General features: G+C 73.0%; 55 protein-coding genes (2 of these 55 only partly in view). 31 read left to right on the top strand and 24 right to left on the bottom strand.

Features of this window, described 5'->3' with window-relative positions; translation table 11 throughout:
- The 11 genes from GA0074696_RS02100 to GA0074696_RS02050 form a co-directional block, all read left to right on the top strand.
- A protein-coding gene (locus GA0074696_RS02100) for a DUF4178 domain-containing protein (RefSeq protein ID WP_088959520.1) crosses the window boundary here: on the top strand, positions 1–522 show its 3' portion. The gene continues 120 nt to the left of window position 1, outside the view; 522 of the gene's 642 nt are visible here — the last part of the coding sequence; its start codon lies off the left edge, out of view; its stop codon occupies positions 520–522.
- Positions 523–524: 2 nt separating this feature from the next.
- On the top strand, positions 525–1,019 hold the full coding sequence (locus GA0074696_RS02095) for a DUF2617 family protein (protein WP_088959519.1): 495 nt from the start codon (positions 525–527) through the stop codon (positions 1,017–1,019).
- A complete protein-coding gene (locus tag GA0074696_RS02090; protein WP_088959518.1) occupies positions 1,016–1,441 on the top strand; it encodes a DUF4247 domain-containing protein in 426 nt (141 codons plus the stop codon). The genes GA0074696_RS02095 and GA0074696_RS02090 overlap by 4 nt, the downstream gene beginning before the upstream one ends.
- A gap of 31 nt (positions 1,442–1,472) precedes the next feature.
- Positions 1,473–1,895, top strand: a complete 423-nt coding sequence (locus GA0074696_RS02085; RefSeq protein WP_088959517.1) for a DUF350 domain-containing protein — start codon at positions 1,473–1,475, stop codon at positions 1,893–1,895.
- A gap of 101 nt (positions 1,896–1,996) precedes the next feature.
- Positions 1,997–2,728 (top strand): hypothetical protein, encoded by a 732-nt coding sequence (locus GA0074696_RS02080; protein WP_407940588.1) that lies wholly within the window; start codon positions 1,997–1,999, stop codon positions 2,726–2,728.
- The gene (locus tag GA0074696_RS02075) at positions 2,725–4,296 is read left to right on the top strand and encodes a polyamine aminopropyltransferase (RefSeq protein ID WP_088959515.1); all 1,572 of its coding nucleotides are present in this window, start codon (positions 2,725–2,727) and stop codon (positions 4,294–4,296) included. The genes GA0074696_RS02080 and GA0074696_RS02075 overlap by 4 nt, the downstream gene beginning before the upstream one ends.
- 129 nt (positions 4,297–4,425) lie before the next feature.
- Entirely contained in the window at positions 4,426–5,325 is a 900-nt protein-coding gene (locus tag GA0074696_RS02070; protein ID WP_231925229.1) for a hypothetical protein, read from the top strand.
- 73 nt (positions 5,326–5,398) lie between these two features.
- Positions 5,399–6,037 carry a hypothetical protein gene (locus GA0074696_RS02065; protein WP_088959513.1) on the top strand — a complete coding sequence of 213 codons (639 nt, stop codon included), beginning with the start codon at positions 5,399–5,401 and terminating at the stop codon, positions 6,035–6,037.
- 9 nt (positions 6,038–6,046) lie between these two features.
- Entirely contained in the window at positions 6,047–6,859 is an 813-nt protein-coding gene (locus GA0074696_RS02060) for an SDR family NAD(P)-dependent oxidoreductase (protein WP_088959512.1), read from the top strand.
- 165 nt (positions 6,860–7,024) lie between these two features.
- The gene (gene pyrE / locus GA0074696_RS02055; RefSeq protein ID WP_088959511.1) at positions 7,025–7,564 is read left to right on the top strand and encodes an orotate phosphoribosyltransferase; all 540 of its coding nucleotides are present in this window, start codon (positions 7,025–7,027) and stop codon (positions 7,562–7,564) included.
- Positions 7,565–7,621: 57 nt separating this feature from the next.
- On the top strand, positions 7,622–7,999 hold the full coding sequence (locus GA0074696_RS02050; protein ID WP_007454255.1) for an ArsR/SmtB family transcription factor: 378 nt from the start codon (positions 7,622–7,624) through the stop codon (positions 7,997–7,999).
- Positions 8,000–8,174: 175 nt separating this feature from the next.
- Here GA0074696_RS02050 and GA0074696_RS02045 read toward each other — a convergent pair whose 3' ends face one another.
- The 6 genes from GA0074696_RS02045 to GA0074696_RS02020 all read right to left on the bottom strand — a co-directional run bounded on the left by GA0074696_RS02045 (position 8,175) and on the right by GA0074696_RS02020 (position 18,314).
- Complete coding sequence (locus GA0074696_RS02045; protein WP_088959510.1) at positions 8,175–9,044, bottom strand: DedA family protein; 870 nt, start codon at positions 9,042–9,044, stop codon at positions 8,175–8,177.
- Positions 9,045–9,197: 153 nt separating this feature from the next.
- Entirely contained in the window at positions 9,198–11,717 is a 2,520-nt protein-coding gene (locus GA0074696_RS02040; protein WP_088959509.1) for a polynucleotide kinase-phosphatase, read from the bottom strand.
- A complete protein-coding gene (locus tag GA0074696_RS02035; RefSeq protein ID WP_088964308.1) occupies positions 11,714–13,279 on the bottom strand; it encodes a 3' terminal RNA ribose 2'-O-methyltransferase Hen1 in 1,566 nt (521 codons plus the stop codon). Before GA0074696_RS02035 ends, GA0074696_RS02040 begins: the two co-directional genes overlap by 4 nt.
- A gap of 117 nt (positions 13,280–13,396) precedes the next feature.
- Entirely contained in the window at positions 13,397–14,956 is a 1,560-nt protein-coding gene (locus GA0074696_RS02030) for an LPXTG cell wall anchor domain-containing protein (RefSeq protein ID WP_088959508.1), read from the bottom strand.
- Between the two features lie 124 nt (positions 14,957–15,080).
- Complete coding sequence (locus GA0074696_RS02025; RefSeq protein WP_088959507.1) at positions 15,081–16,616, bottom strand: LPXTG cell wall anchor domain-containing protein; 1,536 nt, start codon at positions 16,614–16,616, stop codon at positions 15,081–15,083.
- 189 nt (positions 16,617–16,805) lie between these two features.
- Positions 16,806–18,314, bottom strand: coding sequence for an LPXTG cell wall anchor domain-containing protein (locus GA0074696_RS02020; protein ID WP_088959506.1), 1,509 nt, complete (start codon positions 18,312–18,314; stop codon positions 16,806–16,808).
- Positions 18,315–18,457: 143 nt separating this feature from the next.
- Between GA0074696_RS02020 and GA0074696_RS02015 the strand changes: the two genes are divergently transcribed.
- Positions 18,458–18,943, top strand: coding sequence for a SigE family RNA polymerase sigma factor (locus GA0074696_RS02015; protein ID WP_088959505.1), 486 nt, complete (start codon positions 18,458–18,460; stop codon positions 18,941–18,943).
- On the top strand, positions 18,940–20,031 hold the full coding sequence (locus tag GA0074696_RS02010) for an LCP family protein (protein WP_088959504.1): 1,092 nt from the start codon (positions 18,940–18,942) through the stop codon (positions 20,029–20,031). Before GA0074696_RS02015 ends, GA0074696_RS02010 begins: the two co-directional genes overlap by 4 nt.
- On the opposite strand, the gene GA0074696_RS02005 is transcribed toward GA0074696_RS02010, so the two are convergent.
- Positions 20,022–20,234 (bottom strand): hypothetical protein, encoded by a 213-nt coding sequence (locus GA0074696_RS02005; protein WP_088959503.1) that lies wholly within the window; start codon positions 20,232–20,234, stop codon positions 20,022–20,024. The genes GA0074696_RS02010 and GA0074696_RS02005 overlap by 10 nt on opposite strands.
- Before the next feature lie 132 nt (positions 20,235–20,366).
- On the opposite strand from GA0074696_RS02005, the gene GA0074696_RS02000 reads away from it, so the two are divergent.
- Together GA0074696_RS02000 and fbaA are read left to right on the top strand one after the other, a co-directional pair.
- Positions 20,367–20,750, top strand: coding sequence for a phage holin family protein (locus GA0074696_RS02000; RefSeq protein ID WP_088959502.1), 384 nt, complete (start codon positions 20,367–20,369; stop codon positions 20,748–20,750).
- Between the two features lie 126 nt (positions 20,751–20,876).
- On the top strand, positions 20,877–21,899 hold the full coding sequence (gene fbaA, locus GA0074696_RS01995; protein WP_088959501.1) for a class II fructose-bisphosphate aldolase: 1,023 nt from the start codon (positions 20,877–20,879) through the stop codon (positions 21,897–21,899).
- Positions 21,900–21,951: 52 nt separating this feature from the next.
- Here the strand turns inward: fbaA and GA0074696_RS01990 are convergent, their stop codons facing one another.
- On the bottom strand, positions 21,952–23,163 hold the full coding sequence (locus GA0074696_RS01990) for an LOG family protein (RefSeq protein WP_172894130.1): 1,212 nt from the start codon (positions 23,161–23,163) through the stop codon (positions 21,952–21,954).
- Positions 23,164–23,414: 251 nt separating this feature from the next.
- On the opposite strand from GA0074696_RS01990, the gene GA0074696_RS01985 reads away from it, so the two are divergent.
- Positions 23,415–23,843 (top strand): DUF3151 domain-containing protein, encoded by a 429-nt coding sequence (locus GA0074696_RS01985; RefSeq protein ID WP_088959499.1) that lies wholly within the window; start codon positions 23,415–23,417, stop codon positions 23,841–23,843.
- A 46-nt stretch (positions 23,844–23,889) separates the two neighbouring features.
- Here GA0074696_RS01985 and GA0074696_RS31595 read toward each other — a convergent pair whose 3' ends face one another.
- Positions 23,890–25,446, bottom strand: a complete 1,557-nt coding sequence (locus GA0074696_RS31595) for a MinD/ParA family ATP-binding protein (protein ID WP_231925391.1) — start codon at positions 25,444–25,446, stop codon at positions 23,890–23,892.
- Between the two features lie 1,126 nt (positions 25,447–26,572).
- Positions 26,573–27,583, bottom strand: a complete 1,011-nt coding sequence (locus tag GA0074696_RS01975; protein ID WP_088959498.1) for a diacylglycerol kinase family protein — start codon at positions 27,581–27,583, stop codon at positions 26,573–26,575.
- Positions 27,584–27,705: 122 nt separating this feature from the next.
- On the opposite strand from GA0074696_RS01975, the gene GA0074696_RS01970 reads away from it, so the two are divergent.
- The 5 genes from GA0074696_RS01970 to GA0074696_RS01950 all read left to right on the top strand — a co-directional run bounded on the left by GA0074696_RS01970 (position 27,706) and on the right by GA0074696_RS01950 (position 32,852).
- Positions 27,706–28,995, top strand: a complete 1,290-nt coding sequence (locus tag GA0074696_RS01970; RefSeq protein WP_088959497.1) for an adenylosuccinate synthase — start codon at positions 27,706–27,708, stop codon at positions 28,993–28,995.
- 205 nt (positions 28,996–29,200) lie between these two features.
- A complete protein-coding gene (locus GA0074696_RS01965) occupies positions 29,201–30,097 on the top strand; it encodes an endonuclease domain-containing protein (protein ID WP_231925228.1) in 897 nt (298 codons plus the stop codon).
- Between the two features lie 89 nt (positions 30,098–30,186).
- A complete protein-coding gene (gene purD / locus GA0074696_RS01960; RefSeq protein ID WP_088959496.1) occupies positions 30,187–31,434 on the top strand; it encodes a phosphoribosylamine--glycine ligase in 1,248 nt (415 codons plus the stop codon).
- 49 nt (positions 31,435–31,483) lie between these two features.
- Entirely contained in the window at positions 31,484–32,008 is a 525-nt protein-coding gene (locus GA0074696_RS01955) for a SigE family RNA polymerase sigma factor (RefSeq protein WP_407940531.1), read from the top strand.
- A complete protein-coding gene (locus GA0074696_RS01950; RefSeq protein WP_088959494.1) occupies positions 32,001–32,852 on the top strand; it encodes a hypothetical protein in 852 nt (283 codons plus the stop codon). The genes GA0074696_RS01955 and GA0074696_RS01950 overlap by 8 nt, the downstream gene beginning before the upstream one ends.
- Positions 32,853–32,920: 68 nt before the next feature.
- Here GA0074696_RS01950 and GA0074696_RS01945 read toward each other — a convergent pair whose 3' ends face one another.
- The 3 genes from GA0074696_RS01945 to GA0074696_RS01935 all read right to left on the bottom strand — a co-directional run bounded on the left by GA0074696_RS01945 (position 32,921) and on the right by GA0074696_RS01935 (position 36,318).
- Positions 32,921–34,483: an AMP-binding protein gene (locus GA0074696_RS01945; protein WP_088959493.1), complete on the bottom strand. Its 1,563-nt coding sequence runs from the start codon at positions 34,481–34,483 to the stop codon at positions 32,921–32,923.
- A 166-nt stretch (positions 34,484–34,649) separates the two neighbouring features.
- Entirely contained in the window at positions 34,650–35,864 is a 1,215-nt protein-coding gene (locus GA0074696_RS01940; protein WP_088959492.1) for an acyl-CoA dehydrogenase family protein, read from the bottom strand.
- A 1-nt stretch (position 35,865) separates the two neighbouring features.
- Positions 35,866–36,318 carry an SCP2 sterol-binding domain-containing protein gene (locus GA0074696_RS01935; protein ID WP_088959491.1) on the bottom strand — a complete coding sequence of 151 codons (453 nt, stop codon included), beginning with the start codon at positions 36,316–36,318 and terminating at the stop codon, positions 35,866–35,868.
- Between the two features lie 78 nt (positions 36,319–36,396).
- On the opposite strand from GA0074696_RS01935, the gene GA0074696_RS01930 reads away from it, so the two are divergent.
- On the top strand, positions 36,397–37,035 hold the full coding sequence (locus GA0074696_RS01930) for a TetR/AcrR family transcriptional regulator (protein ID WP_172894128.1): 639 nt from the start codon (positions 36,397–36,399) through the stop codon (positions 37,033–37,035).
- Positions 37,036–37,057: 22 nt separating this feature from the next.
- Here GA0074696_RS01930 and GA0074696_RS01925 read toward each other — a convergent pair whose 3' ends face one another.
- From GA0074696_RS01925 to GA0074696_RS01895, 7 genes are all read right to left on the bottom strand, one after another.
- Positions 37,058–37,675, bottom strand: a complete 618-nt coding sequence (locus GA0074696_RS01925) for a DedA family protein (RefSeq protein WP_088959489.1) — start codon at positions 37,673–37,675, stop codon at positions 37,058–37,060.
- A 48-nt stretch (positions 37,676–37,723) separates the two neighbouring features.
- The gene (locus tag GA0074696_RS01920; RefSeq protein ID WP_088959488.1) at positions 37,724–39,034 is read right to left on the bottom strand and encodes an adenylosuccinate synthetase; all 1,311 of its coding nucleotides are present in this window, start codon (positions 39,032–39,034) and stop codon (positions 37,724–37,726) included.
- Positions 39,031–39,990: a hypothetical protein gene (locus GA0074696_RS01915; protein WP_088959487.1), complete on the bottom strand. Its 960-nt coding sequence runs from the start codon at positions 39,988–39,990 to the stop codon at positions 39,031–39,033. Before GA0074696_RS01915 ends, GA0074696_RS01920 begins: the two co-directional genes overlap by 4 nt.
- 8 nt (positions 39,991–39,998) lie before the next feature.
- Positions 39,999–40,967: a protein kinase family protein gene (locus tag GA0074696_RS01910; protein WP_088959486.1), complete on the bottom strand. Its 969-nt coding sequence runs from the start codon at positions 40,965–40,967 to the stop codon at positions 39,999–40,001.
- Positions 40,964–41,716, bottom strand: a complete 753-nt coding sequence (locus GA0074696_RS01905) for an NUDIX hydrolase (RefSeq protein ID WP_088959485.1) — start codon at positions 41,714–41,716, stop codon at positions 40,964–40,966. The genes GA0074696_RS01910 and GA0074696_RS01905 overlap by 4 nt, the downstream gene beginning before the upstream one ends.
- 80 nt (positions 41,717–41,796) lie before the next feature.
- Complete coding sequence (locus GA0074696_RS01900; RefSeq protein ID WP_157745758.1) at positions 41,797–42,858, bottom strand: MaoC/PaaZ C-terminal domain-containing protein; 1,062 nt, start codon at positions 42,856–42,858, stop codon at positions 41,797–41,799.
- Positions 42,858–44,213: a 3-oxoacyl-ACP reductase gene (locus tag GA0074696_RS01895; protein WP_088959484.1), complete on the bottom strand. Its 1,356-nt coding sequence runs from the start codon at positions 44,211–44,213 to the stop codon at positions 42,858–42,860. Before GA0074696_RS01895 ends, GA0074696_RS01900 begins: the two co-directional genes overlap by 1 nt.
- Before the next feature lie 56 nt (positions 44,214–44,269).
- On the opposite strand from GA0074696_RS01895, the gene GA0074696_RS01890 reads away from it, so the two are divergent.
- The 3 genes from GA0074696_RS01890 (at position 44,270) to GA0074696_RS01880 (ending at position 46,697) form a co-directional block, all read left to right on the top strand.
- Positions 44,270–45,562, top strand: coding sequence for an acetyl-CoA C-acetyltransferase (locus tag GA0074696_RS01890; protein ID WP_088959483.1), 1,293 nt, complete (start codon positions 44,270–44,272; stop codon positions 45,560–45,562).
- A gap of 142 nt (positions 45,563–45,704) precedes the next feature.
- On the top strand, positions 45,705–46,382 hold the full coding sequence (locus GA0074696_RS01885; protein ID WP_157745756.1) for a TNT domain-containing protein: 678 nt from the start codon (positions 45,705–45,707) through the stop codon (positions 46,380–46,382).
- Between the two features lie 63 nt (positions 46,383–46,445).
- The gene (locus GA0074696_RS01880) at positions 46,446–46,697 is read left to right on the top strand and encodes a hypothetical protein (RefSeq protein ID WP_088959481.1); all 252 of its coding nucleotides are present in this window, start codon (positions 46,446–46,448) and stop codon (positions 46,695–46,697) included.
- 98 nt (positions 46,698–46,795) lie between these two features.
- Here GA0074696_RS01880 and GA0074696_RS01875 read toward each other — a convergent pair whose 3' ends face one another.
- Complete coding sequence (locus GA0074696_RS01875; protein WP_231925227.1) at positions 46,796–47,233, bottom strand: hypothetical protein; 438 nt, start codon at positions 47,231–47,233, stop codon at positions 46,796–46,798.
- A 23-nt stretch (positions 47,234–47,256) separates the two neighbouring features.
- Complete coding sequence (locus GA0074696_RS01870; RefSeq protein WP_088959479.1) at positions 47,257–47,607, bottom strand: hypothetical protein; 351 nt, start codon at positions 47,605–47,607, stop codon at positions 47,257–47,259.
- A 392-nt stretch (positions 47,608–47,999) separates the two neighbouring features.
- Between GA0074696_RS01870 and GA0074696_RS01865 the strand changes: the two genes are divergently transcribed.
- The 3 genes from GA0074696_RS01865 to purB all read left to right on the top strand — a co-directional run bounded on the left by GA0074696_RS01865 (position 48,000) and on the right by purB (position 50,935).
- Entirely contained in the window at positions 48,000–48,542 is a 543-nt protein-coding gene (locus GA0074696_RS01865; protein WP_088959478.1) for a GntR family transcriptional regulator, read from the top strand.
- A gap of 19 nt (positions 48,543–48,561) precedes the next feature.
- The gene (locus tag GA0074696_RS01860) at positions 48,562–49,290 is read left to right on the top strand and encodes a GntR family transcriptional regulator (RefSeq protein WP_088959477.1); all 729 of its coding nucleotides are present in this window, start codon (positions 48,562–48,564) and stop codon (positions 49,288–49,290) included.
- 220 nt (positions 49,291–49,510) lie between these two features.
- On the top strand, positions 49,511–50,935 hold the full coding sequence (gene purB, locus GA0074696_RS01855) for an adenylosuccinate lyase (protein WP_088959476.1): 1,425 nt from the start codon (positions 49,511–49,513) through the stop codon (positions 50,933–50,935).
- Positions 50,936–51,081: 146 nt separating this feature from the next.
- Here the strand turns inward: purB and GA0074696_RS01850 are convergent, their stop codons facing one another.
- Both GA0074696_RS01850 and GA0074696_RS01845 read right to left on the bottom strand, forming a co-directional pair.
- Positions 51,082–51,648, bottom strand: a complete 567-nt coding sequence (locus GA0074696_RS01850) for a YbjQ family protein (protein WP_088964305.1) — start codon at positions 51,646–51,648, stop codon at positions 51,082–51,084.
- A gap of 23 nt (positions 51,649–51,671) precedes the next feature.
- Positions 51,672–52,355, bottom strand: coding sequence for a S1 family peptidase (locus tag GA0074696_RS01845; protein WP_088959475.1), 684 nt, complete (start codon positions 52,353–52,355; stop codon positions 51,672–51,674).
- 458 nt (positions 52,356–52,813) lie between these two features.
- On the opposite strand from GA0074696_RS01845, the gene purS reads away from it, so the two are divergent.
- The 3 genes from purS to purL all read left to right on the top strand — a co-directional run.
- Positions 52,814–53,077, top strand: a complete 264-nt coding sequence (purS, locus tag GA0074696_RS01840) for a phosphoribosylformylglycinamidine synthase subunit PurS (RefSeq protein ID WP_088959474.1) — start codon at positions 52,814–52,816, stop codon at positions 53,075–53,077.
- Complete coding sequence (purQ, locus tag GA0074696_RS01835) at positions 53,074–53,757, top strand: phosphoribosylformylglycinamidine synthase subunit PurQ (protein ID WP_088959473.1); 684 nt, start codon at positions 53,074–53,076, stop codon at positions 53,755–53,757. Before purS ends, purQ begins: the two co-directional genes overlap by 4 nt.
- 70 nt (positions 53,758–53,827) lie before the next feature.
- On the top strand, positions 53,828–56,527 hold the 5' portion of the coding sequence (purL, locus tag GA0074696_RS01830; protein WP_088959472.1) for a phosphoribosylformylglycinamidine synthase subunit PurL. It continues 84 nt past the right edge of the window; only the first 2,700 of its 2,784 coding nucleotides appear in the window; its start codon is at positions 53,828–53,830; its stop codon lies off the right edge, out of view.

Here is a 56,527-nt window from a genome sequence, read left to right as displayed (position 1 = left end):
CCGGCGGCACCGGGCGATCCCTTCCGGGACACCGACGCGGACGCGCTCCGGGGTGACCCGCGCAGGCTCAAGCCGGGCGACATCGTCGAGATCCGGCAGGTGCCGTACGCGATCCGTGGCTCGGTGCACCTGGTCGAGGGTGCCTGGAGCTGGGCCGAGCACCTGCTGGACGACGCCGGTGGGGCCAAGCGGTGGCTCTCCGTCGAGGAGGACCCGGACCTGGAGCTGGTGCTCTGGAAGGCCGAACCGGGCGCCACCGTCACCCCGGGCGCGCCCACGCTGGACTTCGCCGGCCGCCGCTACTCCTGGGAGGAGTCGGGGCAGGCCCGCTACTCGGCCACCGGCACCACCGGCCTCGACCCGACGGGCACCGTCCGCTACCACGACTACCGGGCGCAGGGCGGGGCCCGGCTGGCCTTCGAGGCGTACGGGGAGGCCGGCTGGGAGGTGGCCGTCGGTGAGCCGCTGCACCGCTCCGAGGTGATGGTCTACCCGCAGGCCGGCCCGGACAAGGTGGGCTGAGCGTGCTGGTCCGCATCGACACCCCGTACGTCGACACCAGCGCCGCCGACCTCGGCCTGGCCCTCGGCGGCCCCGAGCTGCCGGCCCTGGCCGTCCGCGAGGTCGACCTGCCCGGCGGCGTCCGGCTGCGGCTGCGCCTGCTCGGCGCCTCCCACCAGGTCGTCCTCGGTGGGCTCACCGAGACGGTGGCCTGCCTGCCGGGGCGGCCGCCGCACCTGCCCGGCACGCTGCACGACGATCCCAACGGCTACCGGTTCACCGCCACGGTGCTCCGGCCGCCCGCCGGTGAGCTGCGCGCCCGCGTCGCCGCGCTCCGGGCCGAGCTGGCCGACGACCCGTACGCGCTGGTCGGGGTCTTTCCCGGCGACCCGGACGCGGTCACCGCGCTCGCCGTGCGGCCTGATCCGCCGGACGGGTCGGTCGGCTGGCGCACCTGGCACGCGTATCCCCAGACCAACGAGCTGGTCCTGACCGAGACGGTGGTGGCACTGCGATGACGTACCGGCGCTGGTTCGTGGTGGGGGTGGGGTTCGCCGTCGTCGGCGCCCTGGTCGCCGCCTTCGCGATCTTCTACGGCAACTTCTCGCCGCGCGGCTACGTGCAGGACCACTACCACCGGGCGACCGGCCAGGACATCGGGCGGGACGCGATCGCCTACACCTCCGACAAGGCGCCCAGTCAGGTGGCGAAGGACGTGACCGACGCCTGGCAGCCGGCCGACCAGTACGTCGACGGCAGCGGCGTCTACCTGCGCTACGACGACGACTCGGTGGTCATCCTGCCGGTCGCCACCGGCTCGGTGATCCTCCTCGAACGTCTCGGCACCGCCTACCCCCGCTACCACTCCACGGTGGGCAACCACTGGGGCTGGGGCCGGGGCAGCACCGTGCGCGGCGGCGGCCCCGGCGCCGGCAAGTAGTCCGACCGAACGACACCCCCTGGAGTCCCCTGTGCAGACCCTCGTCACGGACCTGCTGGTCACCCTCGCGTACGGCGTGGTCGGCGTCGTCCTGATGGCCGTCGGCTACGCCCTGGTCGACGTCGCCACCCCCGGCAAGCTCCACGAGCTGATCTGGACCGAGCGCAACCGCAACGCCGCGCTGCTGCTCGCCTCGAACCTCGCCGGCGTGGGCGTCATCGTGGTCGCCGCGATCGCCGCCAGCGCCGACGACTTCGTCCTCGGCCTGGTCGGCGCCGCCGCGTACGGCCTGCTCGGCCTGCTCATCATGGCCGGGGCGTTCCTGCTGCTCGACGCGGCGACCCCGGGCCGGCTCGGCGAGCTGCTGGTCGACCCGGAGCCGCACCCCGCGGTCTGGGTCTCCGCCGTCGTCCACCTCGCCACGGGCGCGATCATCGCCGCCGCGATCAGCTGATGGCCACCGCGAAGCGGCCGGGTGCCGCCGGGCGCTCGGCGACCACCGGCGCGAAGAGCCCGGCGAAGAGCGCGGAGATTCCGGTGTGGAAGCAGGCCCTGATCTGGGTGGGCCTGCTGGGCACTGTCGCCGCCTGCACCGCCGGGGCGATCGTCAACAGCGGCGACGACTCGGACAAGGTCCCGCCGCCGACCGGGCAGGAGCGCGACGACACCGTGGCGGTCCTGGCGCGCTCCTCGGCCGGCCAGGGCGTCTGCTACGGCTGGGAGCTGAAGGACTACTCCGGCTACGGCGACCCGGTCAGCGTCGGCTCCAACCTCGGCGACGGGGTGGCGGTCGAGGACAAAGCGGCCTGCCCGCGCTGGGTGCAGGTGAGCGTCCGAATCTACTACCCGTCGGAGAGCAGCGAGAGCGACGACAACGCCTACGTCGACGTCAACGGATCCAGCGACTTCTCCGCCGCGGAACTGCTGCGTATCGCGAACGGCCTGGGGCGGCTCGGGGTCACCGAGAAGGTCTTCATCGACGATCCGGGCTGGGCCATCACCCGGGCCGCCGTGATGCTGCCGCTGCTCGCCGTCGAGGCGGGGGCGGTCGAGCCGGCCGCCACCCCGGCCCCGGCCGCGACGGAACCGTCGCCGCTGCCCGACCCCGGCAGCGACCTGTGGCGCGACCGCTGGGGATACCTGCTCGCCGCCGCCGGACTGCTGCTGGTCACCGCACTGCTGGTCACCGTCGGGCTGGTGCAGCGCCGCCGGCAGCGCCGGGGAGGCGGGCCCGCCCAGCGCCCCGGGGCGGAACCGGCGGCGACGCGTACCCCGGAGCGGGCGTGACCACCGACGCGCCGGCCGCCCCAGCGCGCTGGCGGGCGGCCCGGGCCGGCGTCCTGCTCGCGGTCTTCGTCTGCGCGGCCTGCGGCCTGGTCTACGAGCTGGCCCTGGTCGCGCTCGGCAGCTACCTGATCGGCGACGCGGTCGGGCAGGCCTCGATCGTGCTCGGCGTGATGGTCTTCGCGATGGGCGTCGGCGCGCTCGCCGCGAAGCCGTTGCAGTCCCGGGCCGCCGCCGCGTTCGCCGTGGTCGAGCTGACCCTGGCGCTGCTCGGCGGGCTCTCCGTGCTCGGCCTCTACGCCGCCTTCGCCTGGCTGGACCTCTACGGCCCGGCGCTGGTCGGCACGGCGTTCGTGCTCGGCCTGCTGATCGGCGCGGAGATCCCGCTGCTGATGGTCATGCTGCAACGCATCCGGGAACAGTCCGCGGGCAGCGCCGTGGCCGACCTGTTCGCCGCCGACTACGTCGGGGCGCTGCTCGGCGGACTGGCCTTCCCGTTCCTGCTGATGCCGGTCTTCGGCCAGCTCAAGGGCGCGCTGGTGGTCGGCGCGGTGAACGCGGTGGCCGGCCTCGCGCTGGTCTGCACGGTGTTCCGGGCGGAGCTGAGCCGCCGGGCGCGGGCCGCGCTCGCCGCCGGCGCCGTCGTGGTCGCCCTCTGCCTCTCGTACGCCTGGATCACCGCCGCCGACTTCGAGCTGACCGCCCGGCAGCAGCTCTACCGGGACCCGGTGGTGCACGCCGAGCGCAGCCGCTACCAGGAGATCGTGCTCACCCGGTCGGTGCGGGAGGTCGGGCACGCCGACACCGACCTGCGCCTCTACCTCAACGGCGATCTCCAGTTCAGCTCGGTCGACGAGTACCGCTACCACGAGGCACTGGTGCATCCCGCCATGCGCGGCCCGCGCGGTGAGGTGCTGGTGCTCGGGGCCGGCGACGGGCTCGCCGTCCGGGAGATCCTGCGCTACCCGGACGTCCGCCGGGTGACCGTGGTGGACCTGGATCCGGCGGTGGTGGCGCTGGCCCGCGCCGAGCCGCAGCTGCGCCGGCTCAACGGGGACGCGTTCGCCGACCCCCGGGTGCGGGTGGTCAACACCGACGCGTTCGGCTGGCTGCGTACCGCCACGGAACGCTTCGACGTGGTGGTGGCCGACCTGCCCGATCCGGACGAGACCGCCACCGCGAAGCTCTACACCGTCGAGTTCTACGCGCTGATCCGGTCGGCGCTCGCCGAGGGCGGCCGGCTGGCGGTGCAGTCCGGGTCGCCGTACTTCGCGCCCCGGTCGTACTGGTCCATCGAGGCGTCGGTACGCGAGGCCGGCTTCGCCACCGTGCCGTACCACGTGGACGTGCCCTCCTTCGGCGACTGGGGTTTCCTGCTGGCCACCGCCGGGCTGACCCCGCCCGCTCTGGAGCTGCCGGCGGACGGGCCGCCGCTGCGGTTCCTCGACCCGTCGGTGCTGCGGGCGGCGGCCGCCTTCCCCGCCGATCGGGCCCGTCTCGACGTTCCCGCGTCCACATTGCTCCAGCCCAGGGTGCTGGAGTACGCCCGCACGGAGTGGCGCGGCTACTGACCCCGTCGCCGGCCGTCGGCTGTTTGGTGCGCGCGCCGCCGGGCCGGAGTGGATACGGTGTGGGCGCGATCTAGGGGAAGGAGAATCGTGGTCGATTCCCAGCACACACCGGCCCGCGTCCGGCCGGCTGTGGTTACGATTTCCAGCTATCTGCTGATTCTGTTCGCGCTCATCCAGGTGATCAACCTGATCATCGCGCTCACCACCATCGGCACCATCCGCAAGGTGATGGACGAGGCATACCGCGGCACCTCCGCCAACGGGGTGCAGGGGGTGGGGGACTTCGCCATCGCGTTCAGCCTGGGCGGCGCCATCGTGGGGCTGCTGCTGGCCATCGTGCTCGCCGTGCTCGGCCTGTTCAACAACCGGGGCGTGAACGGCACCCGGATCACCACCTGGGTGCTCGGCGGCCTGATGTTCTGCTGCTGCGGCCTCGGCACGGCCAGCAACGCCGCCGGGGGTCTCACCGCCGGCAGCGGCGCGCCGACCGACGGTGACGTCCCGAGCGCGGAGGAGGTGCAGCGCCGGCTGCAGGAGGCCCTGCCGTCCTGGTACGCCCCGGTCACCACGCTGCTCGCGGTGATCGCCCTGCTCGCCCTGCTGACCGCGCTGATCCTGCTCGCGCTCCCCAAGGCGAACGAGTTCTTCCGCAAGCCGCAGCAGGTCTGGGAGCCGCCGGTCCCCGGCGCCACCTACCCCGGCCAGCCGAGCTACCCGGCGACCCCCGGCTACCCGGCCACCCCGGGCTACCCCCAGGCGGGCTACCCGCCCGTGCAACCGGGCCAGCCATCGAGCCCCGGCCAGCCCGGTTACCCGCCGGCACCCGGCTACCCGGCCGCGCCGGACCAGCCGCCGGCCGCCTCGCCGTGGCAGCCGCCGTCGGCCCCGTCCTCCGCGCCGCCCTCGGCGCCGTCGTCGGACGCGCCCGCCACGCCGCCGGCCGGCCAGCCGGAGCAGGGTGGACCGGCGCAGGACCGGCCGGGCGGGGATGTCCCGCCGTCCGACCCGACCCGCCCGACCGGCAGCTGACGGGCGAGTACGAGCGACGCCGACGATTCCCTCCGAGTAGGTTGCAAGCCGACGCCTACCGGAGGGAATCGTCGTGTCGTACCCGGATCAGGCCCCGGCGCGTCGGCCCGCCGCCGTCACGCTGGCCGCGGCGGTGCTCGGGCTGATGGCCCTCGCCGCCGGGGCGTACGCCGTCGCGGCGCTGCTCGCCCTCGGCGGCACGGTGGACCGGCTCCGGTCGGCCGCCGCCGGTACGACCGCGGGCCCCGACGACGTCGACGGCGTGGTCACCCTGCTGCGGGTCACCACGATCCTCTCGGCGGTGCTCACCGTCCTGGTCGGCCTGCTCCTGATCGGTCTCGCCGCCGGCCTGCTCGCCGGCCGCCGGGGCGCCCGGGTGGCGACCTGGGTGGTCGCCGGGCTGGGGCTGCTCTGCGGCTGCTGCGGCCTGGCCGCGCTGGTCGGTCAGCGGGCCGGCCCGCTGCGGACCGACGAGCAGAGCACGGTCGAGCTGTTGGGCCTGCTCGGCGACGCCTACCCGTCCTGGTGGCTCCCGCTGAACGGGGCCCTTTCGGTGGGCCAGGTGCTCGGCTACCTTGTGGTGGCCGTGCTGCTGGCGCTGCCCGCCGCGAACGGCTGGTTCGGCCGCGCCCGGCCGACGCCGCCCCCGCCACCGGCGCCGGTTCCGTACGGCCCGTACCCGCCACCGCAGGCTCCGCCGCCGTCCCGCTGAGGAGCGCCCGTGACCTCCGTTCCCCCGGCCACCGAACGACGGGCGCTGGTCACCGGCGCCACCGCCGGCATCGGCGAGGCGTTCGCCCGCCGGCTCGCCGCCGACGGGTGGCAGCTGGTGCTGGTCGCCCGGGACGCCACCCGGCTCGCCGAGGTGGCCGCCGACCTGACCGCCCGGCACGGTCACCGGGTGGAGACGCTGCCCGCCGACCTGTCCACCGACGACGGATGCGCGGCGGTGGAACGGCGGCTGACCGACGCCACCGCCCCCATCGGGCTGCTCGTCAACAACGCCGGGCTCAGCCTCAACCGGCCGTTCCTGCGGTCCACCGTCGCGGACGAGGCGCGGTTGCTGCGGCTCAACGTGCACGCCGTCATGCGGCTTACCCTCGCCGCCCTCCGTCCGATGACGGATCGACGAAACGGGATAGTGATAAATGTCTCTTCCGTCGCCGGTTTCGGTCCGGTGATGCCCGGCTCGACGTACCCGGCCAGCAAGGCGTGGGTGACGAGCTTCAGCGAATCCGTCGACCTGTCGGTGCGCCCGCTCGGCGTACGGGTGATGGCCCTCTGCCCCGGTTACACCGCCACCGGCTACCACGAGCGCAACGGCATCGACATGTCCGGCACGCCCCGCTGGATGTGGCTGCGGGCCGACGACGTGGTCGACGGCGCCCTGCGTGACCTGCGCAAAGGCAAGCAGATCAGCGTCCCGGACTGGAAGTACAAGCTCGCCGTGGCCGGCCTGCGGCACGCGCCGCGCCGGTTGCTGCGGATGGCCTACCGGGACCGCCGGGGGCGGGTCGAGCCGACCGACGGCTGACCCCGCGACCCTCGGCCGGTGCCGTCACGGTGGCGCCGGCAGGGTACGGGATTCCAGCGTGGTCGCACAGCGTAGCCGTCCATCGCCACCCATCGGTCGCCCACGAGGCTGACCCGGGTGGACCCCACATCCGGCGTACAGACTCGCGCAGTACCCTCTATCGCCATGGGGCACCGCGACGACCTGCGTAAATTCATCTCCGATCTGGCTGTGGTCCACGGCCGGGTGGTGCTCTCCTCGGGCCGCGAAGCGGACTGGTACGTCGATCTGCGCCGCGTCACGCTGCATCACCAGGCTGCACCGCTGGTCGGTCGGGTGATGCGCGAGCTGACCGCGGACTGGGACTATGAGGCTGTCGGCGGGCTGACCCTCGGCGCGGATCCGATCGCGATCTCGATGCTGCACGCCGCGGCGGAGACCGATCGACCGTTGGACGCGTTCGTGGTTCGCAAGGCGGGGAAGGCGCACGGTCTGCAACGGCGGATCGAGGGGCCTGAAGTGGCCGGTCGGCGGGTACTTGCGGTGGAGGACACCTCGACGACGGGCGGCAGCGTGTTGACCGCCGTCGAGGCGCTGCGCGAGGCCGGGGCGGAGGTCGTTGGTGTGGCGGTTATTGTTGATCGAGGAGCCGGGGACGCCGTACGGGCCGCCGGACTGCCGTATCGGGCGGCCTATACGTTGGCTGACCTCGGCCTTGTGGCGTAAAAATTTGCCGATTCGGATCTGCTGATATGCAGGCGGATCGATGCTGCTGGTGGAAGGATGGAATACGTGGGAACTGCGTTGGCTGAAATGACCATGCCTCAGATCTCGCCGCTTGCCGGCGAGCCGATCGAACGTGCCGATGCCGAGCGGCTGGCGGGGGTCCTCAAGGCCCTTGCCGACCCCGCCCGGCTCCGGCTGCTCAGCCTGATCCAGTCGGCCCCCGAGGGCGAGGCGTGCGTCTGTGACCTGACGGCGCCGCTCGGCCTCTCGCAGCCGACGGTCAGCCACCACCTGCGTATCCTCACCGAGGCCGGCTTGCTGGAGCGGGAGAAGCGCGGTGTGTGGGCCTACTACCGGTTGGTGCCGTCCGCGATCGCCACGATCGCGGATCTGCTGACCCCGCCGCGCAAGCGGGCCACCAAGAAGGCCCGCTGACCCGGTGTCCGCGCGTCGTCCCCGACCGGGGCGACGTCCGGTGACGTACCAGGGGTGGCGTCATCGGGTGGTGACTCCTGCCTGTCACCAGCCAGCTCGCTGATCCGTCCACCGGCTCCTGACGGTGACACGAACGGCCGGTCCCTTCCGGGGCCGGCCGTTCGTCGTCGAGGGGTCAGCGGCCCTGGCCGTGGTCCTCCGGGTAGCGCCGCTCGCCCTGCGGCGGCTGCTGCCGGTACGGGTGCTGCTGCTGCGGCTGGTCGTGGTGCAGGTGGTGCTCGATGGTGTCGCGGACCGCGTCGACGGCGCCGGCCGCGCTGGCCGCCGCCACCACCGCGACGGCCTCGCCGCGCTTGCGGGCCTTCCGGTCCCGCAGGAACTCGAAGAAGATCGGCAGCACCGAGATCAGGATGATCAGCGCGACCACCGGCAGGATGTACCGGTCGATCTTGTCGCCGATCGCGTCGTAGATCTGCTCGGCGAGCAGGTAGCCGATCAGCAGGATGCCGTCCACCCAGAGGACGGCGCCGACCACGTTCCAGATGAAGAACTGCCGGGCCGGCATGCCGAGCACGCCCGCCACCGGGTTGAGGAACGTCCGCACGATCGGGATGAACCGGGCCAGCACCACGGCCTTCGCCGGGCCGAACTTCTGGAAGTAGTGCTCCGCCTTCTCCACGTACTCCCGCTTGAAGAGGCGGGAGTTGGGCCGGTCGAACATCCGCCGGCCGTACCGGGAGCCGAGCCAGTGCCCGACCTGGGCGCCGATGATCGCGCAGATCGGCCCGCCGATCAGCAGCCCGACCAGGGAGAGCCGGGTGCCGTTGCCGAAGATCGCGTCCGCCACCGGTGACGCCGCGACACCCGCCAGGAACAGCAGCGAGTCGCCCGGGAAGAAGAAGCCGACCAGCAGGCCGGTCTCGGCGAAGAGGATCACCCAGACGCCGATCAGCCCGAAGGTCTGCAACAGCTCCTTGGGGTCGAGCGGATTCAACGCGACCGTCTCAACGACGACCCGGCTCTTCTCACCTGTGTCCACGGCCACACAGGCTACCCGCCCCCCACCCCACCCCGCCCCACCCCTCCCGCCCCCGCCCTTGCCGGCACTTTCACGGAAAGCGTGGCCATGGAGCGCGAAATGGCCACGCTTTCTCCGAAAGTGCGCGGGTCTCGGGGGTGGGGTGGGGTGGGGTGCGGGTCAGAGGCGGGGGTCGACGGGTTCGGATTCGCAGGCGAGGATGGCGAAGACGAGTTCGTGGCGGCGCCAGAGGGGAGCGTTGTCGGCGAACGCGTCGAGGGCGGCGAGGCCGAGGGCGTGCTCGCGCAGGGCCAGGCCCCGCTTGCGGCCCAGCGAACGGCGGCGCAGCGCGGCGAGCTGGTCGGGGGCGGTGTAGCCCGGGCCGTAGATGATCCGCAGGTACTCCCGGCCCCGGCACTTGATCCCCGCCTGGAGCAGCGAGCCGCGCGCCGACCGGGCGGCCAGGCCCGCGTACGGCTTGACCACCATGCCCTCGCCCCCGGCCGACGTCAGCTCCAGCCACCAGTCGGTGGCCGCCGCCACCGCGGCGGCGTCGGCGAGGTCGACCACCTGCCGCCGGGTCGGGGTGAAGAACTCCGGGTCGGCCGCGCAGAGCCGGTCGACCAGGTCGAGGTGCCAGCCGTGGTCCCGGTCGGCGAAGCCCACGCCCGCGCCCGCCAGCACCGCGAACGGCGCCAGGGTCACCCCGCGCAGCCCGTCGGTCGGCGCCACGTACGCCCGGTAGGCCGCCGAATACCCGTCCACCTCGGCGCGGCGGGCCGCCATCCGCTCCCGCAGCCCGTCCACCGGCAGCCCCCGGGTCGCAGCGGCGTCCAGCGTGGCGAGCACCGCCGGCAGCGCCGCCCGGCCGGCCGCGCCGACGCTGGCGTACTGCTCGCGGATCAGCCCGCCCGCCTTCGCCGACCAGGGCAGCAGCTCGCAGTCGAGCAGCAGCGCGTCGGTGCCCAGCGCGGCCCAGAGGCCGGCGGCGGTCACCGCCGCGCGTACCCGGGCCAGCAACTGCTCGTCGAGCGGCGCGCCGAAGAACGGCCGGCCGGTGCGGGTGTGCACCACGCCGCCGGCGAACGGCCCACCGGTGGCCTCCCGCTCCACCAGCACCACCGCCCGCGAGCCCATGTGCTTCTCCTCGCAGACCACCCGGTCCACGCCCGCCGCCCGGTAGTCCTCGAACGCCTGCGCCGGGTGCTCCAGGAAGCCCTCGACGGTGGCGGTCGAGCAGGGCGCCATGGTCGGCGGCAACCAGACCAGCCGGCCCGGGTCGACCGCGAACCGGCTCATCACCTCCAGCGCGGCGGCGGCGTTCTCCGCCGGCACGGTCAGCGTCCCGTACGCGTGCTCGAGGTGCCGGCGGCCGGTGACGTCCGTCAGGTCCAGCACCGTGTCCGGTCGGGCCGGGGCGCTGACCAGCGGGCGGACCGGCGCGTACCACTCCTTGACCGCCGGGACGGCGACCAGTTCCTTCTCCGGGTAGCGCAGGGCGGTGAGCCGGCCGCCGAAGACGCAGCCGGTGTCGATGCAGATGGTGTTGTTCACCCACTCCGGTTCCGGTGTCGGCGTGTGGCCGTACACGACCATGGCCGGGCCCCGGTAGTCGCGCGCCCACGGGTAGCGCACCGGCAGGCCGTACTCGTCGGTTTCCCCGGTGGTCTCCCCGAAGAGCGCGAACGCGCGGACCCGGCCGGACGCGCGGCCCTGGTAGGCCTCCTTCAGGCCGGCGTGCGCGACCACCAGCCGGCCGCCGTCCAGCACGAAGTGGCTGACCAGGCCGTCGACGAAGGCGGAGACCTCCGCGACGAACTCCGCCGGCTCCGACTCCAGCTGGGCCATCGTCTCGGCCAGGCCGTGGGTGAGCCGCACGTCGCGGCCGCGCAGCTTGCGCAGCAGCTTCTGCTCGTGGTTGCCCGGCACGCAGATCGCGTGCCCGGCCGCCACCATCCCCATCACCAGACGGAGCACGCCGGGGGAGTCCGGGCCGCGGTCCACCAGGTCACCCACGAAGACCGCGGTACGACCAGCCGGGTGCACCGCGTCCACCGGGCGGCCCGCGTCGTCGCGCCGCAACGACCAGCCGAGCCGGAGCAGCAGCGCCTCCAGTTCCTCCCGACAGCCGTGCACGTCACCGACGATGTCGAACGGCCCGGTCAGCTCCCGCCGGTCGTTGAAGAGCTTCTCGTACCGGATCTCCGCGGCCGCGATCTCCTCGACCCCGCGCAGCACGTGCACCTTGCGGAAGCCCTCCCGGGCCAGCAGCCCGTACGTCCGCCGCAGGTCACGCTGCATCCGGGTCAGCACCTGCCGGCCGAAGGTCCGGTCGGTCCGCCCCTGGGTCCGCTCCCAGGCCAGCGCCTCCGGCACGTCCAGCACGATGGCCACCGGCAGCACGTCGTGCTCCCTGGCCACCCGGACCAGCGCGGCCCGGGCGTGCGACTGGAGATTGGTCGCGTCGACCACGGTCAACCGGCCCCGACGCAGCCGGGTGGCGGCGATGTGGTGCAGCGCCTCGAACGCATCGGCGGAGGCGGACTGGTCGTTCTCGTCGTCGGCGACCATCGCCCGGAACATGTCCGAGGAGAGCACCTGGCTGGGCAGGAAGTGCCGGCGGGCGAAGGTCGACTTGCCCGATCCGGAGACGCCGACCAGCGCCACCAGGGCCAGCTCGGGGATGTCGAGGGTGGTCATCGGCGCTCCTCCTTCCGGTCGGTCGTGGTGGTTGCCATTTCCGCTGCGGTGAGCACGGCCATCTGGGTCGGGGCACCCACCTCCGGGTCCTCCTCCCCGACGCCGCCGATCGTGGCGGTGTAGCCGTACGTCGCGGCCACCCGCCCGATCCAGGCGGCGAACTCGGCGCGGGTCCACTCGAAGCGGTGGTCGGCGTGCCGGAACCGCCCCGCCGGCAGCCCCTCGTAGCGGACGTTGTACTCGACGTTCGGCGTGGTCACCACCACGGTGCCCGGCCGGGCGTGGCCCAGCACCGCGTCCTCCAGCGCCGGCAGCCGGGGCGGGTCCAGATGCTCGATCACCTCCATCAGCACCGCCGCGTCGTAGCCGCGCAGCCGGTCGTCCCGGTAGGTGAGGGCGGACTGCCAGAGCCGGATCCGGTCGCGCTGCCGCTCCGGCAGCCGGTCCAGGCGCAGCCGGCGGGCGGCCAGCGTCAGCGCGTGGGTGGAGACGTCGGTGCCGACGACCTCCGTGTAGCGCCGGTCGGCGACCAGGGCGGTGAGCAGCGCGCCGCCACCGCAGCCGAGGTCGAGCACCCGGGTCGCGCCGCTGGCCGCCAGGGCGGCGAGCACCGCCTCGCGCCGCCGTACCGCCAGCGACGCCCGCCCCGGTCCGGCCGCGTCCGCCGTCCGGGTCGCCCCGCCTTCGTGTCCCGCTGCGCCAGCCTCGCTCTGCGGGGTGCCGGTGTCGGGTCCGGGCGCGCCCGCCACGGGTCCCGGGTCGGCCGGGGGCTCGTCGATGCTGTCGTCGGGCAGGGGCTCGTCGGCGAGGCGCAGCTCGGTCAGCCGGGCCAGCGCCTTCCCGGCCAGCGCCCGGCGGTGGGCCAGGTAGCGACGGGTGATCAGGGCTCGCTCCGGGTGGTCGGCCAGCCAGCCCGCGCCGGCGCGGAGCAGCTTGTCGATCTCGTCCGGCGCCACCCAGTAGTGCTTCGCGTCGTCCAGCACGGGCAGCAGGACGTACAGGTGGTTGAGGGCGTCGGCGACCTGGAGGGTGCCGGTCAGGACGAGGTCGACGTACCGGCTGTCACCCCAGTCGGGGTGCTGCTCGTCCAGGGGGATCGGGGTGGCGGTGACCGTCCAGCCCAGCGGGGCGAAGAGCCGCCCGGCCACGTCGGCGCCACCACGGCAGCGCAGCACCGGCACCCGTACCTCCAGCGGGATGGCGGTGCCGGCCAGCTCCGGGCGGTCCCGGGACTCGCCGCGCAGCGCCGACCGGAACACCGTGGACAGTGCCGAGGCGAGCAGGCTGGACGCGGCGTACGCCCGGTCGTTGACGTACTGCCCGAGGGTGAAGCTCTCCGGGGTGCTGGCCTGCTTCCGGCCGCCACGCCGCCCCACGCCGAGCCGCTGCGGGTCGATCTCGACCAGCAGGGCGGCGGTGCACCGGTCCTCGTCCGCCTCGGGGTAGAAGACGTGCGCGGTGCCCGCCGGCAGCTCGAACGACTGGACCCGGTCAGGGTGCTTGACCAGCAGGTACCCGAGGTCGGTCGCCGGCCGGTGGGTGGTGGTCAGGGTGAGCAGCACGCCGACCATGGTGTCAGGGGCATCGATCTTGCGTCGTCCCGTTTTCGTCGTCGGCGGAGAGACGGCGGCGCCCCGCCGGCCGGGTGGTCGACGGGGCGCCGGATGGTGCGGGTGGGATCAGGCGACGAAGCGGGTCTTGCGGCGGCGGGCCACCACGTAGCCGCCGACGCCGGCCGCCAGCAGGAGGCCGCCGATGCCGGCGACCAGCGCGGTGGACTCGCCGGTGATCGGCAGCGTGCCGCCATCACCGCCACCGCCGTTGCCGCCGGTCGCGTTCACCAGCAGCTTCGCGGTGTCGTTGGCCTTGTTCAGGTCAGCGTCGAGCCCACCTTCGCACTCGCACTTGGCATTGATGGTGACGGTGCCGGCAGCGTTCGGAACAACCTTGTCGATCCGCAAGCCGAACTCGACGGTCTGCTCCTCGTCGAGGCCGATGAAGACGTCCGGCCAGCAGCGGTACGCCTTCGCTCCCGCCTTGCCGGCGTTCTCCCAGTCCCCCCGCTCGCCATCGAAGGGCACGCAGACCTCGGGCACCTCGACCGCGGTCGTACCGGCGGGAACCGTCACGTCGATCTTCGTTACCGGGCTGCCGCCTCGGCTGAAGTCCAGCGCTGCCGGCCCGTTGTTCTTCACGCCGATCGTGGCGTGCACGAGGTCGCCAGCCTCTCCCTGGACCGAGTCGCCGACCGCGGCGAGATCGGCGCCGTTCTTGCCGGTCACCTTCAGGGCTAGAGAGGACCAGTTGTTCTCCGGGTTTGTGTCGGCCTGGACGCCCCGCAGCGCTCGAGCCGTCTGCAAGGTCAGCACCGGTCCGTCACCGGGCTTGCCCAGTTCGTAGCCGTGGCTGGTCAGGTACGACTTGAAGTCCTCCAGCTCGGCGGTGGTCTGCCAGCTGATCTCGCCGTAGGCGAAACCCGGGGCGAAGGCGTCCTTGCCGATCTGGTAGGACAGCGTCGCCTCGTAGCTGCTGCCCGGTGCCAACTCCTGGTCGAACTGGCAGCTACGCAGCCGGTCCGCGTCGTAGGTGCAGTTGCTGTAGCGGGTGGCTGACCGGATGGCGTGGTCGTTGAAGAAGATCGCCCCAAGGCCCTTGACGCTCGTCTCGCCCGCGTTGCTGACCTGCAGCGGTGCGGTGAAGGAGGCGCCGGGCGCACCAGAGACCTCCACTCCCTCGCTCGCCGCAATGTCGACCCCCTCGCCCACGCGGACCTCTGCCTCCCACTGGACGGCGTCATAGCCGTCGGCGCTGAGGCTGACCTTGACCGCGCCGGTGTCGCCCTCCTTGGCGGTGTCCGTCGCGGCGATGACGACATCCGCGATGCCACCCAGACCCCACTCGTCCTCGACGCCGACCTCGAACGGGTCGGTGCAGACGAGCACACCCTCCTCCGGCGAGGCGCAGTCGGTGGAACTGTCCTTCTCGCCGGTGAAGGTCGCCTTGCCGAGCAGGTCGCGGTAGTCATAGCGGACAGTGAGGTTGTTCAGAATGACTGGCGCCGAGCTGTAGACGATCGCCGCGTTCGTCGTGCCCGGACTGCCGAGAGCGACCGTGGTGTCGCCGAAGTAGACGGAAAGCTTCGGCTTCTCGTCGGCGAAAGCGGGGGTGGCGGAGGCGGCGACGAACGCGCCTGCGACGCCCAACCCGGCGAGCCAGCGCCGGGTCGAGTGCGTGAGCATTGGGGGGTTCCTCCCGTGAGGTGGTGCGGAAGAGTCGGTGGACGCGTCCGGTGTCGCCGCTCGCGTCCGACGGCGACGCCCGCCGACCAGCTGGTCGGCGGGCGTCGCCGGATGGTGCGGTGAATCAGGCGACGAAGCGGGTCCGGCGGCGGCGGGCCACCACGTAGCCGCCGACGCCGGCGACGAGCAGCAGGCCGCCGATGCCGGCGATCAGGCCCGTGTTCTCACCGGTGATCGGCAGGGAGCCACCGCCACCGTTGCCACCGTCGCCCGAGCCCGGGTTTCCGTTGCCCGGCTTGATGACGATGGCTGCCTCGTTGTTGTCCGCCTTCGGGTCGCCGTCCAGGTTGGTGGTCACCTTGCCGGAGGTCGGCCCGGTCAGCTTGTCGATCCGCAGGGTGAACGGGTACGAACCGCCCACGCCCGGCTCCGGGTCCCCGGCGGAGATGCAGCCGTACAGGTCGGCGCCCGGCTCACCCGAGTGATCCCAGGGATACCAGGGCTCCTCGCTGTCCTTGTCGTACGGCGCGCACTCCTCGGAGACCTCGATCGCCTCGGTGCCCTGCGGGATCTCCACGGTCACGATCGGCTCGGTGAGCCGCCAGGCGTCCACCGTGGCCGGACCCAGGTTCGTGAAGCCGGCGGTCACCGTGACCTTGTCGCCGACCTTGCCGGTGGCGGTGCCGCCCACGGCGGCCAGGTCGGCCCAGTTGTCGCCGCCGACCTTGATGTCGACGACCGTGAAGTTGTTCGTCTGGTCCACGTCGGTCTGCGGGACGGCCGCCTGCCGGGCGGCCGGCAGCTCGACCAGGCTGAGCTTGTCGCCGGTGCCCGGGGTGCCCGGCGGCAGCGGGAAGCCGGGGTCGTCGATGATCTTGGCCCAGTCGTCCTTGGTCAACCAGTCGACGTAGTTCTCCAGCTCGCTGCCCGTACGGGCACCCTTGTCCAGCTTGACCGGGAGCTTCTCGGAGAGCCGGTAGCTCTTGCCCGGCTCCAGGTCGGTGTCGAAGGTGCAGATGACGGCCAGGTACTCGATGTCTTCGCAGTTGCTGAAGTTACCGACGTACGAGCTGAGGTAGTCGGCCTGCAGCCGCAACACCGCGCCGTGCGCCGTGTTGTCGCCCGAGTTGCGGACCACGTCGCCGGGCAGCCCCACGGTGGCGCCCGGATCGCCGTCGACCGTGGCCTCCGGCTCGGACTGCAGGTCGACACCCTCGGCGATGGTGACCGTGACGCTCCTGCTGGCCGCCTGGCCGCCGCCGGTCGCCTTGATGCCCAGCTCGGCCTTCTGTCCGGGCTTCGCGTCCGCCTTGGCGGTCAGGTAGTAGTCGAGGCTGGGCACGCCCCACTCGTCGGCCTCCGCCTCGCAGTGCAGGGTGTCGCCGGAGGGGACGCACTCCCAGTCGGAGGTGACCAGCTCGATGGTGGCGACGTCGTTGACCTCGGACAGGTCCAGGTCCAGGGTCGCGCTCTTCAGCTGTTCCTCGCCCGCGATGTACGTGGCGATGAAGTTGTACGTGGTGTGTTCGGGGGCGACCAGGACGTCCCAGGCGGCGATCTCCAGGGGGTCCGCCGCGTGGGCGGGGGTGGCGGAGGCGGCGACGAACGCGCCTGCGACGCCCAACCCGGCGAGCCAGCGCCGGGTGGAGTGCGTGAGCATTGGGGGTTCCTCCCGTGGGGGTGTCCAGGTGGAGCCTGCGGATCTTAAGGACTCCTTAAAACACCGCGTCACCCTGAATGGCGTCCGGAACAGGCAAACGAGCCGAACGGCTGAGCATCTTCGGCGCAACGGACGGGCCCTGGCGACGCCCCGTCGCCGGGGCGGCGACGGGGCGTGACGCGGTGCTGGTCAGGCGACGAAGTCGGTGCGTCGGCGGCGGGCCAGCAGGACCCCGGTCGTACCGGCGGCGAGCAGCAGCCCGCCGACGGCCATCGTCACCGCGGTGGATGCGCCGGTGATGGGCAGCGAGCCGTCGCCACCGCCGTTGCCGCCGGTTCCGGCCGGCGGGACGAGCACGATCTCCGCCCGGTCGTTGGCGGGGTCGGTGTCGGCCTCGACGTCGATGGTGACTCGCCCGGCGGTTGGCCGCGGGAGCCGGTCCACCCGCAGGGTGAAGAAGTACGAGACGGTCTCGCCGACAGCGGCAAGGTCGCCCGGGCCGCTGCACCCGTACTCCCGGGCACCGGGTTGGCCGTACGTGTCGCCCGGTTTCCAGGGGCCGGGGCCGATCGGCGCGCACCCCCAGTGCACCTCGACGGCGGTGGTGCCGTCGGGGATGCGGAACCGCACCAGCGGGTTCTCCCGCCACGTCTCCACCATGGTCGGCCCGAGGTTGCGGAATCCGGGCGTCACCGTCACCCGGTCGCCGAGCTTGGCATTGACCCGCCCCCCGACGGCGGCCGCGTCCGCGGTCCGGTCGCCGGTGACGGTGATGTTCACCGCGGTCCAGCTGTTCCAGGCGGCGGTGTCGGTCTGCCGCGCCGTCGACTGCGCCACCAGGCGCAGCTCGTCGCCGGTGCCGGGGGTGTCCGGTGGGAGCGGCACGTCCGGGTCCCGCTCGACCAGCGCCCAGTCGTCGGGGGTCCACCACCGCAGGCGGTTGGGCAGCACGAGGCCGCTGCGCAGGAGCGTCCGGAGGGTGAGCGGCAGCGGTGCCGACAGCCGGTAGCTGACCCCGGGCGCCAGGTCGGTGTCGAACCGGCAGATGGTGAGCCGGGCCTCCGCACGTCGGCAGTTGCGGAAGTTGTCGGCCGACAGGACGTCCATGTCGGCGTCGAGGGTCAGCACCGCGCCGTGCACCGGCACCGGGCCGGCATTGCGTACGGTGCTGGTCAGGTCGATGGTGCCGCCGGGCCCGGCGCGCAGCGCGGTCTTCGGCTCGGTCACCAGATCGACCCCCTCGACCACGGTGACCGTGATCTTCCGGGTGGCCGTGCCGACGGCCGAGGAACCCTGGACGGTCAGCTCGGCCCGCCCGTCCAGCGGAGCGTCGGCCCGCGCGGCGAGCTGGAAGTAGAGGGTGGGCGTCCGGCTCCACCTGCCGAAAGCGCCCAGGCAGCGCAGGGCGTCGGCGCGGCGGACGCAGTCCCACCCGCCGTCGTCGGTCACCGTGAAGCTGCCCAGCGAGTCCCACTCGGACAGCTCGATGTCGAGGGTCACCGGACGGCCGTCGGGGGAGGGGTAGCCGTCGAAGTCGACCCGTACCGCGCCGGGAGCGGTGTGCCCCGGGGCGACCAGCAGGTCCCGTGCGGCGACCCGGAGTTCGCCGGCCGCGATCGCGGGAGCGGCGGCGGCGGCGACGATCGCGCCCACGACGGCCGCGCCGGCGAGCCAGCGCCGGATGGAGTGCCGGAGCATGGACTGTCCTCCCGTTCGGTGGCGGAGCGTGATCAGCCTCTCACGGATGTCACTCTCCGCCGGCCTGCCGCGCCCGGCGGGCGGGCGGCGCAACGTTTCGGGCGCCCACCTCCGTCATCAGGTTCGGGACACCGGGAGGTGCAGTGACGTACGAGGAGTTCGCCGACTCGCGGCTGACCGCGCTGCTGCGGTACGCGGTCATGCTGACCGGCGATCCGCACCAGGCGCAGGACCTGGTGCAGGACACGATGGTCCGGGTCCAGCTGAACTGGCGGAGGGTGGCCCGGGCGGATTCCCCGGAGCGCTACGTGCGCCGGATGCTGACCAACCAGTACGTCGACTGGCGGCGGGGCTCCTGGATGCGTCGGGTGCTGCTGCGCGGCGAGCCGGAGGAGTCCGCGCCACCGGCCACCGACCACGCGCAGGACGCCGTGGACCGGGACCAGGTCTGGTCCCTGCTGGCCCGGTTGCCCCGCCGACAGCGCGCCAGCCTGGTGCTCCGCTACTACGAGGACCTACCGGACGCGGAGATCGCCGAGATCCTCGGCTGCGCCGTCGGGACCGTCCGCTCGTCCATCTCCCGGGCGCTGGCCACGCTGCGCGCCGAACACCTGGAGGTCTGCTCATGACCGTGGAGGAGGAACTGCGGGCCGCCTTCGCGCGGCACGAGTCGCTCACCCCGCCGGCCGGGCCGCTGCGGGCGGCCGTCGACCGGCTCGTCGTACGCCGTCGTCGCCGGCACCGTCGGCTCCAGGCCGGGGCCGGCGCGCTGGCGGTGCTGGGACTGCTGGGCCTCGCGGTGCCGCGGGTCGTCCCGTCGCTCGGCGGGCACACCGCCACCGCGGAGTTCCTCGCCGACCGGGTCGCGCCCGGCGGCGCGCTGAACGTGCTGCTGGTCGGGGTGGACGGTGCCCCCGATCCGCGGGTCCGCGGCGTCGATTCCGTCCCCCGCGCCGACTCGGTGCTGCTGGTGCACGTTCCGGCGGACCGGAGCCGGCTCTATCTCGTGTCGCTGCCGCGCGACCTGATGGTGGCGATCCCCGGGCACGGCATCGACAAGCTGAACAGCTCCTTCGAGTTCGGCGCCACCGCATCGCGGCCCGACCTGCGCCGGGGCTACGACCTGACCCGGCGGGTGGTCGCCGACACCACCGGCGTACGCATCGACGCCGGCGCGGTGCTGACGTACCCGGTGCTGCGGCGACTCACCGACGGCGTCGGCGGGGTGGAGGTCTGCCTGCCGGAGCAGGTCCGCTCGGTGCACACCCGGCGCGTCTTCCCGGCCGGCTGCCAGCGGCTGGACGGCAGCGGCTCGGTCGACCTGCTCCGGCAGCGCTTCGGGATGACCTGGGGAGGCCAGGACCGGGACCGCAACGCCCAGCGGTACGCGGCGGGGCTGGTGCGGCAGCTCGACAGTGGGGACAGCCTGCACAACCCGGTGGCACTGCAGCGGCTGTTGGTCGCCCTCGGCCCGGACCTGGTCGCCGACACCGGCGACGCCTCGCTGCCGGAGCTTCTCACGCGCACCGCACAGGCGTCCCGGGCTGCCCCGGTCGGGCTCGCCCTGCCGACCGTCGACTCGCCGGAACGGCCGGGCCAGCTGATGCTCGATGAGCGCGTCGCGCCGGCCTTCCTCACCGCGCTACGCCAGGATCGGCTGGCCGAGTGGGCGGCGGCGAACCCCGACCGGGTGACGGCCCTGGGATCTCAGCGGTAGTCGTCCTCGTCGCCGGTGACCACCCGGGCCTGCTCCATCGCGTCCCAGTCGCCGACCTCGAGGCCACGGTGCGGCTCGGTCTCGGCGTCGCCCGGGTCGATCGAGGTGGCCTGCTCGACCGCGTCGGCCGGCTCGGCCTCCAGGTCGCGCTCCTCCGGGCTGAGGTGGTCGCTCGGCGCGAAGTCCTCGTCGGGCTGACCCATCGTCCCTCCCTGCTTCCGGCGGACCGTCCCCCACACCGTACGGGCTGCGCGGCGCGGGTGCCCGGTGAGCGCGGCAAGCGGACTCGGTGGATCGTCCCACCGGGACTGCCCGGCGGTGCCAGGATGGGGAGCGTGGGCTTCCTGATCCGGCTGGCGATCACCGCGGTCGCGCTGTGGGTCACCACGCTGATCGTGCCCGGGGTCGACGTGACTGGCCGCAACGGCGCCGAGACGGCGTTCACCCTGATCGTGGTGGCGCTGATCTTCGGCGTGGTCAACGCCGTGCTCAAGCCGGTCATCAAGGTGGTCGGCTGCGTGTTCTACCTGCTCACCCTCGGTCTGATCGCGTTGGTGGTGAACGCGCTGCTGTTCCTGCTGACGGACTGGATCGCGGGTGCGCTCGACCTGCCGTTCCGGGTGGACGGTTTCTGGGCCGCCTTCTGGGGGGCCATCGTGATGGCGGTGGTGAGCTGGCTGATCAGCGTCGCCGTACCGGACAGACTGGAGGACCGGTGAGGGGAGGCGGTTGTGCCCGCCGCCACCTTCTACGGGATACTGCCGGCGGTGGACAGCGCGGTCCGGCGCACCCGATGGAAGACAGCGGCCAGCTCGGCCGAGAGCGGTAAGTAAGGAGCGTTCGACATGCCCATCGCTTCCCCCGAGACTTACGCGGAGATGCTGGACCGGGCCAAGTCCGGCCGGTTCGCGTACCCGGCGATCAACGTGACTTCGTCGCAGACGCTGAACGCGGCGCTGAAGGGCTTCGCCGACGCGGAGAGCGACGGCATCATCCAGGTCTCCACCGGTGGCGCCGAGTACCTGTCCGGCCCGTCGGTCAAGGACATGGTCACCGGCGCGGTGGCGTTCGCCGCGTACGCCCGCGAGGTGGCCAAGAACTACCCGGTCAACATCGCGCTGCACACCGACCACTGCCCGAAGGACAAGCTGGACAAGTTCGTCCGGCCGCTGATGGGGATCTCCCAGGAGCGGGTGAAGCGCGGCGAGGAGCCGCTGTTCCAGTCGCACATGTGGGACGGCTCGGCCGTGCCGGTGGCGGAGAACATGGAGATCGCCGCGCAGCTCCTCGACGAGGCCGCCAAGGGCAAGATCGTCCTCGAGATCGAGGTCGGCGTGGTCGGTGGCGAGGAGGACGGCGTCGAGAACGCCATCAACGAGAAGCTCTACACCACGGTCGAGGACGGCCTGGCCATGGTGGAGGCGCTCGGCCTCGGCGAGAAGGGCCGCTACATGGCGGCGCTGACCTTCGGCAACGTGCACGGCGTCTACAAGCCGGGCAACGTCAAGCTCCGCCCCGAGGTCCTCGACCACATCCAGATGGCGGTCGGCGCCAAGTACGGCAAGGAGAAGCCGCTCAGCCTGGTCTTCCACGGCGGCTCGGGCTCGCTGCTGTCGGAGATCCGCGAGGCGCTGGACTACGGCGTGGTCAAGATGAACATCGACACCGACACCCAGTACACCTTCACCCGTCCGGTCGCGGACCACATGTTCCGCAACTACGACGGCGTGCTGAAGGTCGACGGCGAGGTCGGCAACAAGAAGATGTACGACCCGCGCGTCTGGGGCAAGGCCGCCGAGGCCGGCATGGCCGCCCGCGTCGTCGAGGGCTGCGAGCACCTGCGCTCGACCGGCACCAAGCTGAAGTAACAGCGGTCAGCACGACGGCCGGCTCCCGGATCGGGAGCCGGCCGTCGGCGTCTCAGCCGGTCGCGGTGAGCACCCGGACGGCCTCCCGGACGTCGTCGGTCAGGTGCACCGTGGTCGACAGGTCACCGAACGGGGACGCCGCGAACAGCGGCCGCAGCAGCGACTCGATCGGCAGCTCCCGGGTCCAGTACGCGCGGTCCAGGAAGATGTACGCCCCGCTCGCCCCGTCGGTGCCGTAGTAGGTCTTCGTCGCCGCCTGGAACACCTCCTGCACGGTGCCCGCCCGGCCGGGCGCGAAGACGATCCCGCCCCGGGCCAGCCGCAGGATCGTGTCCTCCCGGATGGCGTTGGAGAAGTACTTGGCGATCCGCCCGGCGAAGAGGTTCGCCGGTTCGTGCCCGTACAGCCAGGTGGGGATCGCCAGCCCGCCGGAGCGGGCCCAGTCGAGCTCCGGCGCCCGCTGCTGCGGAACGGCCGGCCCGGTCGCGTACCGCTCGCGGACCGCCAGCGCCGCCGCCGTGTAGCGGTCGTGGTCGGTGAAGTCCGGCGCCACGGCGAGCAGGTCGATCGCGGCGGTCAGCTCCTCGGCCGGCCAACCGGCGAGGAACGCGCCGAGGTTGGCCGCCTCCATCACGCCCGGTCCGCCGCCGGTCACCACCAGCCGGTCGGCCCGCGCCAGCTCCCAACCCAGCACCGCCGCCATCCGGTACGGCACGCTGCCGCGCGGCACGGCGTGCCCGCCCATCACCCCCACCACCGACTGCGGCCCGTGCGTGGCGAGCCAGGACCGGGTGGCGTCGACCAGCGCGTTGTCCACGCCGTGGTCGTGCAGCCGCTGGCCGAGCGCCTCCCGGACGTCCGGCAGCGCGCCGCCGTGCTCGCGGAAGTGCGCGTACACCCGGGTGTCGTACATCCCGGCGAAGCCGCCCTCGGCGAACCCGGCGGCCAGCTCCTCGGGGGTGTAGAGGTGCGACGGCTGGGTCGGGTACGGCAGGCCGGAGAAGGGCGGCACCACGTTCGCCCCGCGCCGGACCAGGTCCGCGCCGACGTCTCGGGAGGCGAACCGGCAGCCGACGAAGAGGGTGCCGGCGACCTCGGTGCCGGTCAGGTCGGGAATCGGGTCCAGGTCCAGGCGGAGCCCCTGCACGGTCAGGCCGGCGAGGCTGCCGCTGGCCAGCCGCCGGTCGAACTCGGCGCGGGTCTCGATCTCGTCGTGGTCGGTGTCGTGCGGCGCGATGACGTCCGCGGGAGGTGGGGTCGGCACCAGGCCATCCTGCCCGCGCCGGGCAAGGGCCCAAACCTGCCGGTCCGGGGGCCGGGACGACAGGAGCCCGGCGGTCGAGACCACCGGGCTCCTGCGTAACCGGGTCCTGGGGAGGCTCCGGATTAATAGTTGTAATGAAAAACATCTCGCGGCGGCATGGGCCGCAGGCGTGACGGACACCTCCCCCGTTCAGCCAGCCTGCCGGGCCGATCCTCTCGCGCGCGGTGGGGCGAAGCCGGTTGAATGGGACGATGCAGAACCTGTTGCCTGAGCCACCGGCCACCCTCCTGCCCGCGCACGAAGAGGCCGACGCCACGCTCGCGGCCGCCGCCGAGAAGGGCACCGACGAGGCGTACGCCGAGGTCGCGGCCCGCTTCCCGACCTACAGCGCGGCCTGGGCGGTGCTGGCGACCCGGGCCTTCAACGCCGGCCAGGTCATCCCCGCGTACGCCTACGCCCGCACCGGCTATCACCGGGGCCTGGACCAGCTGCGCCGCAGCGGCTGGAAGGGCCACGGGCCGGTGCCCTGGTCGCACGGCCCCAACCAGGGCTTCCTCCGCTGCCTGTACGTCCTGTCCCGGGCGGCGGGCGAGATCGGCGAGGCGGACGAGGCGGCCCGCTGCGCGCAGTTCCTGCGCGACTGCGACCCGGCGGCCGGGGACGCCCTCGCCAGCGAGTGACCCGTCGTGACGGCCGGCCCGGCGCTGACCGGGCCGGCCGTCGCGGCTACAGCCCCTCGGCCACCGCGGCGGCGATCTTCAGCCAGGCGTCCCGGGTGGCGGCGGAGAGCCCGCCGTACCGGATCGGCTCCCCGGTGTCGATCAGACGCTCGTACGGCGCGAGCAGCACCGCCCGGGTGCGGGCCGCGAAGTGCTCCTGGATCGCCGGCAGGTCGATCTCCTTGCGGGACGGCGGCATCGACACCACCGTCACCGCCTGCCGGACCAGCCGCTGCCGGCCGCTCTGCTCCAGATGGTCGAGCATCCGGGCGGCCGTCTCCGCCGAGTCGTTCCGGGCCGACATGGTGACCACCAACTGGTCGGTGGCGTCCATCGCGGCCTGCCAGTTCTGCGCCCGGACGTTGTTCCCGGTGTCCACGAAGATCAGCTTGTAGAACCGGCTGACCACCTCACGGATCTCCGCGAAGGCCGCCGCGGTGAGCATCTCGCCGCCGGTGGCCGACTCGTCCGAGGCGAGCACGTCGAACATCCCCTCGCCCTGCGAGCGGACGTACTGCGACAGGTCACCGATCCGGCCGTGCGGGCCCTGGAACTGCCCGAGGTCGCGCAGCATGTCCCGGACCGTACGGGAGTGGAAGTCCTGCTGGGCGCGCATGCCCAGGGTGCCCTGGGTCTCGTTGTTGTCCCAGGCCAGCACGTACCCGCCGCGCTTCTGACCGAAGGTCATCGCGAGCAGCAGGATGGCCACCGTCTTGCCGGCGCCGCCCTTCGGGTTCACCACGGTCACCTGGCGCAGCCCGCCGAAGTTGCGGCGGACCATCTCGACGTCCCGCTTGATCTCCTGTTCGTGCCGCCCTGGCGGCAACTTCAGGCCGATCCTGTTGACCACCGCCCGTACCCCCATGGTGGCGACCGGGTCGGCCGGGCGGGCCTGCCGGCGGCGGGCGAAGTCCTCGGCGGTCGGCGCCGACCCGCCGTCCGGCGTCCAGCCCGGGTCCGGGTAGCCGCCCTGCGTCGCCCGTGCCGGCGGCTCCGGGTACGACTGCCGGGGCAGCCCGGCCGGCGAGGTGCCCTCCTGCCAGGACGGCTGGTACCAGCCGACGGGCGGCTGTGGCCCCGGCGGCGCGGCCGTCATCGGCCCCGGCGGGCCGGCGTGCGCAGGTGGCACCGCGAGCGTGGGCCCCGGTGGGTACTCCGTCGGCGAGTGCGGGCCGGGCGGCGTCAGCGGCGTACCCGGCGAGGGCGGGAACGGACCCAGCTTCGGTGCCGGGGGCGTGGGCCACGCCGGTTGGCCGGGCACCGTCGCGCTGCCGATCGCCTCGTCCCCGATCGCGGCTGCGCCGTGGTCGCCGCGCATCACCGCGTCGCCGCGCATCACCGCGTCGCCGCGCATCACCGCGTCGCCGTGCATCACCGCGTCACTGGCGGCGGCGGAGCGCTGGGGCGGCTGGGCCCACGGCGACTCGCCCTGCGCCCGGGCCGGCTCCGGGATGCTCGCCACGGGTACGACCGGAGTGCCCGGCGCGGTGTGCGGCGGGGGCGCGGTGATCGGCTGGTCCAGGGTGAAGGGCAGGTCGAGATCGACCGGGGCGGGCTGCCCCACGCGGGGTGCCGGGGCGGTGCGCTCCGGTCGTCTGGCGTTCTCGGCCGGCTCCGGTGCGGCCTGCGGCCGGGCCTCCCTGGTCGCCGGGACCGGTTCGGCGGCCGCGACGGCGTGCCTGGCCGACAAGCCCGCCTCGGCGACCATCTCGGGTTCGGCGGTCCTGCCGTTGGTCGCTGGGCTGCTCGGGTGGGCGGCAGTGTCGCTTGCGGCGGGGATGTGCGGGCCGGATGCGGTGCCGTTGGTGGCCGGAACGTCATGCCCGGCGAAGCTCCCGTCGCGGGTGGCGACGCTCGGGCGGCGTGTCGTGTCGCCCGTGGCCGGAGTGGTCGGGCTGTCCGCCGCGCTGGTCGTCGGCGGGGAACCGTGTCCGACGAAGCTCCCTTCGGAAGTGACGCCCGGGTCGGTGGTCGTGTCGCCAGTGGCCGGCCTGGCCGCCGCGCCGCTCGTGGTCGGAATGCCCAAGCCGGTGGTCGTGCCGCTCCCGGTGAAGGCGGTGTCTCCGCCGGTGGCCCGAGCCGCATACCCGGCGTCCGGGCCAGTGGCGCCGCCGTCCGTGCAGGCCCCGCCGTCCCCGTTCGCCGCGAACCCTGTCGTTGGCGGGCCGGCGCCAGCGGAGTGTTCGACGCCGACCGAGCCGCGCGCGCTGTCCCCACCGACCGGGCCGCCGCCAGCACTCACCGGGGCGCCGCCGGTGGCGGTGCCCTCACGGGCGCTGGTGTCGTGGTCGAGATGGGAGGCGGATTCCTCGCCCGTGTCGGCCTGCGTGGCCGGCCAGTCGTCGGGACCGGCCGCGTACGGCGGCATCGGCGGTGGGGCCGGTTCGTCGGAGCGTAGGGACGCCCAGTCGCCGTCCGGCGGGGGTGCCGTCCAACCGTCGGCGGCGGGGGCGGCGTTGACCTCGGCGGTCAGCGACGGGTACAGCGGTGAGGCCTGGACGCCCCAGGTCGGGGCGGTGTCGGTCGCGTCGGGCGGCCAGAGCGGTTCGATGTCCCGCTCCGGCACCGCAGGCGGGCCGGGCAGCCGGCCCCGGTCGGCGTTCTCGTCCACCACGGTTCCTCCCCATTCCTCCTGCCGAGGATAGGCCGTCCCGTTCCGGTCACGGAACGTAGCGGAACGCCGTTCCGGGTCAGCTCGTCCAGACCGCCCAGGCGCCCGGCTCGGTCCACCAGGACCGCTTGCGGCTCAGCTCGCCCGCCACACCGTCGTCGAGGAAGGGGACCTTCTCGTCCCGGGGGACGACCGCGACCGCCCGGCCCCGGGCCCGGCGGACCTCGAACCGGATCCGCTTCCGGCCGAACGCCTTCCGGGTGACCACCGGCACGGCCACCGCCACCTCGACCATGCCGTCGGTCGGGTCCGGAGCGGTCAGCAGCGGCAGCCCGTCCAGCGACGCGTACCCGCCGGCGTTGCCGATCGCGCAGGCCAGGATCGGGTCCTCGCCGTCGGAGAGCACCGCGTCGTCCACCTCGACCCGGCCGCGCCAGTGCAGCGGGCGCCCCGCGTCGTCGGCCGCGCCGAGCAGCGCGCCGTCCAGGGTCACCGAGCCGGCGTCGTTGCGCAGCAGGTCGAGCCGGCGGGCGCTGCCGTCGAGCACCGCGGCGGCCACCGCCGCCGGGTCGCGGGGCAGCCCGAGCTGCGCCGCCAGGTCACTCCGCGTGCCACTGCGGGCGGGGTCGAGCGGGAGTACGCCGATCGGCGGCAGATCCGGCACCGTACGGTTGCCGGCCAGGTCCGCCGGGCGGCGGCTGGGCGGTGGGGCGTACCGCCGGACCAGCCGGCGCAGCACGGCGCGTAACTGTGCGTCACTGGCCGTGGCGACGACCAGCCGGGTCTTGGAGTCGGGTTCGGGCCAGGTGAGGCCGTCGGGGCGGGCGGGGGTGTCCAGCCGGGCCAGCACCTCGTCGATCTCGGCGTCCGAGCGGGCGGTGACGGTCTCCACCCGGGCGCCTCGGGCGGTCAGCGCGTCCGCGCAGGCCAGCACCGGTACGCGCGGCGTCTCGCAGCGGTCCTCGGTCGACTTCGGCGCTCCCGCGCCGGCAGCCTCGGTCGCGCCACCGCAGCAGGCTCCGTCGCTGCCGCAGCCCCCACCGGGAGCGTCCCGCTCCGAGCCGAGGGTGAGCAGCACCACGTCGTACACTTCGAGCCTCCTGCCTCTCGACGCGACCCCTGCCGGTCCCGCCGTCACTACTTGTTAGCCTGACACCCCGGGCTCGCCAACCGGTCGCCACCTGGCACCCGAGCCTTCTGGAGGCGGAGAAGATGCCAGCGATCGTGCTCATCGGCGCTCAGTGGGGCGACGAGGGCAAGGGCAAGGTTACCGACCTGCTGGGTGAGCGGGTCGACTACGTCGTGCGCTACTCCGGCGGCAACAACGCCGGTCACACGGTGATCACTCCGGACGGGCAGAAGTACGCGCTGCACCTGATGCCGTCCGGGGCGCTCTCGCCGAGCGCGATGATCGTCATCGGCAACGGCGTGGTGGTCGACCCGAAGGTGCTGCTGGCCGAGATCGACGGGCTCGCCGAGCGCGGCGTGGACGTCTCCCGGCTGCGCATCTCCGGCGACGCGCACCTGATCATGCCGCACCACCGGGCGCTGGACCGGGTGGTCGAGCGCTACCTCGGCAGCTCGCGGATCGGCACCACGGGTCGGGGCATCGGCCCGGCGTACGGCGACAAGGTCGCCCGGATGGGCATCCGGCTCCAGGACCTGCTCGACCCGGGCATCCTGCGCAAGAAGCTGGAACTCGCGTTGCGCGAGAAGAACCAGCTGCTGTTCAAGATCTACAACCGCAAGGCGATCGACGTCGACGCGACGATCGAGGAGTACCTCCGGTACGCGGAGCGGCTCAAGCCGTACATCGCGGAGACCCGGGTGATGCTCTGGGACGCGTTGGACCGCGGCGAGACCGTCCTGCTGGAGGGCGCCCAGGCCACCATGCTAGACATGGACCACGGCACCTACCCCTTCGTGACCTCGTCGAACCCGACGGCCGGTGGGGCGTGCGTGGGCGCTGGCATCCCGCCCACGGCGATCAACCGGGTGATCGCGGTGAGCAAGGCGTACACCACCCGGGTCGGCTCCGGGCCGTTCCCGACCGAGTTGTTCGACGACAACGGCCAGCACCTTCGCAAGATCGGCCACGAGTACGGCACCACGACCGGCCGGGAGCGTCGCTGCGGCTGGTTCGACGCCGTCGTCGCCCGGTACGCCTGCCGCCTCAACGGCGTCACCGATCTGGTGGTCACCAAGCTGGACGTGCTCACCGGCATGGCGAAAGTGCCGATCTGCGTCGGGTATGAGATCAACGGCGAGCGCTTCGACGACATGCCGATGACCCAGACCGACTTCCACCACGCCAAGCCGATCTACGAAGAGCTCGACGGCTGGTGGGAGGACATCACCAAGGCGAGAACCGAGGAAGACCTCCCCGAAAACGCCCGCCGCTACATCGCCCGGATCGAAGAGATCACCGGCACCCGCGTCAGCGTCGTCGGAGTGGGCCCCGGCCGCGAAGAAAACGTAGTCCGCCACCCCCTCCTCCCCTAACCCCCACCCCCACCCCCACCCCCACCCGGTTGATCATGAGGTTGACCGCGAAGTTGATCGCCAAAACCACTGCCAACCTCATGATCAACGCCGGCAGTGCTGGTCCGGTTTTCCACAGGAGGGCTGGGGTTGTCCACAGGGGGGTGTGGGGTGGCTCGGTGTGGGCCATCGTGTGGGCGTGGAGCGGGGGAGGGTGCTCCGGCGCGTGGCCGGTGCGCAGGATGGGGTGGTGACCCGGGCTCAGGCGCTTGAGCTGGGGTTCGGGCGGCACGAGATCGACAGCCTCGTCCTCTTCGGGCGTTGGCGCCTGCTTGCCCGGGCGGTCTACCTGGTCGACCCTCAGGCGCCGGTGTCCCGGCGTAGCCGCATCCGCGCGGCCGTCCTGTCGCTCGGCCCTCGGGCGCACGCGGTGCTCGGCACTGCGGCGGAACTGCACGGCATCGGCGGCCTGCCGCCGAGCGAGGAGATCCACATCGCGCTGCCCGGTCGGGCGTCCAGGCCGTCCCGGGTGCGCGATCCGGCCATCGTGCTGCACCAGCGTGAACCCTCGCCCGGCTCGGTGCTTGCCGTGAGGGGGATACCCGCGACGTCTCCGCTGCGGACGGTCGTCGATGTCATCCTGAGGGAGCGTCGCTACGCCGCGGTGTGCGTGCTCGACTCCGCGCTGAACCGTCGGCTCATCACCGACGACGATCTCCTGCTCGTTCCGGCGATGATCAGGAGGCAGCGCGGCGCTGTAGCTGCCCGCGCCTACCTCGGCGAGGCGGACGGTCGAGCCCAGTCACCGCTGGAGACCCGCACCAGACTGCGTTGCGTCGACGGCAAGGTACCCCCCGACGCCTTGCAGATCGAGATACGCGACGGAGACGGCCACCTCCTGGGCGTAGGCGACCTTGGCTGGCGTGGCCCGAGGGTGATCGCCGAAGCAGACGGCCGAGCCGCGCACGACATCCCCGAGGCGGTCTTCGCCGACCGCCGCAGACAGAACCGCCTTGCCAACGCCGGCTGGTCCATCCTCCGCTTCACCTGGCAGGACACCCTAGACCCCAACTACATCCCGTGGACCGTCCGCCAGGCCATCGCCGCCGCCACCTCCCGTTGATCATGAACTTGACGGTGAAGTCGATCGCCAGAACCGCTGTCAACCTCATGATCAACGGGCTGGGAAGGGGGGTCGGTAGGATCCCGGGCGTGCGGGTTCTTCTTGTGGGTGGTGGGGGGCGGGAGCATGCGCTCGCGCTGGGGTTGGTTGGTGACCCGGGTGTCGGGGGGGTGATCGCGGCGCCGGGGAATCCGGGGATCGCGGCCATCGCTGAGGTGCGCGAGGTGGCGGCCGCGGATCCGGGGGCGGTGGCGGCGCTCGCGGTCGAGGTGCAGGCCGACCTGGTGGTGATCGGGCCGGAGGCGCCGTTGGTCGCCGGGGTCGCGGACGCGGTGCGGGCCAAGGGCATCGCGGCGTTCGGGCCGTCGGCCGAGGCGGCCCGGCTGGAGGGTTCCAAGACCTTCGCCAAGGAGATCATGACGGCCGCCGGGGTGCCGACCGCGCGTGCCCACACCTGCACGGACGCCGAGAGCACCGCCCGGGCCCTGGACGAGTTCGGTGCGCCGTACGTGGTGAAGAACGACGCGCTGGCCGCCGGCAAGGGCGTCGTCGTCACCGAGGACCGGGACGCCGCGCTGAAGCACGCGCAGGAGTGCGGCCGGGTCGTCGTCGAGGAGTACCTCGCCGGGCCCGAGGTGTCGCTCTTCGTGGTCACCGACGGCGAGGCGGCGCTGCCGCTGCTCCCGGCGCAGGACTTCAAGCGGGTCGGCGACGGCGACAGCGGCCCGAACACCGGCGGCATGGGCGCGTACGCGCCGCTGCCCTGGGCGCCGCCCGGCCTGGTCGACGAGGTGATGCGCGACGTCGTGCACCCGACGCTGGCGGAGATGCGTCGCCGGGGCACCCCGTTCGCCGGGCTGCTCTACGTGGGCCTGGCGCTGACCGCCGCCGGCCCCCGGGTGATCGAGTTCAACGCCCGCTTCGGCGACCCGGAGACCCAGGTGGTCCTGGCCCTGCTGGAGACCCCGCTGGCCGGGCTGCTGCACGCCGCGGCCACCGGCACGCTGGCCGCGCACCCGCCGCTGCGCTGGCGCGACGGCGCCGCCGTCACGGTCGTGGTCGCCGCCAACGGCTACCCGGCGTCGCCGCGTACCGGTGATGTGATCACCGGCGCGGACCGTGCCGGGATCATCCACGCCGGCACCCGCCGGGCCGCGGACGGCGCGTTGCTCTCCGCCGGGGGCCGGGTCCTCTGCGGTACGGCCACCGGCCCGGACCTCGCCGCCGCGCGGGACGCCGCCTACGCCCTGGTACGCGGCGTCGAGCTGGCCGGCTCGCACCACCGCACCGACATCGCCGCCGCCGCGGTCGACGGTCGGATCGCCGTTCCCGACTGACGGGCAACCTCCGGCACCGCGACCTCCGTTTGAACGGTGAGGTGAGGAGGTGGCGGGATTGCCTGCCGACATCGAGGGCTACCGCGAGTACGTCGCGGCGCGCCTGGAACCGCTGCGCCGGACGGCGTACCTGCTCTGCGGCGACTGGCACACGGCCGACGACCTGGTGTCGACGGCGCTGGTCAGGCTGCTGCGGCACTGGCGACGGGTGTCCGCCATGGACAGCCCGGACGCATACGTCCGGCGGATCCTGCTGCGGGTCTGGCTCGACGAGCGACGCCGGCCCTGGCGGCGGGAGGCCGCCTGGGCCGAGGTGCCGAACAGCCCGGTCCGCGCGACCACCGAGGGTTCGGTGGACCGGCTCACGATCCTCGCCCTCCTCGCCGAGCTGCCGCCGCGCCGCCGCGCGGTGCTCGTGCTGCGCTACTTCTGCGACCTGTCGGTCGAGGACACCGCGCGCGAGCTGGGCTGCACGCCGGGGACCGTGAAGAGCCAGTCCGCGCGGGGGATCGAGGCGTTGCGCGTTCGCCTCGTCGCCGCGCCGACCAGTCGGGAGGCACGTACCGATGGATGAGATCTCGCGCGAGCTGCGCGTCGCGGTGGCCGACGCGCCCCCCAGCCGGATCGACGTCGACCAGCTGATCGCCGCCGACCGGCGGCGTCGCCGGCACCGGACCTGGGTGTGGAGCGGCACCGGGGTGGCCGCGGCCGTTGCCGTGGCGGTCGTGACGCCGGTGCTGATCGCCGGGGGGCCGGCGCCCCGGACGGCCGTGCCTCCGGCGATCGGCTCGCCCACCGCCGGCCCCGCCACCACCGTGAAGCTCTGCACCGGCGTGACGCCGAAGCCCACCGGGCCGCAGCCGCCCCTGCAGTCGTACGGCACGGTGCGCCCCCGGCCGACGGAGGAGCCGGCCGCCGGCGTGGCCCGACTGACGGCGGCGCTGCGGGACGGACTACGTACCCGACTGCCCGCCGGGGTACGCCTCGACCCGGCCCAGAAGGGCTGCACCGAGCCGCAGTTCCAGTACCACCCCAGCTACCGGGAGTACGAGGTCGGCGCCACGGTCCGGCGGGGGAAGGAGAGCGGCTTCTTCCTGCTCCGGGTGGCGCCGACCCCCAGGGAGGAGTCGACCCCGGACTGCGCGCGGGCGATGAACTCCGAGGACTGCCGGACCGTCCGGTTCCCGGACGGCTCGACGGCCGTGCTCAGCAGGTTGGCGGCGGAGCGGGGGCAGTGGCAGTTCTGGGCGTTCGTGGCCCGGCCGGACGGGACCTCGGTGCTGGCCATCACCAACAACTTCCGCAGCCAGCCGGTCGGCAACCAGATGCAGAGCTCGACGACGGCCGACACGCCGCTGCTCACCATGGACCAACTCGTCGAGATCGCCCGGGCCCCCGGCCTGACCCTCTACCCGTGAGCGACCCCGGGGGTCGCGCCGCCCGCGCGGCCCCCGGCCCCGGCGCTCAAGGGGCGGCGCTGAAACGGTCAGCCGTAGTAACGGCGCAGTTCCCGGCTCAGCACCTTGCCGGTGGCGTTGCGCGGCAGGTACTTCACGAAGATCACGTCCCGGGGTACGGAGAACCGGGCCAGGTAGTGCCGGACGTACTCGCGGACCGCCTCGGGGTCGAGCACCTCGCCGGAGTGCAGGCCGAGGAAGGCGGCGAGCCGCTGCCCGTACTCCGGGTCGGGTACGCCGATCACGGCGGCCTCCCGGACCTGGGGGAGGCGGGACAGCAGATCCTCCACCTCGGACGGGAAGACGTTCTCCCCACCGGAGATGATCATGTCGTCGGCGCGGCCGTCGACGAAGAGCAGCCCGTCGGCGTTGATCCGGCCGAGGTCGCCGGTGTCCAGCAGCCCGTCGTGGGTCTCCCGCCGCGCCCCCGAGGTGTAGCCCTCGAAGAGCATCTCGTTGCCCACGAAGATCCGCCCGACCCGCCCGTTGGGCACCGGCTGGCCGTCGTCGTCCAGGACCTCCAGCCGGGTGCCGTGCGGCGGCCGGCCGGCGGTGGTGGGCGCCTCGCGCAGGTCGGCGGGGCCGGCGATGGAGGCCCAGGAGACCTCCGTCGAGCCGTACAGGTTGTAGACCACGTCGCCGTAGACGTCCATGAACCTCGGTGCCAGCCCGCCGGGCAGCGCCGAGCCGCTGACCGCGACCACCTTCAGTGGCGGCCGCGGCTCCGGCGGCGGCACGTCGAGCAGTCGCTGCACCATCACGGGTACGGCGAAGAGCGCCTGGCACTGGTGGGTCACCAGCGCGGCCAGCGTGGCGGCCGGCTCGAACCGGCGGTGCAGCACGATCGTGGCGCGCAGCGCGAAGGCGACCTGGAGGGCGGCGTACCCCCAGGTGTGGAAGAGCGGCGCGGCGATCAGCACGGTGTCCCGGGTGTGCAGCGGGATCCGGTCGATGATGGACACCAGCGGGCCGAACCCGTTGGGAGTGGGCCGACGGGCGCCCTTGGGTGCGCCGGTGGTGCCGGAGGTGAGCACGATCGTCCGGCCGTCGCGCTCGGGTGGTTGCAGGTCGCCGGGGCGCGCGCCGGCGATCAGCTCCTCGATGCCGCGCTCGTCCACCCGGTGCACCTCGGCGGGGAGCCCGAGGATCCGGTCGGCGAACTCGTCGTCGTGGACCAGCACCCGGAGCTGCTGCTCCTCGGTCACGGTGGCCAATTGGGCGGCGGAGAGGCCAGTGTTGACCAGCACCGCGTCGGCGCCGAGCACGGTGGCGGCGACGACCGCCGCGATCAGCCCGTGGTGGTTGCGGCAGAGCACCCCGACCCGGTCGCCGGTCTGTACGCCGAGCCCGGTCCGCATCGACCGGGCCAGCCGCTCCGCCCGGTCGAGCAGCTCCTGGTAGGTCAGTTCGGCGCCCTGCTCGTCGATGACGGCGACCCGGCCCGGGTCGCGGGCGGCGGCCTGGCGCAGCTCGCCGGCGAGGCTCCAACCCCACTTGCGCAGCGCCTGGAGCTGGGAGGCGACCCGGATCGGCCGGCCCGGGGTGAGCAGCCCCCGCCGGGTCAGCGTGGCCACGACGAACGGCAGGTCCATGTGGCGGCCTCCTTCGGGGGTGCGGTGAAGGGCCCCCGTGGGGGCCCTTCACCCGGACGTCACCTTTCGATCATGCACCGGATGCTTCCGGGAGCCCAACCGGTGCGAGCAGTTGCCAACTGGTGGACATCCGGCAGTGGCGGACGCCACCACCGACGGTGACGGGTCAGCGGATCTGCATGCCGGAGATCGCGCGGGAGATGACCAGCCGCTGGATCTCCGAGGTGCCCTCGAAGATGGTGTAGATCTTGGCGTCCCGGTACCACCGCTCGACCGGGTGGTCGCGCAGGAAGCCTGCGCCGCCGAGCAGCTGCACCGCCCGGTCGGTCACCGCGACGGCCACCTCGCCGGCCTTGAGCTTGGACATCGAGCCCTCGCCGGCGGTGAAGGGGCGGTTGTTGCGGCCCATCCAGGAGGCCCGCCAGACCAGCAGCCGGGCGGCGTCGATCTCCATCTTCATGTCGGCCAGCGCGAACGCGACCGCCTGGTTCTCGATGATGGGCCGTCCGAACTGGACTCTCTCCTTCGCGTAGTCCAGGGCGTACTCGTAGGCGGCCCGGGCCACGCCGAGCGCCTGCGCGCCGACGGTGGGCCGGGACAGCTCGAAGGTGCGCATCGCGGCCTGGCCGGAGGCCCGCTGCCCGGAGCGGGCCCGGTCGAGTCGTTCCAGCAGGGCGTCCCGGCCGCCGAGCAGGCAGCGCCCGGGCACGCGTACGTCGTCCAGGAACACGTCGGCGGTGTGCGACGCGCGCAGGCCCAGCTTGCGCAGCTTGCGGGTCGCGTTCAGCCCGGCGGTCCCCGTCGGTACGACGAACGCGGCCTGCCCGCGCGAGCCCAGCTCCGGCTCGACCGAGGCGGTGACCACGTGCACCCCGGCGATCCCGCCGTTGGTGGCGTACGCCTTCTGCCCGCGCAGCACCCACTCGTCGGTGGCCTCGTCGTAGATCGCCCGGGTACGCATCGCGCCGACGTCGGAGCCGGCCTCCGGCTCACTGGTGCAGAACGCGGCGACGGCGGGCTGGTCGACGTCGCCGAAGCACTGCGGCACCCATTCGACCATCTGGTCGGGGGTGCCCGCGCCGTAGATGGCGGCGACCGCGAGGCCGGTGCCGAAGATGCTCAGGCCGATGCCGGCGTCACCCCAGAAGAGTTCCTCGCTGGCGATCGGCAGGGAGAGGCCGGTGGGGTCGGCCCAGCAGGTGGCGAGGAACTCGAAGCCGTAGAGGCCTACCTTCGCCGCTTCCTGGATGATCGGCCAGGGAGTCTCCTCCCGGGCGTCCCACTCGGCCGCGGCCGGGCGCACGACCTCGGCGGCGAAGCCGTGCACCCAGTCGCGTAGATCCCGCTGTTCCTCGTTCAGGTCGAGCGAGAACTCGGCCATGTCAGGACTTGGGGATGTCGAACAGGTTGGCGATGTTGGCCGCCAGGCCCAGGTCGCCCTTGGCCTTGAGCTTGCCGGTCATGAACATCATCACCGGGTTGGCGCCACCGGAGACGATCTTCAGGAACTCGACCGGGCCCATGGTGAGGCTGAGCTTCGGGTCGTGCTGCGGGGTCTCGTTGACGGTGCAGGCGCCGTCGGCGATGGCGACCTCGTAGGTGTCGGTGCCACCGTCGGGCCGGCCGGTGATGTTCCAGTGGATGACCGCGTTGGTGGAACCGGCCCGGTCGGCGCGGAACAGCTGCGGCATCCGGCCGAAGACCTCGCTGAGGATCTTGCCGCGCAGGTCGCCGGACATCACCTCGGCGATCTTGTCATCGGGGGTGGACTTGACCAGCTGCGCGAACTCCTTGGGGCCGACGTTGGCGAAGTTGGCCGGGTCGAAGTCAGTCATGGGGGAATGCACCTCTCGGGCGGGCCGACTTTGGTTACTCGGGCGTAACCTTACGCACGAGTAGGTATGCTCGCAAGGGTGTCCAGCACCCCGACGTTCAAGCGCCTACCCCGGGCCGTACGCGAGCAGCAGATGCTCGACGCGGCGGTCAAGGTCTTCTCCCGGCGCGGCTTCCACGCCGCCAGCATGGACGAGATCGCCGAGGACGCCGGCATCTCCAAGCCGATGGTCTACGCCTACCTCGGCACCAAGGAGGAGCTCTTCGTCGCCTGCCTGCACCGCGAGGGCACCCGGATGATGGAGGCGATCGCCGGGGCCGTCGCCCCGGACCTGCCCGCCGACGAGCGGCTCTGGCGGGGGCTGCGCGCCTTCTTCGGCTTCGTCGGGGCGCACCGGGACGGCTGGGCGGTGCTCTACCGGCAGGCCCGGGGCTCGCAGCCGTTCGCCGCGGAGTTGGCCACGATGCGCGCCCGGCTGGTCGAGGTGGTCGCCGGGATGCTCGACCACGCGCTGCGCGCCGACGGCCGCGAGGTGGGCGAGACCGATCTGGAGGTCGTCGCGTACGCCCTGGTCGGCGCGACCGAGTCGCTGGCCGACTGGCTCGCCGACCACCCCGAGGCCGATCCGGAGAAGACCGCGACCCGGATGATGAACGTCGCCTGGCTCGGCGCCGGCCAACTGCTGCGCGGCGCCACCTGGCGCCCCCCGGCGGCCTGACCGCCACGCCAGGAAGCGACGGTCAGCGGCGGGCGACGGCGCGGCGGCGGGCGCGGCGGCGCAGCCAACGGGCCGACTCCACCAGCCCGGTGACGGCGAGGGAGAGGCCGACGCCGGCGAGCAGGGCCTTGATCGGGTCGCGCTCGAAGGCCAAGCCGCCGAAGTACCCCAGCAGGGCGCAGTAGGTGCCCCAGGTGCTGGTCGCGAAGGCGTCGAAGAGCAGGAAGCAGCGCAGCGGGTAGCGGACCGCGCCCATGGTCAGGGTCACCGCGGTGCGGCCACCGGGCACGTACCGGGAGGTCATCAGGATCATCCCGCCGCGCCGGTCCACGGCCCGGCGGGCCCACTCGGAGCCGGTCCGGCGGCGGCTCTCCGCCGGGAGCCGGGCCACCCGGTGGGCGCCGCCACCCCGACCGATGCCGTAGGAGATGTGGTCACCGACGAGCGCCCCGAGCGCGGCGGTCACGATCACCGCGACGATGTGCGGCTCACCGCCGGCGGCGAAGACCCCGGCGGTGATCACCACGGTCTCGCCGGGCACCGCGGGAAAGAACGCGTCGACCGCGGTGACCACGAGGATCACCAGGTACACCCACGGCGAGGTGACCGTGTGGTGGAACAGGTCGAGCACGGACTCCATGCCCTCATGCTCCGGGCTCGACCACCGCCCCCGGGCCGAGTCGGCGGATCAGGCCACCGTTGATCGGTGGCCGGACCGACCGGCGGCCGTGGCCACGGTTCGGTGCCCGGCGCGCCCGGGTTCCTCGGCCAGCCAGCCGTGCGGCGTCTTGTCCTCGGCGGTGGGGCCGTGCGAGGTGAGCACCACCGGGGCGCCCAGCTCCCCGGCCACCGCCGCCGACCAGTCGGCGGGCGGGTCGTCGTAGACCGGTCGGACCCGCAGCAGGCGGGCGGTGAGGGCGGCCTGTCGGTCCAGGTCGCCCGGCGGGCCGGGCAGCAGCCGGTCCACCCCGTCGTAGCGGCGGCACAGCCGCAGCCGGGGTTCGGCGAGGTCGAGATGGGTGAGGGCGAGGCCGTCGACCCCACCCGTCACGGCGAGGGCGTACCGGTGGGCCACCGCGTCGAAGTGCCCGAACCGGAAACGCCCCTGCCACGGGTTGGTCGGGTTGTGCGGGTCGGTCAGCGGCAGCGTCCGATCCTCGGTCACCAGCGGCCCGGGCCCGTGCCGGGTGGTCACCACCCGTACGACGCCCAGCCGCCGCGCCTGCCCGGCCAGGCCCGCCTCGGCCAGCAGCGCCTCGGCGTTGGCGAAGGTCGTCGTGCTCCACGTGGTGTACGGGTGGAAGCCGTGCCACTCGTCCAGCAGCACCCCCTGCGCTCCCTCGAAGACGCAAATCCCCGCCCGTAGCGCCCCGGCCAGCCAGGACCGGTCGACGATCGCCACCCGGGCGGCGAACCCGGTGAACGCGGGCAGGCAGTCCTCGACCGACGGCGCGTCCAGCGGACCCAGCTCGGCGGTCAGCCGGTCTCGCAGCGCGGTCAGCCGGCGGCGGAGCAGGGCCGGGCGGCGGCAGTCGGCCACCCGGGGCGCCTCGTCCGGGTGGGCGAGGCCGTACCCGACGGCCTCGCCCACCCCCAGCCCGCAGGAGCCGTGCCGGTCGGCTCCCCGGGCGGTCTCCCGGGCCCGGTTCGCGGCCCGGTGGTACGGGGTGGCCAGCAGCGCCTCCCCGTCGACCGTCAGCCGGTCGAGCGCGTCGGGCACCCCCATCGAGGTGAGGTGGTCGGCCTCGGCGGACAGCGCCAGCGGGTCCACCACCACGTGCCGCGACAGGTGCGTACCGACGTCGGGGCGGAACGTCCCGGCGCCGAACTGCGCGTACGTGTGGTGTCGTCCGTCGCGCAGCACGACGTTGTGCGCCGCCTGCGCGCCCCCGTTGAAACGGACCACCGTGTGGACGGGCCGGGTCGCGCAGAGCCAGTCCACGACGGTGCCCTTGCCGGCGTCGCCGTAGCCGAGGTCGACCACCACGACATGGTTCACAGCCGGGTGACCCCGCGACCGTCGGTGCGCGTGACCGGCAGCGCGGCCACCTCGGTCCGCCGCCCGCCGTCGAGCCGGGCCAGCGCCCTGGACACCGTGCCGGTGGCCGTCGAGCGCGCCCGGTCCAGGTCGCGCAGGCCCTCGTCCAGGTCGATGGCCTGCTCGCCGAGTCCGATCGTCAGCGCGATGGTCTCGCAGACCGCGTCCAGGTCGTCCAGCTCGACGGCCTGCTGCCCGAGCAGGCCCCGCCAGTGGTCGAGCACCGCGGCGTTGCCGGAGTAGTGGCTGCCGGCGGGGAGCAGGTAGTAGGTGTCCCAGCGGCGGGTCACCTCGTCGACGATCTGCCGCAGCCCGACGTCCTCGCGCACGTCGTCACCGATCAGGCGGGCCACCTCGCGGGCCTTCACCCGGGAGTAGGCGAGTTCGTCGCCGATGATGAACAGGTAGCCGCGCCGGCCGCGCTTGTCCCAGCTGTCGGTGGCGGTGTGCCGGGCCATGAAGTACATCGCCAGCTCGTACGACTCGGTCATCTGCCCGCCGCCGCCACCCTCCAGCACGATCCGGCCGAGGTCGTCGTCCATCCGGTTGTCCGACTCGAACTGCCCGACCTGCAACGGCACCCGGTCGCAGGTGGCGTCGCCGATCGCGCCGAACATGATCTGCGGGTCGCGGGCGTAGCCCTGCCGCAGCAGCAGGCCGAGCAGCTGCGGCAGCTTGGTCTGGAGCACGCGCGGCACGTGCCCCATCGAGCCGGTCACGTCGAAGAGCACGGCGATCGGGGTCGACTGCGGGTGCTCGGCCGAGTCGCGGCTCTCCCGTACGGCGCCGCGGGGGTCGAGTGTGGGGTGCACGGTGCGCGCCCCGCTGTCGCTGTAGGAGAAGGCGCTGGCGCCGGTGGCCCGGCGGTAGCGGTCCGCGGCGTCGTACACGTCGGTGGACCAGATTCCACTGCCCATGACAGCTCCTAACGGGTGAGGGTGAAGGGGCGGAAGGTGCGCGGCCCGTACTGCCGGTCCAGGACCTGGTCCAGCTCGCCCAGCAGTCGCCAGGCGTCGTCGGGTCGGGCGTTCAGGGCGGGGCGTCGGCACCCGGCGGCGAAGTCGCGCAGCGCGTGCGGTGCCCCGTCGCCCATCAGGTCGGTCATGCAGCGGGCGGCCATCGCGATGTCGGTGCCTGGGCCGCACGGTCGCCTCGCGGGGACCTCCGGCGGGTACCAGTCCTCGTGGCCGGGCACCAGGGCCGGGACCGCGTCGCCGTCGACCACCGAGAAGCACCAGTCGACGAGCACCACGCCGTGCGCGTCGGGCTCGACCAGGACGTGCCGGGGCAGCACCGCGCCGTGCACCACGCCGGCCCGGTGGGCCAGGCCGAGCGCGACCAGGAGCTGCCGCCACATCCAGGCCACGTCGCGGCCGTCCAGCCCGTCCGGATACGCCCGGCGCACCTCGTCGAGGCTGCGCAGGCCGGGCGCGGTGGCCAGCACGGTGACCTGCCGTTCGACACCGGTGGCCGGGTCGCGGGTCCGCAGCGAGTCGACCAGTCGGGGCACGTACGGCAGGTGCCGGGGGTCGCCCCGCTCCTCGATCACCCGCAGGGCGTGCGCCTCACGGATCATCAGGTCGTTGTCGGCCGGGCTGCGGGGCAGCTTGAGCAGCCGGTCCGCCCCGACGTCGTACAGGTCGGCGAGGTCGCCGACGTGCGCGAGGCGGGTGAGCCGGTAGTCGCCGAGCGTGCCTCGGGCCCGCCACCGGGTGGTGACCCGGGCCAGCGCGTCGGCGGCCTCGGCGCGTACCCGCTGGTCGGCCGCGCCCAGCCGGTCGGGGTGCAGGGCCGCGACCAGCCGCCGGTAGCGGCGGGCCGGCTCCGTCGTGCCGAACAGCTCCTCGTCGGTGCGGGACGCCGCGACCAGCCGGATCGCCTCGTCGGTCCTCACCGGACCGTCTCCTCGCGGGCGGGGCGCAGCAGCGCCGGGTGCAGCAGCCGGGCGTCGCCGGCCCGGTAGAGCTTGGCGCGGGGCCCGCCCCGGGCCCCGCCCCGTTCGGTGCTGGCGCCGGTGCTCTCCACGAAGCCCGGCACGGAGAGCACCTTGCGGTGGAAGTTGCCGGCGTGCAGCGGGTGCCCCCACACCGTCTCGTAGACGGCGCGCAGCTCGCTGATGGTGAACTCGCCGTCGAGGAAGCGGGTGGCCAGCGGGGTGTACTCCAGCTTGGCGCGGGCCCGTTCCAGCCCGTCGTCGATGATCCGGCCGTGGTCGAAGGCGAGCTGCCGGCTGGTCAGTGCGGTCACCGGCAGCCAGATCGCCTCGTCGGCGTCGGTGCCGGCGGCCGGGTCGGGCAAATCGGGTGCGAATGCGAGGTGGGCGACGGAGACGACGCGCATCCGCGGGTCGCGGTCGACGGCGCCGTAGCTGGCGAGCTGTTCCAGGTGTACGCGGCGCAGCCGTTCGCCGCCGAGCCCGGTTTCCTCGGCCAGCTCCCGGCGCGCGCCGGTGGCCAGGTCCTCGTCGGGGCGGACGAACCCGCCGGGCAGCGCCCAGTGGCCCTCGTACGGCGGTTGGCCCCGACGGATCAGCAGCAGGTACAGCTCGCCGTCGCGGATGGTCAGCGCGACCACGTCGACGGTGACGGCGATCGAGGGGTAGGCCGAGGGGTCGTACGCGGCGAGGAAGTCCTGCTCGTTCACGGCGTCCCTCTCACTTCGAGAACAACTCAAGATGAGAACAACTTAGCGCACGAAAGAGTGAAAGCCAACCCTCGCGTCGTTCAGCGGACGGCGCCGACCAGGTGCGGACGGCCGGTCCGCGCGTCGTGCAGGGCGAAGTCCCAGGCCGGGGTGGCGCTGAACGCCACGGTGCCGGGCAGCGGCACCGGCAGCTTGAAGGCCACGTCCACCGTGTACGCCTCCGGCAGCCGGCTCTCCAGCGCCGCCAGGCAGCGGGCTTTGCTCCACATCCCGTGCGCGATCGGGCGGGGGAAGCCGAGCAGCCGCGCCCCGAGCCGGGAGGTGTGGATCGGGTTGTGGTCGCCGGAGACCCGGGCGTAGTCCGTACCGACCCGGGGCTCGACCCGCCAGCGGGCGGTGGCGGCCGGCGGCGCGGGCCGCTCACCCCGGTCGCGCCGCCCACCGCCGTCGGGCGTGCGCTCCTTGCCCAGGTACGTCGAGACGCCGCGCCAGACCTCCTCGCCGCCGACCGACCCGACCAGGACGACGTCGACCTGCCGCCCCCGCTCGTGCGGCCGCAGGTGCTCCGCGTGGGTGACGAAGTCCAGCGTCTCGCCGGCCTCGATCGGGCGGTGCACGGTGATCCGGTTGCCCACGTGCACCACGCCGGTCAGCGCGATGGGGAACTCCGGCGTGGTCATCAGCCGCAGCGACAGCGGAAAACCCATCACGTGCGGGTACGTCGCCGGCAGCCGGTCGGAGAGCCGGAACCCGCAGACCCGGTCGTAGTCGGCGAGGTGCGCCCGGTCCACGGTGACGCCGCCGACGGCCAGCTCGACCTCCGGCGGGGCGTCCGGGCGGCGGGACCGGCCGATGACCGGCACCGCGTCGCGCAGCGCCCGGCGGTAGAGCGCGCCGGGTGCGGGCATCCGGGGCAGTTCGACCCGCGCCCGTGCCGCCGGGGCGGCGTGCGCGGACAGGTCCGTCGTGGCGTACGCGGAGAGGTCATGGGTGGCCTCGACGCTGGCGTCGGGGCCGGAGCCGCCCGCGCGGAAGGCAGCCAACGCGTCGGCCGAGATGACCTCCGTCGGCCCGTCGATCAGCTCGTGGACCGACAGGTCCTCGGTCGGGCCGTCCTTCGGCCGGTCCTTTCGCTTCGCCATCACGCCCCCAACAGACTCTGGCCGCAGACCCGGACCACGTTGCCGCTGACCCCGCCGGACGCCGGCCAGGCCAGCCAGCCGATCGTCTCGGCCACGTCCACCGGCAGGCCGCCCTGCGACATGCTGTTCATCCGGCGGCCCGCCTCGCGCAGCGTCAGCGGGATACGCGCGGTCAGCCGGGTCTCGATGAACCCGGGGGCGACCGCGTTGACGCTGATCCCGCGCCCGCGCAGCGCCGGGGCCAGCGACTCGACCAGCCCGATCACGCCGGCTTTGCTGGTGGCGTAGTTGGTCTGGCCCCGGTTGCCGGCGATGCCGGCGATCGAGGAGACCGAGACGATCCGCCCGCCGGCCGGGATCAGGTCGCGGGCCAGCAGCACGTCGTTGATCCGCTCCTGGCTGGAGAGGTTGACGTCGAGCACCTGGTCCCAGCGGTCGGCGTCCATCCGGCCCAGCGTCTTGTCCCGGGTGATGCCGGCGTTGTGCACCACCACGTCGACCCGGCCGTGCCGGCCGGCGAGGTGCTCGGCGAGCCGGGTGGGAGCGTCCGGGGCGGTCAGGTCGAGCTGGACGGTGCTGCCGCCGATCTCGTTGGCCACCGCGGCCAGCTCGTCACCGGCCGCCGGGATGTCCAGCGCGACGACCTGCGCGCCGTCGCGGGCGAGCACCCGGGCCAGCGCCGCGCCGATGCCCCGCGCCGCCCCGGTGACGAGGACGACCTGCCCGTCGAGCGGGCGGTCCCAGTCCGCCGGCGGCTGGGCGGTGCCGGCACCGACCCGGACCACCTGCCCCGAGACGTACGCGGACCGGCCAGAGAGAAGAAAACGGAGGGTCGATTCCAGGCTGGTGAGGGTGCCGGGGTCGCCGTCCGTGGTGACGTAGACGAGCTGGGCGGTGACACCCCGGCCGAACTCCTTGCCGATGCTGCGGGTCAGCCCTTCCAGGGCCCGCTGGGCGGTCGCCTCGCGCGGCGGGTCGCACTCCGCCGGTGGGGTGCCCAGCACGATGACCCGGCCGCTGGGCAGCAGCGCGCGGGCCTGCGGGTGGAAGAAGTCGTACAGCTGGCGCAGGCCGGTGGAGTCGGTGATGCCGGTGGCGTCGTACACCAGGGCACCGAAGCGCGCGGTCTCGGCGACGGCGGCGGGATCGCGCAGCTCGACCCCGGCGGCGGTCAGGATCTTGCCGACCGGCTCGACGAGCCGGCCCCCGGTGGCCGCCCCGAGCAGCACCGGCCCGGGGACGAGCGGGTCGCCGGGCGTGTGCCGGCGCAGTCGCGGCGGATCGGGCAGCCCGAGGCGCTTGACCAGCGCGCGGCCGGCCCCCGATTGGACGAAGCTCGCGTACCTGTCGGTCATAGGCGTAGCCTACTGGCCAGTAGGTTGTGGGCAAGTCCTGAAACGGAGGCGGGATCGTGCAGAGCATCCGGCGGGTCGCGGTCATCGGCGGCAACCGCATCCCCTTCGCCCGGTCCAACTCCCGCTACGCGAACGCGTCCAATGCGGACATGCTGGGCGCGGCGCTGGACGGGCTGGTGGCGCGGTTCGGCCTGGCCGGACAGCGGGTCGGTGAGGTGGTCGCCGGCGCGGTGCTCAAGCACGCGAAGGACTTCAACCTGACCCGCGAGGTGGTGCTCGGCTCGAAGCTCGACCCGCACACCCCGGCGTACGACATCCAGCAGGCCTGCGGCACCGGCCTGGAGGCGGCGATCCTGGTCGCCAACAAGATCGCCCTCGGGCAGATCGAGGTGGGCATCGCGGGCGGCGTCGACACCACCTCCGACGCGCCGCTCGCGGTCAACGAGGACATGCGCCGCACGCTGCTCAAGCTCAACTCCGCCCGCACCCTCGGCGAGCGGCTGAAGATCGCCGCGAAGCTGCGGCCGCACCAGCCGTTCAAGCCGGAGATCCCGCGCAACGCCGAGCCGCGTACCGGGCTGTCGATGGGTGAGCACGCCGCGCGGACGGCCGTGCGCTGGCAGGTCGACCGGCAGGCGCAGGACGAGTTGGCGCTCCGGTCGCACCAGCGGCTCGCCGCCGCGTACGACAAGGGGTTCTTCGACGACCTGATCACGCCGTACCTGGGGCTGACCCGGGACCAGAACCTCCGCGCGGACACCACCCTGGAGAAGCTGGGCTCGCTCAAGCCGGTCTTCGGCGCCAAGGGCCCGGACGCCGACCAGGCGACCATGACCGCCGGCAACTCCTCCCCGCTCACCGACGGCGCGTCGACGGTGCTGCTCGCGTCGGAGGAGTGGGCGCGCGAGCACCACCTGCCGGTGCTGGCCTGGTTCTCCTGGTCGGAGGCCGCCGCCGTCGACTTCGTGCACGGCGACGAGGGGCTGCTGATGGCCCCCGCGTACGCGGTGCCCCGGATGCTGGCCCGGGCCGGGCTGACGCTGCAGGACTTCGACTACTACGAGATCCACGAGGCGTTCGCCTCGCAGGTGCTGGCCACCCTCGCCGCCTGGGAGTCGCCGGAGTTCTGCAAGGACCGGCTGGGCCTGGACGGCCCGCTCGGGTCCATCGACCGCGACAAGCTCAACGTCAACGGCTCCTCGCTGGCCGCCGGGCACCCGTTCGCCGCCACCGGCGGCCGGATCGTCGCCACCCTGGCGAAGCTGCTCGCCGAGAAGGGGAGCGGCCGCGGGCTGATCTCCATTTGCGCGGCGGGCGGGCAGGGCGTCACCGCGATCCTGGAGCGCTGACCGTTCCGGGTGACTACCCGCTCGTCCACGGGACGAGCGGGTAGCGGTCCCCCGTTCGGCGGCAAACGGCACAAAGGCTCACATTCTCGTTCCGCCCTCCCGACGATGAAGGCGTTGACCGTCCTTCATCGGGAGGTTCGTCGTGGACCGCAGACGCTGGCTGCTCGCCCTGCTCTCCGGCGCGGCGCTGATCCTCTTTCCCGGGCCCGCCGATCAGGCCGCCGGGACGTCGCCGCTCGGGCCGCTGCTCGCCGGCTACCAGCGCTTCGGCGGGCTGACCGAGAGCCGGTTCCTGGCCCGGTACACCACGGACACCCCCGCGGAGTACGTCTTCCCGCCGGTCAACGGCTTCGTCGTCGCGCCGGACGGCACGCCGCTCAAGACCCGGCAGACCCTGCTGGCCGGGTACCGCCTGGACCGCTTCGGCTTCGCCGGCGGCGCGTTCCTGGCCCCGCTCGGCACCCCGGTCAGCGCCCGCTCCCTGGCGCCGCAGAGCCTCGACACGCCACCGCTTCCCGCACCGCGGCCGGCACTTCCGTCGGCCGCGCCGCTGGCGAACTACCACACCTACTGCGTGCTCAAGCCGTTCGACGTCGACTCCGGCCCGACCGCGCCGTGGTTCGCCCAACCCGGCCTGGGCACCCAGTTTCAGCTGAACCCGGCCTACCTGCCGCAGGCCGGTGCGAACCTGACCGTGCAGTGGCTGGTCGACCACCAGTTCCTGGTGGAGGAGTCCCTGGCCGGCGGGGTGTGCGTGACCGACGGCGTGCCCCGGCGGGGCGGCACGGGTGGCGGGATTGCCGCCGTACACGTCCGCTGAACCGGCGGGCGGTCGCCGCAGCGGCGACCGCCGGCGCGGCCGGTGCGGAGCGGGAGGTCGGGAGTGGATCGGCACGAGGTGCGCAACGCCCTGCTGGCGACGGGACTGTCGCCGGACGCCTTCGAGCTGGAGGGGGTGCACGAGCACGTGCCGGTGCCGCCCGACTTCTGGTTCCTGCGCCGGTCGGCGGGTGGGCGTTGGGAGATCGGCCTGTACGAGCGCGGGACGCGGGACGTGCGGCAGGTCTTCGACACCGAGGAGGCGGCGTGCGCGGGATTGTGGCGGGCGCTCACCGGCCGCCCCGCACCGGAGTGACCACCGCTGCCGACGTTGATCCACTTCAGGCCGGCGATGTGGCGGTCTCGGAGCGTTCCTCATTCCGCCATATCGCCGACACCGAGTCGATCATCCTTTCAGCCGCCCGGTCGCAGCCAACCGAAGAAGCGGGCGTAGAGGTCTCCGGCGGGGTGGTGGCGCAGGTCGGAGGACGCGTCCACCAGTTGCAGGCCGAGGTACACGCCGAGGGCGGCACGATTTCCCGCGTAGTCGCTGAGCAGCCTTTCTCGCCGGTCGGGGCAGGGCCACGGCCGACCGCAACCGGCACACTCCCATCCGGGACGGACCGGTACATGGGCGGCCGGAGCGCGGAGCGGCCGGACCCGGACCGCATCCAGCCGGGCAAGCACCCGGCGCTGACGCGACCCGGAGGGATGCCCCAGCTCGACGCCTCGCAGGTGGATCCAGACGCCGTCGCTGTGCTGCTCCCGGCGACCCAGCTTCTCGATCCGCAGGGTGAGCATGCCCAGCCCGTAGCAGTAGTTCTGCTCGGACAGCTCCACCACATCGCCCACCCGGAAAGGGATCGGACGTGCCGTCACAGCGTTACCCAGGCGTCCGACCCGGCGGCGGGGGCGCCCAGCCGGAGCATCCAGACGAAGGTCAGCAGCGGCGCCCGCCGGGGCATCGTCCGCCGCTGCGGCCCGAACCAGCCCCGCCAACCGGCTCGGCGGCGCTGCGGCTCGTCACCGGGAAGCACCGGCCGGCCCAGGTCGACCAGCCGGTTCGCCGCCGCATTCGCCGGCCGGCACGGCCCGGGGACCAGACAGACCATGCAAAGGCCGGTCTCCCGATCGGGTACGTGGCTGGTCAGGATATCGCGCGCCGCTTCCGCTCCCGCTTCATCGCGCTGCCACGGTCGGCTGGTCGTTGACCGGTAGACGCCCATTCTCGCTCCTGTCGGCGATGGGCGGGCGCGTGGCGTCCGCAGGCCGCGCACCCGCCCCGTCATGGACCGGCGTCGCGCCGTGGGGTCGACGCGGCGCCGGGTTGGCCGGGAGCCGTCACGGACGGACGCGCCACGCCGCCGCCCGGTACGCGCGAACGCCGCCGGGTGGTAGACAGGAGGGGAGTCGTTCCCCGGGACGCGATCCGGCGTGGTTGCTCCCCTCGACTCGTGCCGGACCGGGAGTGGGAGAGGCCGCCAAACCGACCCACCCCGGTCCGCTTCTTTGTGGCAAACCTTACTGCTATTCGAGTAAGGCATCAAGGATGAAGGGTTGCGCCACGCCGTGTGGCGGGGTCTACCCTTGCCCGCAGATCACCTGATAGGAGTCGGGCGTGACCGGTCCGGAGTGGCTCAGCGTGTCGATGCCCTATGTTGTCCCCCGATCTCCGCAGGACGGGGACGCGTGGGCTGAGGACGCAACTCAGCAGGGCGGTGTGGGCAGCCAACGTCTGCTCGAAGTGGCCAAGGTGGTTCCTGCCGTCGAAGTGGCCGAGGCTTTGCAGGTACAGCCGGGTGCGCTGGTGGTCGTCCGCAGGCGGTTGATGCTGCTGAACGACCAGCCGGTGGAATTGACCGACTCGTACTACCCCGCGTCCATCGCGAGCGGCACCGCTCTCGCTGAGCCTCGCAAGATTCGCGGTGGTGCCATCGGTCTGCTGGCCGAGTTGGGTTATCGTCCCGGTCAGGTGCGGGAGGACGTCTATACGCGCGAACCTGATGCCGCCGAGCGGAGGCTGCTCAACCTGACGGGGCAGGACTGGGTGCTCGGCCTGACGCGCCTGCTCAGCACACGGCAGGGTGTGCCGATCGAGGCCAGCGTGATGACCATGGTGCCGCAGGGCCGGCGCCTGCGGTATGAGTTGACGATCGACTAGCGGAGCGGGGGAGCGCGACATGGCCAGCGGAAGCGACGGCCGCCCTCGCCATGAGCAGATCGCCGCCGACCTGCGCGCTTCCATCATGTCCGGCGAGCTACCGGCCGGATCCCAGTTGCCCTCGATCCCGACGTTGGTGGCGCGATATTCCGCCGCAACGGCCACCGTTCAGCGAGCCCTGGCCGCGCTCAAGGCGGAGGGATCGGTCTACAGCGAGGTGGGCAAGGGCGTCTACGTCCGGGACCGGCAACCACTCGTGGTGGAGGCGTCGTCCTACCTCCTGCCCTCGCCGGGTGGGTACGCCTACCGTCTCCTCGGCGTCTCAAAGGTCGTTCCGCCGTCTGAGGTAGCGCAGGCCCTCCGCTTCTCTGAGGGCGAGAAGGCGGTCCTGCGTCACCGTCTGCTGCTTCACGATGGTCAGCCGGTCGAGATGTCCTGGTCGTACTACCCGAGTTCGATAGCCCATGGGACGGACCTGGCGCAGCGCAAGAAGATCATTGGTGGAGCGGCCAGAGTGTTGTCGGATCTGGGCCATCCACAGCGGAGCCTGCTCGATCGCGTGTCGGCGCGGATGCCCACCGCTGAGGAGGTCGAGGCCTTGGCCCTGCCTCCCTACGTCCCGGTATTGCGTCAGCTACGGGCGATTTATTCGGATGGAGACCGTCCTGTCGAGGCATCCGTCCTCATCAAGGGAGGTCATCTGCACGAGTTGCGCTATCGGCTGCCCGCCCTGCCTGACGAGGGCTGACGAGACCGCAGTGAGCTGGGCGGATTGGCCGAGGGCCGGTGCCCGACTCGCGTGCGAACGGCCGTCCTTCTCGATCAATGAAACGGCCCTGCGGAACTCGCAGATGCCGGTCACCGTCGCGGATCAGGGGACAGGAATTTCTCCTACCGCCGTCCGGCGAAGTGGGCCTGACCACCCGCCCGGCGTGGCCAGCGCATCCGGATGCGAGAGAATGAGGCACGTGACGACGATCCCGAACGTGCTCGCCAACCGGTACGCCTCACCCGAGCTGGTCGCCCTCTGGTCACCGGAGGAGAAGGTACGGCTGGAACGGCGGCTCTGGCTCGCCGTACTGAAGGCCCAGCGTGACCTCGGCGTGGCCGTGCCGGACGGGGTGGTCGAGGCGTACGAGCGGGTGGTCGACGACGTCGACCTGGCCTCGATCGCCGAGCGGGAGCGGGTCACCCGGCACGACGTGAAGGCCCGGATCGAGGAGTTCAGCGCGCTCGCCGGGCACGAGCACGTGCACAAGGGGATGACCTCCCGGGACCTCACCGAGAACGTCGAGCAGCTCCAGGTGCGCCGCTCGCTGGAGCTGATCCGGGACCGGGTCGTCGCCGCCCTGGCCCGGCTGGCCTGGCTCGCCCACGAGCACTCCGGACTGGTGATGACCGGGCGCTCGCACAACGTCGCCGCGCAGGCCACCACGCTGGGCAAGCGCTTCGCGTCGGCCGCCGAGGAGTTGCTGATCGCGTACGAGCGGCTGGAAGACCTGATCAACTGGTACCCGTTGCGCGGGATCAAGGGTCCGGTCGGCACCGCCGCCGACCAGCTCGACCTCTTCGACGGTGACGCGGAGAAGGTGGCCGAGCTGGAGCGCCGCGTGGCCGGGCACCTCGGGTTCAACCGGGTGCTGGACAGCGTCGGGCAGGTCTACCCGCGCTCGATCGACGTGGCGGTGCTCGCGGCGCTCTCCCAGGTCGCCGCCGCGCCGTCCTCGCTGGCCACCACGATCCGGCTGATGGTCGGCCAGGAGCTGGTCACCGAGGGCTTCAAGCCCGGCCAGGTGGGCTCCAGTGCGATGCCGCACAAGATGAACACCCGCTCGTCGGAGCGGGTGAACGGCTTCGCCGTGATCATCCGGGGCTACCTGTCGATGGTCGGCGAGCTGGCCGGCGACCAGTGGAACGAGGGGGACGTCTCCTGCTCGGTGGTCCGCCGGGTCGCCCTGCCGGACGCGTTCTTCGCCGCCGACGGGCTCTTCCAGACCTTCCTCACCGTGCTGGACGAGTTCGGGGCGTACCCGGCGGTGATCAACCGGGAACTGGAGCGGTTCCTGCCCTTCCTGGCCACCACCAAGATCCTGGTGGCGGCGGTCCGCCGGGGCGTCGGCCGCGAAGTCGCCCACGAGGTGATCAAGGAGCACGCGGTCGCCGTGGCGCTCGCCATGCGGGAGAAGGGCGCCGCCGAGAACGACCTCTACGACCGTCTCGCCGCCGACGGCCGCCTCGGCCTGTCCCGCGCCGAGATCGACGCCCTGGTCGCCGACCCCACCACCTTCACCGGCGCCGCCCAGGCCCAGGTCGACGCGGTCACCAAGCGCATCACCGCGGTCGTGACGGCCCACCCCGAGGCCGCCACCTACTCCCCGCCGCCCATCCTTTGACCCACCCGGGCCACCCCGCGCCCTTGTCCGCTGATCGCGCCTTCCCCCGGTGATCAAGAAGTTTGCGTCTGAATCGGAGATCTATCCGACGCAAACTTCTTGATCACCGCGGGCAGGGCCGGGCAGGCAGGGCGGGCCGGGCGGGGTCAGGAGTTGCGGGTGGGGGTGTCGGCGGCGGAGGAGAGGTTCGGCGCGCTCGCCGGCTCCGCGATGCCGCCGGGGGCCTCGGTGAAGCCGGGCTCCTGGGCGGTCTCGGCCGCGACCAGCGGCTGGTCGCTCGGCATGACGTCGGGCACCTTGGGTACGACGATCACCGCCGTGCCGTACGCGCAGATCTCCATCCACATCTCGCCGCAGTCGCGGCTGTCGAAGCGCATCCCCACCACGGCGTTCGCGCCGAGCCGGAGGGCCTCCTCGCCGAGCCGGGCCACCGAGTCGGTCCGCCACCGGGTGAGGTTGTCGGGCGCCATCGGGTCGTACGCGCCACCGCGCAGGTTCTTGACCCCCTCGCGGTACGGGTTGCGCGTCCGGGCCATCGATGAGACCACTTCGCCGAGGATCTGGCGGATCTCGTAGCCAGGCAGTTGATCCGTCGTCACGACCAGCACGGTTCCGATGCTGTCAGGCCGCGCCCGGGCCGTTCGCGAGCCGTGTTCACCTGATCGGATGCTGCAAAACGAGGCGGCGCGGACGGCGGGCGCTCGGCCGGCCATCCGCGTCGCCACGGCGCTAACCGTCAGACACCGGAAACCGAGGTGATCCAGGCCCGGTTGTACGCGACGCTGCCGTAGTTCTGGATGCTCACCCCGTCGGCGGTGGAGGCGACCCCGACCTGCCGGCCGTTGTAGAACTGCGGGCCGCCCGAGTCGCCCTTCCAGGCGTTGCCGCTGATCTCCGTGCTCCGGATCGCCTGCCCGCCGTACGCGTCGGTGACGCTGGTGCTGGTCACCTGGACGGTGGCGGTCTTGAGCTGGCTGGCGGCCGAGCAGCCGCTGTAGCAGGTCATGCCCCAGCCGTAGATCGAGTTGGTCGAGCCGATCGGCGGGTTGCTGCTGGCCAGCGTCACCGCGGTCGTGGTGACCGGGCTGGACAGGCGCATCAGGGCGAGGTCGTAGCGGGTGTAGGTGGCGCTGACGGTACGGGTGACGCCGCCCGAGGAGCGGTAGACGCTGCCCACCCGGACGGACATCGAGCCGTTGACGCAGTGCCGGGCGGTGAGCACCCACTGCGCCGAGATCACGCTGCCGGAGCAGGTGAACGAGCCATTGCTGAACACCGCCGCGGCCCACGGCGCGGAGGAGACGGTGCTGCCGCCGATGATGGGCTGGGGGCCGGCCGGGGCGGCGGCGGCGCCGGAGGTGGTGGCGAGGACGCCGGCGAGCGCGGTGGTCAGCACCGCGAGCAGGGGGCGGAGGCGCATGGGAACTCCTTGGTCGGGGGGCCCGGGGTCGCCGGGGAGTCGGCCTCGGCGGGCGGGGGTGACCCGCCGGGGACGTCAAAAGCATCGACGTCTGACGATGTAGGCTAGAGCCCGCGAGCCGCCGTTCACAAGAGTTAATCGAGATTCATGAATGTGACGCCGGAGGCTCGGGGCGTACTCGTCCGTGTTTGTCGGGAACTGGTCAGCCCCGGCGAACCCCCATCGGGGTTTGCCTGGTCAGCGGGGTGGCGACGGCGGTCCGCCGACGCGGCAGGCAACGAAACCGCATCGGCCCGGCAACGAACGCGCATCGGCCCTCCGTCGGGACGCGTCGTTATGTCGATCACTGCCTGAACTGCCCCCGGCCGGTGCGTCCGGACCGGAATCTGCCAGGTACGCTGGCTGCGCTCGCCCGTGATGGGCCGGCACCCAACTGCGTACACAGTCAGGAGTGCCCTGTGCCTCGCGTCGTCGTCGACGTCATGCTCAAGCCCGAGATCCTCGATCCTCAGGGCCAGGCCGTCGCAAACGCGCTGCCGCGGCTTGGCGTCAGTGACGTCGCCTCTGTCCGGATCGGCAGGCGGATCGAGATCGAGTTCACCGGCGAACCGGACCTGGACCGGGCCCGCGAGATCGCCGACAAGCTGCTCGCCAACCCGGTCATCGAGGACTTCACCGTCCGGGTGGTCGAGGCGGACGAGACCGTGGACGCACACCCGTGACCGCCCGCGTCGGTGTGGTGACCTTCCCCGGTTCGCTCGACGACGGGGACGCGGCCCGGGCCGTACGGATCGCCGGGGCCGAGCCGGTCCGGCTCTGGCACGGTGACGCGGAGCTGCACGGGGTGGACGCCGTCGTCCTCCCGGGTGGCTTCTCCTACGGCGACTACCTGCGCTGCGGCGCCATCGCCCGGTTCGCCCCGGTGATGGACCGGATCGTGGACGCGGCCCGGGGCGGCCTGCCGGTGCTCGGCATCTGCAACGGCTTCCAGATCCTCTGCGAGGCCCACCTGCTGCCCGGGGCGCTCACCCGCAACCAGCACCTGCACTTCCGCAACCGGGACCAGATCCTGCGCGTCGAGTCGGTCGGCACCGCCTGGACGAACGCCTTCCAGGCCGGTCAGGAGATCCTGATCCCGGTCAAGAACGGCGAGGGCTGCTACGTCGCGGACACCGCGACCCTGGACGAGCTGGAGGGCGAGGGGCGCGTCGTCGCCCGCTACGTCGGCGGCAACCCCAACGGGTCGCAGCGCGACATCGCCGCGATCACCAACCCCGCCGGCAACGTGGTCGGCATCATGCCGCACCCCGAGCACGCGGTGGAGGCGCTCACCGGCCCCTCCCTGGACGGTCTCGGCTTCTTCACCTCGGTGCTCAAGCACCTGGTGGGGGCGCCGGCGTGACCGTGCGCGGCGGGATCACCGGTCGGCTCCCCCGCCCGACGGGCGGCCACGAGCGCAGCGAGGAGACGTCATGACCACCCATCCGGACCCGGTCGTACGGGAGACACCGGGCGCCTACCCGGCCGCCCCGACTGAGCCGCGCGCGGCCACCGTGGTGCCGCAGGGCGGCCCGGCCGACGCGGGCCGGCACGCCGGCTCGCCGCCGGCCGCCGACTGGGCCGCCGGCGTGGACACCGTGTCGCAGGCCGCCGGCACTCCCGAGGAGCTCCAGCCCTACGCCGAGCTGGGCCTGCGCGACGACGAGTACGACCGGATCCGGGACATCCTCGGCCGGCGCCCCACCCAGTCCGAGCTGGCCATGTACTCGATCATGTGGAGCGAGCACTGCTCCTACAAGTCGAGCAAGGTGCACCTGCGCCAGTTCGGCGAGAAGGCCCCGCCGAGCGACCGGCTGCTCGCCGGCATCGGTGAGAACGCCGGCGTCGTGCGGATCTCCGACGAGCTGGCGGTGACCTTCAAGGTCGAGTCGCACAACCACCCGAGCTTCGTCGAGCCGTACCAGGGCGCGGCGACCGGCGTCGGCGGCATCGTCCGGGACATTCTCGCCATGGGCGCCCGCCCGGTCGCCGTGATGGACCCGCTGCGCTTCGGCGCGGCCGACCACCCGGACACCGCCCGGGTGCTGCCCGGCGTGGTCGCCGGCGTCGGCGGCTACGGCAACTGCCTCGGCCTGCCCAACATCGGCGGCGAGCTGGTCTTCGACCCCTGCTACCAGGGCAACCCGCTGCTCAACGCGCTCTGCCTCGGCGTCCTGCCGGTCGACCGGCTGCAGAAGAAGGACGCCACCGGCCCGGGCAACATCGTGGTGCTGCTCGGCGCCAAGACCGGCCGGGACGGCATCGGCGGCGTGTCGGTGCTGGCCAGCGCCACCTTCGACGAGGGCAGCGAGCAGCGCCGCCCGTCCGTGCAGGTGGGTGACCCGTTCACCGAGAAGCTGCTGATCGAGGCCTGCCTGGAGCTGTACGACGCCGAGCTGGTCGTCGGCATCCAGGACCTGGGCGGCGCCGGCCTGACCTGCGCGCTCACCGAGACCGCCGCCTCCGCCGGCACCGGCATGCGGGTGTGGCTGGAGCGGGTGCCGCTGCGCGAGCCCTCGATGGAGCCGCACGAGATCCTGGCCAGCGAGTCCCAGGAGCGGATGCTGCTGGTCGTCGCCCCGGAGAAGCTGGAGGCGGTGCTCAAGACCGCCGACAAGTGGGGCGTGCTGGCCACCGCGATCGGCGAGGTCACCGCGCCGTCCCCGGACGGGCAGCCGGGCCGGCTGCTGGTCACCTGGAACGACCACGTCGTGGTCGACGTGCCGCCGGGTTCGCTGGTGGACGACGGCCCGGTCTACGCCCGTCCGATGCGCGAGCCGGCCGACCTGATCCTGCTCCAGGCCGACCGGGCCGAGACGCTGCCCCGGCCGACCACGCCGGAGGCGCTGCGGGAGACCCTGCTCCGCATGATCGCGTCGCCGAACCTGGCCGACAAGACCTGGGTCACCGAGCAGTACGACCGGTACGTGCTGGGCAACACCGTGCTCGCCCAGCCGGAGGACTCCGGTGTGATCCGGATCGACGAGCGCACCGGCCTCGGGGTGGCCCTGTCGGTGGACGGCAACGGCCGGTACGCCCGCCTCGACCCGTACAACGGGACGAAGCTGGCGCTGGCCGAGGCGTACCGGAACGTGGCCGTGACCGGCGCGAAGCCGATCGCCGTGACCAACTGCCTCAACTTCGGCTCGCCTGAGGACCCGGGCGTGATGTGGCAGTTCGCCGAGGCCGTGCGCGGCCTGGCGGACGGCTGCCTCGAGCTGGGCATCCCGGTGACCGGCGGCAACGTCAGCTTCTACAACCAGACCGGTGCCGCGGCGATCCACCCGACCCCGGTGGTCGGCGTGCTCGGCGTGCTGGACAACGTCGCCGACCGGGTGCCGATGGGCTTCGCCCCGCGGGCCTCTGGCGACCACGACCAGCTCTTCCTGCTCGGTGACACGCACGTCGAGCTCTCCGGCTCGGAGTGGGCCTGGGTGACCCACGAGCACCTGGGCGGCATGCCGCCGCAGGTCGACCTGGCCCGCGAGCGGGTGCTGGCCGAACTGATGGCCGAGGCGGCCCGGGTGGGTCTCCTCAGCTCCGCGCACGACCTCTCCGACGGTGGTCTCGCCCAGAGCCTGGTCGAGTCCTGCCTGCGGCGCGGGGTCGGCGCCCGGATCGCCGTGCCGGAGCGGTTCGCCGACGGTTCGCTGCCGTTCGTCTTCCTGTTCAGCGAGTCGGCCGGCCGGGTGCTGGTCTCGGTGCCGCGCGGTCGCGAGAAGGCGTTCACCGCCCTCTGCGGCGAGCGTGGTGTGCCGTGGGAGCTGATCGGCGTGACCGACCCGGCGGGCGGCGCCCTCGAGCTGCACGGCCAGTTCCGGATCGGCCTGGACGAGCTGCGCGAGGTGCACATGGCCACCCTGCCGCGGCTCTTCGGCGGCGCGGAGGCAGCCCAGGTCGAGGTGGAGGCGCCCTGGACCGGCACCACCACCGTCGCGCCGGCCACCGCCGCGCAGCCGGTGGACGTGCCGACCGCCGCCGACACGGAGGCCGAGCAGGTCGAGGCCGCGCAGCCGGAGCCGGCCGCCGCCGACGAGTCGCCCCGGCCCGAGGCCGGCGTCGCCGAAGGCGCCGTCGCCGAGCCCACCGCCGCCGAGGCGGCGGAGCGGGAGCGTCCGACCACGGAGGTCACC

This window comes from Micromonospora purpureochromogenes, from assembly GCF_900091515.1.
GTDB lineage: Bacteria > Actinomycetota > Actinomycetes > Mycobacteriales > Micromonosporaceae > Micromonospora > Micromonospora purpureochromogenes.
Note: the sequence above shows the minus strand (reverse complement) of the source record. Positions and strands in the feature narration are given on the sequence as shown.

What these genes read in the sequence shown, in the direction of transcription:
- GA0074696_RS02090 (WP_088959518.1), top strand. Translation starts at nt 1,016, where the DNA reads ATGACGTACCGGCGCTGGTTCGTGGTGGGGGTGGGGTTCGCCGTCGTC.
- pyrE (WP_088959511.1), top strand. Translation starts at nt 7,025, where the DNA reads ATGGGGCACCGCGACGACCTGCGTAAATTCATCTCCGATCTGGCTGTG.
- GA0074696_RS02050 (WP_007454255.1), top strand. Translation starts at nt 7,622, where the DNA reads ATGGAATACGTGGGAACTGCGTTGGCTGAAATGACCATGCCTCAGATC.
- GA0074696_RS02040 (WP_088959509.1), bottom strand. Translation starts at nt 11,717, where the DNA reads ATGACCACCCTCGACATCCCCGAGCTGGCCCTGGTGGCGCTGGTCGGC.
- GA0074696_RS02030 (WP_088959508.1), bottom strand. Translation starts at nt 14,956, where the DNA reads ATGCTCACGCACTCGACCCGGCGCTGGCTCGCCGGGTTGGGCGTCGCA.
- GA0074696_RS02025 (WP_088959507.1), bottom strand. Translation starts at nt 16,616, where the DNA reads ATGCTCACGCACTCCACCCGGCGCTGGCTCGCCGGGTTGGGCGTCGCA.
- GA0074696_RS02020 (WP_088959506.1), bottom strand. Translation starts at nt 18,314, where the DNA reads ATGCTCCGGCACTCCATCCGGCGCTGGCTCGCCGGCGCGGCCGTCGTG.
- GA0074696_RS02010 (WP_088959504.1), top strand. Translation starts at nt 18,940, where the DNA reads ATGACCGTGGAGGAGGAACTGCGGGCCGCCTTCGCGCGGCACGAGTCG.
- GA0074696_RS02005 (WP_088959503.1), bottom strand. Translation starts at nt 20,234, where the DNA reads ATGGGTCAGCCCGACGAGGACTTCGCGCCGAGCGACCACCTCAGCCCG.
- fbaA (WP_088959501.1), top strand. Translation starts at nt 20,877, where the DNA reads ATGCCCATCGCTTCCCCCGAGACTTACGCGGAGATGCTGGACCGGGCC.
- GA0074696_RS01985 (WP_088959499.1), top strand. Translation starts at nt 23,415, where the DNA reads ATGCAGAACCTGTTGCCTGAGCCACCGGCCACCCTCCTGCCCGCGCAC.
- GA0074696_RS01970 (WP_088959497.1), top strand. Translation starts at nt 27,706, where the DNA reads ATGCCAGCGATCGTGCTCATCGGCGCTCAGTGGGGCGACGAGGGCAAG.
- GA0074696_RS01950 (WP_088959494.1), top strand. Translation starts at nt 32,001, where the DNA reads ATGGATGAGATCTCGCGCGAGCTGCGCGTCGCGGTGGCCGACGCGCCC.
- GA0074696_RS01945 (WP_088959493.1), bottom strand. Translation starts at nt 34,483, where the DNA reads ATGGACCTGCCGTTCGTCGTGGCCACGCTGACCCGGCGGGGGCTGCTC.
- GA0074696_RS01940 (WP_088959492.1), bottom strand. Translation starts at nt 35,864, where the DNA reads ATGGCCGAGTTCTCGCTCGACCTGAACGAGGAACAGCGGGATCTACGC.
- GA0074696_RS01935 (WP_088959491.1), bottom strand. Translation starts at nt 36,318, where the DNA reads ATGACTGACTTCGACCCGGCCAACTTCGCCAACGTCGGCCCCAAGGAG.
- GA0074696_RS01925 (WP_088959489.1), bottom strand. Translation starts at nt 37,675, where the DNA reads ATGGAGTCCGTGCTCGACCTGTTCCACCACACGGTCACCTCGCCGTGG.
- GA0074696_RS01915 (WP_088959487.1), bottom strand. Translation starts at nt 39,990, where the DNA reads ATGGGCAGTGGAATCTGGTCCACCGACGTGTACGACGCCGCGGACCGC.
- GA0074696_RS01900 (WP_157745758.1), bottom strand. Translation starts at nt 42,858, where the DNA reads ATGGCGAAGCGAAAGGACCGGCCGAAGGACGGCCCGACCGAGGACCTG.
- GA0074696_RS01895 (WP_088959484.1), bottom strand. Translation starts at nt 44,213, where the DNA reads ATGACCGACAGGTACGCGAGCTTCGTCCAATCGGGGGCCGGCCGCGCG.
- GA0074696_RS01870 (WP_088959479.1), bottom strand. Translation starts at nt 47,607, where the DNA reads ATGGGCGTCTACCGGTCAACGACCAGCCGACCGTGGCAGCGCGATGAA.
- GA0074696_RS01860 (WP_088959477.1), top strand. Translation starts at nt 48,562, where the DNA reads ATGGCCAGCGGAAGCGACGGCCGCCCTCGCCATGAGCAGATCGCCGCC.
- GA0074696_RS01850 (WP_088964305.1), bottom strand. Translation starts at nt 51,648, where the DNA reads ATGGCCGGCCGAGCGCCCGCCGTCCGCGCCGCCTCGTTTTGCAGCATC.
- GA0074696_RS01845 (WP_088959475.1), bottom strand. Translation starts at nt 52,355, where the DNA reads ATGCGCCTCCGCCCCCTGCTCGCGGTGCTGACCACCGCGCTCGCCGGC.